This is a genomic window from Robertmurraya massiliosenegalensis JC6, assembly GCF_000311725.1.
GTDB classification, from domain to species: Bacteria; Bacillota; Bacilli; order Bacillales; family Cytobacillaceae; genus Robertmurraya; species Robertmurraya massiliosenegalensis.
The window spans coordinates 559,192-616,862 of record NZ_HE978511.1 but is presented as its reverse complement, the minus strand read 5'-3'; the positions used below and the strand labels follow the sequence as shown (position 1 = coordinate 616,862).

Sequence of the window (57,671 nt, the reverse complement as noted above, 5' to 3'; positions counted from 1 at the left end):
TTTTCTTCTTGTATTAGTATACCCTTTTTTTCATAAAAAAGGAAATGCTGTTTGATATATTCTTCTCATATTGGAAAAACTAACTAGAGATCTCATGACTTATTGATAGATTGTGGTTATTTGTAAAAAAACAGAAGCCGGTTTTCCCCTGTATATCACGGTTATAGTACTATACATGAAGTGTGAGACGTCACTTTTCTCTCCCTAAATCAGGCATTATGTTTCTCTTTTGCTATCCAAAAGCCATAATGTTTGCGAAAAGAGCTTTGATAAAAGAAAAACATGAAATCTATTCAGAAGCGAATAATTTTCTAAATATAATTTATATTTTTCGATTTTTCTAGCAAAAGATCCCCATTTAAATGGTGAATTGTTCGTTTTTCTATGTTTTTAACTTAATATTGAAATTGATTCAAACAATTAAAAAATGCTATAATATATTATACTAATGCATTAATTCAGAAAAAATGATAGATAGAGACAACAAGGTTTTTTACTTGAAATAGAAAAGAGATACTTCAAGAATATAAAAACCTTTTCAATGGAATGAGGTTGGTAAGGTGGGGCCAGTTCGTAGGAATTCAAAGGAAAATGTGATCTTAATACCTGATGATAGTACAGTAGAATCAATGATCTATAATTTAATTTTCAACTATGTGAAACATATGGTTTTTGTGATGAAGATAGAAGAGGGTCCCGAGTTTCATTATTTATTTGTTAATGAGATGGGACTACAGTACGCAGGGATAATTGGAGATCCGATTGGAAAATCAATGGAGGATGTCCTTCCGTTTGAGCGTTACATAGAAATTAAGAAGGCTTATGAACGTGTATACTTTGAGAATGAATCGGTTACCTACTCTGACCAAATCATGTTTCCTAACGGGAGAATGGGTTATACAGAATCGTTATTAACACCAGTTCGAGATGAGAATGATAAGATTAAATACATTGTTGCTGTAACAAGAGATGTTACAGAATTAGTGGAAGAACGAAATCGTTTAATTAAAGCAGAGCAAAAATATCGTTCTATTGTAGATCATACATTAGATGGAGTATTCACAGTATCATTAGAGGGGAAAATTTTAGAAGTCAACCCATCAGGTCAAAAATTGTCTGGCTATGCTGAGAAACAAATGACTCAACGGTCTTTTTTTGATTTAATTCCTGAGGGAGATGTTAAGAAATTCACTGAATTATTTCAGCAAACAGTAGCTTCTGGGGCTGCTTTAGAATCTTTAGATTGTCGCTTGATTCATTCGAAAGGGTATAGTATAACGACTCATCTTAAAACGATTCCGATTGTAATTAATTCAAAAATTAATGGTGTTTATGTGATTACAAGAGATATCTCTGAGCAAGCACAAAATGCGGAAACCATTAAATATATGGCGTTCCATGACCATCTAACGGGTCTTTATAATCGACGAGCATTATTAAATGATTTAGAATGTCTGATTAAGGAAAATAAAAATACAGGAACGTTTGCTTTACTTTCGATTGATTTGGACCGTTTTAAGTACTTAAATGACACATTAGGTCATCTTGCCGGAGACCAAATTTTAATTCAAGTAGCTGAACGACTCAGTGAATTTAACAAAGAGAATATAAAGGTATTCCGCCTAGGTGGAGATGAATTTAGTATACTGTTTGAGGGCTCGAGAAAAGAGGCCACTTTATTAGCTCAAAAAATTCTTTCCCTTTTTACGAAGTCCTTTTATCTACACTATCAAGAATATTTTATCTCACCTAGTATCGGGATAAGCATGTATCCACATGATGGGAAAGATGCGGAAACGATTATAAAAAATGCCGATGAAGCACTCTTTCGTGTTAAGGAAAGGGGAAAGGCTCATTTCCAGTTTTATCGAACAGAAATGAATTCAGCTGGAACACATATCGTTTCTTTAGAGACTCATTTAAGAAAGGCATTAGCTCGTGATGAATTTATCCTGTACTACCAACCACAGGTCAATCTTTCAACGGGGAAAGTGAAGAGCTTTGAAGCTTTGATACGTTGGGATAGTAAAGAACTAGGAATGATTTCACCAGCCGATTTTATTCCATTGGCAGAAGATACTGGTCTCATCATTCCAATTGGAAATTGGGTCATCGATACAGCTTGTAAGCAAATTAAAGCATGGTCAGAGTTAGGAAAAAGCGGGATAAAGATTGCAATAAACATTTCACCTAAACAGTTTTTACAGCCTAAACTGGTTGAGACGATACAAGGGTCAATTCGTAAATATGACATTAAACCATCCCTTTTAGAGATCGAAATTACTGAAGGGGCTATGCAAGATACGGCAGAAACATCGCCGATTCTCAAAAGTCTCAAAGAACTTGGGGTAACGATATCGATTGATGATTTTGGGACAGGCTATTCGTCCTTGAATTACATTAAGCAATTCCCCATTGATGTCCTAAAAATTGATCAATCGTTCGTTCGAGATGTCATTAATAGCGAAAAAGATGCAGCGATTACGACAACCATAATCCATTTAGCAAACAGTCTCGGAATCGAAGTAGTGGCTGAGGGAATCGAAGAAAAAGAGCAAGCTGATTTTCTCATGAGAGCAAAATGCCATAAAGGCCAGGGATATTTATTCTCCCGACCAATAAGTGCTCAGGATGTGGAATTCAATATATTTAATAGCAATGAGGAAATTTTCATTCATTAAGAAAAAGGACACTCGGATATGATGAGTGTCCTTTATCATTACTCCCTAGTAAGAGTAAAAACGGTTAATTCAGGGGGTGAAAGAAACCTGAATGGAAGTCTTGTCGTTCCTAAACCTCTATTCACATATAGTGTGAGTGGAAATGGTTCTCCAATTGTGTAAAATCCTTCATAGTATTTTTCCCCATATGGAGGTTTTACTAACGCACCAAGAAAAGGAATTTGAATTTGTCCGCCATGACTATGACCGCTTAGCTGTAGTTGAATATTAAAATTGGAAGCACTATCTGCGAGATCAGGAGCATGAGATAGAAGGATTTTGTAGGCATTATCAGGTACATTTGAGATCGCTTCACGAATATCAGGTCTGCCAAGCATGGCATCATCAATCCCGAGTAAATAGATGGCATCTTCGTCATTGCTTATTTTTATCGATTCATTTAACATAACGATAAATCCTGATTCTTCCATAATATTCTTATAAATATCTGTACCATATCCCCCATGATCATGATTTCCATAAACAGCATACTTTCCAAGCGGGGCTTCTAACTCCTTTAAAATCGAAATCGTTCGTTCAAACTCTCCATATTTATTGGGCTCGTCTAGTAAATCACCAGTGAAAAAAAGGATATCTGGTTTCTGATTATTAATTTCGACTATTAATTCTTGAAGTTGTTGCAATGTGTATTGAAAACCTAAATGAGTATCGCTAAATTGTACAATTTTTAAGCTCTTGAATCCCGCTGGAAAATCGGGATGTGGAATTCGATACTTATTAATTTTTAGTAGGTTGGGTTCAATTTTTCCAGCATACGCATAACCACCTGCTGATAACCCTATTGCTGTTAGAACAGTACCTAGAAATCGTTTGATAAAAGACCTTCTTGAAACTTTTTTGGACATAGTTAAACCAACCTAACTTTGAAAATTCCGAGTTCATCACAACTTGGCTTCACCTTTTCGAAAGGTAGTGAAGCAATATCTTAATCTATCAACAGTTTTTTTGAATGAAAAGTTTGTCCTAAATCATATGATAGAAGCGTGATTTATAGTACCTAAAGGTGTGAAATGATTTACTGTACACTTAATATTAACAAAAAAAAGGATGAAAAAGAAGGATAGGTTGTTTGAGATAATGAAAACAGAAATATTCACTTATGTGGGAACATGATATAATTTTCTCTAAGGTGACAGTTTATTTTGTAAGGAGGGATGTAAATGGATGCATTGGATATCTTAACAAATTTAGAAAATGTAGTTCCATTCTTCCAACCGATATTCAGTGCTGATGAACATCGTGTAATTGGTTATGAAATTTTGGGGAGATTTAAAACGGATGATGAACATGTTAGTCTTGGTCCATTTTTTCTAGATGAAAGCATTCCAGAGGAATACCGTCTGGAGCTTGATAATACTGTCTTAAGAAAAGCCCTTGAACAATCAATAGCACTTGATGAAGAGATCATGCTCTTTGTAAATCGCGATGCTGATTTACTATTATATGATGAAGAGGAAGAGTTACTTAAGCTTCTTCTTGAATTTGATAAGAAGGGGATCAGCATAGAGAGAATCGTAATTGAAATTTCTTTTCATAAGCATTTAGATGATGCAGAAAGAATAGGGCATTTAATCAATTACTTTAAAACATACGGAATTAAGATCGCCTTTGATAAGCTTGGGGATAATAGCCACCAAATCGATTTAATCGGGCTTATTTCACCCAATATATTAAAGGTCGATCTACAAGCGTTAAGATCAACAAGGCTTGCTCCTAGTTTTCAGGATATTATTTATTCCTATTCCTTATTGGCAAGGAAAATTGGTGCGACACTTTTATTTGAAAATATCGAAATGGTGTACCAACTGCAGTATGCTTGGAAAAACGGTGGCAGATATTATCAAGGCTTTTATTTGCAAAAACCGAATGCTGAATTTGTGGAAAGTGATATTTTAAAGGAGAAATTAAAAAACGAATGTCAGCAATTTATTGATAGTGAAAAGAAAAAATTAGAGGCACTTTTTGAACAAACCCAAGGATTCCAAACAATTGTATCTGAGCTGCTGCAAAAATATCGTAAAATAGAGAATTATGAGGAATTATTGAAGGCAATAGGAAAAGAAATGGAGAATGTCGCCTTTCGGTTGTACATTTGTGACGAAAACGGTTTCCAATTATCCCCAAATCTTTTTAAAAGTCATAGTGAATGGCTCGTGCAACAGGAGTATCTACATAAAAATTGGAGCTGGAGACCTTATTTTCTTGAAAATATTCTTAAAATGACAAAAGAAAAGAAAGGGATTTTATCTGATTTGTACAGTGATATTGAGACAGGAGAAAGCGTGCGGACCTATTCTTATCCTTTAAAAGATAAACAATTCTTATTTATAGATATTTCCTATGAATTCATTTTAGACAATCTAGAATTGTTGTAAATTGGTAAGATGAACTCGAATATAATACAGCCTGTAGAGAATATTAAAAGTAATACATTCTTTAAGGGTGAGAATATTGACAACCTATATGCTTATTTTAACTATCATTGCAGTGGCAATCGTTCTATTTGGCTTAGGGTATACACTTGCTGTGACAAAAACACAAAAGAAGCTCAAGGGCGAACTTGATACAGCCATTCCTGGAAGAGTGCAGGAAGGTATTTATCAACGTAATCCAGTTTTTATTACGTATCTCGCATTTGCTTTATTAGTTCTTTTGTTAATTGTCTTTACAGCTATATATTGGTGAAGATGAAGAGGCTGGGACATAACTAGCTTCAAATCATGAGAAAGGTGAATCCTGAGGGTACTCAAATTCACCTTTCTCTATTTTGTATTCGATTTTCCTCGTACAAAAAAATCGAGGGAAACGCCAATTAGCCTTCAAGAATCCAATCGATTTTCGCTTTGTCTAAAAAGACCCTATTTTGCTTCAACATCTCTTACCCTTAAGCGGAATTTTTCCTGTTATTTCCTCAATGGACTCCCTTTTTAGGGGAAATAACGGAAGATTTTCCGCTTATGGAAGGCAAAATCGTTTATTTTGGCGTTTTTTGAAGGAATAGCAGGAATTTTTCCTGTTATTTCGGCTCTATTTCATGCTGGTTGCTCATTAAGCGGAATTTTTCCTGTTATGTTATATTTTCATACCGCTCCTCCTACTGCGAGGGAATAAATACACTCCAAACTAGAATCAAAAAGTCGTTACCACCGGCTTTTTGACGCAGCCTCTTTCTTATTTATTCAATGTTCAATGCCTCTTTTAGTTTTTCAATTTCAAATCCTGTTATGACGGTTTCGCCGTTAATGACAAAGGTTGGTGTCGAATAGGATTGATACTTATTTATAAGCTCATTACGAGCTTTATTATCTTTTTTAATGTCCTTGAGCTCATATGTGAAGCCATATTCATTTAAAAATAGCTTGGCAATCTCACATGGTGGACAATCTGGTTGAGTGTAGATGGTGATGTTCGACAAAATTTTCTCCTCCGATTCATCTTATTAAATAAAGTATAGGCGATTTCATATTGAACGAACAGTATTTAGCTTCAACAATTATGTTTTTGAAAAATAATATTTTTAGTACAAATTTTTTTTGTTTTCAATACTAATTTGAATATATGTTTAATAAACTGATAAAAAATAATATTTAAAATATATTGACTTTTACACAATCCGAAAATATATTATTAAGCAAAGGGATTAAGAAAGAGGGGGGTATTTTGATTCTAAGGGATAAGGGGCTACTCTTAAAAGCTAGACATGATGAACTCTACATGAATGAGTTAATGGCTCATGAGGAAGTGGATAAGTTTATCAAATATGTGATTAAGGCATATACGAAAAACCCAGCACGATTTATGCAACAACATAAGGTTGAATGGGATGACCTTCACCAAGCGTGCCTAATTGGTTTATATAAAGGCATAAAAAAACTAAATTTAGAGAAATCACCAAATGAATATGTACGCTATTTGTTTTTAAGTATTCAGGGCGAAATTAGAGAATTTTCACGTTCAAATAACTCCAATTCTATGACGATTAGTCAAAGAATAAGAGCGCTCTATCCAAAGTACTTATTGTTCTATGATAAATTTCGAGAAGAAAAGCAAAAGGATCCAACGATTGAGGATACGATGACCGAGTTTAAAATTTCACGAGGCGATGCATTTGACTTAGTATATGGGATGCAACAAGTAGTTAGCATCTTTCTTGATGCAGGTTCATATCGTTTCAATATCAACAATGATGCCTTTGTTTCAGATGCCTATTCAAATATTGAAAAGGCGGTAGTAAATAAACTGGTCATAGAAAATTATATGAGACTTTTAAACGAAAAACAAAAAGATGCGATCTTTATGTATTTTTTTCTAGGTTATAGTAAGACAGAAATTGCAAGGAAACTAGAGTGCGCGAACTCAATGGTTCATAAATATATTGAAAGCGCATTCAAAAAGATTAGGGATTATGAAAAGAGTTAAAATAATAAATCCTTGCTAAAATTTATAAAAAAACTTTATATTGTCTGACAATCTAACTTTCTAGTTAGTTCTTTATGAAAGGGCTAATAATCTTGAACACATTGATTTATTAACTGTTCACTTCACCGATAGAACTTCAATTAAACACAACTCTCATTCACACTAACATTCAATATGTATTCTACTTTCATGAAAACGCGATACATGCATGGGGTTTATTAGTTTCGATATTTTCAAACTAGGTATAAAAGTCTTCAACAATTACTATGGCGAGATTTTCAAATTTTTTAATTAAATTTTCTAGATTATTTGTCTGACCATTAGACATTTTTAAGGAGGTATCTTAGTGCGCTTATCTTTTGAAAATATCAGTAGAGGCGACATATTGTCTATTGCAAAGGCATTAACAGAGATAGAAAATAACACTCCGCTTTCTGAAGAACTTTTACAATATTTATTAAAAGTAAAAGCATTTACACAAGTTATCGGAATTACGGGTCCACCAGGATCTGGAAAGAGCACAATAGTCGACCAAATGATTAACCATTACCGAAAAAATGATATGTCGGTTGGCGTGATTTGTGTAGACCCATCCAGTGTATTTTCAAAGGGAGCGATTTTAGGCGATCGAATTAGAATGCAAAGACATAGTACTGATCCAAAAGTGTTTATAAGGAGTATGGCCACTAGAAATGTTCAAGGTGGATTAGCGAGTGGCGTTAGAAAAGCAGCATTCTTACTACAAGCCACGGGTCATGACGTTGTCCTCATTGAGACTGTCGGAGTTGGGCAAATTGAACTTGATATAGTGGGTATTGCAGATACGGTGATTGTGACTGCCGCTCCAGGTTTAGGTGATACGATGCAAGCTTTTAAGGCAGGAGTAATGGAGGTTGGGGACATTTTTATCGTGAATATGGCTGACCGACCAGAAGCTGATCATACAGTTAGACAACTAACATCTACTTTGCATTTTACGAAACAAAATGCTTATTGGGTGCCAAAAGTAATGAAAACGATTGCAACAAGAGGCGATGGAATAAATGACCTTGTAGCGGAATGCGAAAACCATTGGAAATTCTTACAACAACAAGAAAAATTGTATAGTAAGAGAATTGAAACATTAGAAAACGAAATAAAAGAAAAATTAACTTTGAAATTATTAAAAGATTTAAGCAGCTTATTTGAAAATGGCAAGGCTCATGATACAGCAAAGACAGTTTTTAGTGGTGAGATCCAACTTAGCGAAGCAGTTGAACAGATTTACCAATTATATTTTCAGGAGGAGTTGAGATGAAAAATGGAAAATAATCATTTTCAAGAAAGAGTACGAAAACTTCAAGAAAGGTTAAGAAAAAGTGATATAACAGCAGCACTCATCATGTACTCAAGGGATCTATATTACTATACTGGAACAGCCCAACCATCTAATCTATGGGTACCTGCTGACGGCAATCCGGTTCTATTTACTAGAAGAGCTCATGAAATGGCAAAGGAAGCAACATGGATTAAGCAATTGATTCCAGCTAATAGCTTCAAAGAGATGCTTCAAGCGTTGGCGGAATTAGGGATATCTCCTCAAACAGGAAGTACAATCGGAGTTCAAGATGATGTATTGCCTACGAATATTGGCTTAAGTGTGAGGAAAAACTTGATTGATTTCAAGTTAGTTAATGTTTCAAAGCATATAAAAAAACAGCGCTTAGTGAAAGAAAAAATTGAAGTTGAAGCAATCAAACAGTCTATTGAACTTTGGAAAAAAGGCCATCAGGCTATATTACATTCACTAAGAGCGGGTGTAACGGAATATGAACTTTCTGCAAGTATGGAATATGCAGCTCGGAGTAATGGAGGAGATGGATTAGTATGGTTTCGCAGATGGGATGCGGTTTTACCCGGAGGAGGGATTGTTACTTCTGGTCCAAATGCATGGGAAGTATCAGGCCATGCCATGACTGTTACGGGTGTGGGATTAAGTGAAACATTGCCTTGGGGAGCTTCTTCAAGAAATATCCAAAAAGGCGATCTTATTGTTGTAGATTATGGAATTTGTAAAGAAGGATATCACGCTGATATGGCAAGAACATATTGTTTAGGAAAGCCTAATGAGCGGCAGAAAGATTTATGGAATCACTTGGTGGAATTACATTTATCAGTTATAGAGAAAGTTAGACCAGGGGTTACCGGGGAAGAGCTATTTCTACATGCTGAAAAATTGGCAGAACAAAAGGGATACCTCGATCATTTTATGGGAGTTGGAAATAATCGTGGCAGCTATATTGGCCATGCCATAGGTTTAGAACTCGATGAAGACCCAGTTCTAGGATTAGGTTTTCAAGAGCCGTTACCAGAAGGCGCTGTCATTACACTTGAACCAAAGTTTATGATTCCGGGGTTTGGCTCAGTAATGGTAGAAGATGATATTTTACTTACAAGCTCTGGGCATGAAGTATTAGGTTCGCTTGAACATGACCTTTTTTATCATGACTAACTTTTAGATCATTGTATTCTGCTGCAATATCGACTCGTTTATATGGATTATTGGGGGGGAGAATATGACTCTTAAAAATGTTGATTTTAATCATGTTAAAGATTCATGGATCATATCCAATGTGTTATCAAAGAGAGCGAGAGAAAGTCCAAATTCGCAAGCATTACAATGGGAAAATGATACCCCTATTACTTACAAAGAACTCTATCAACAAACTTTGAGAGTTTCAGGAGGACTTAAAGAAATCGGTGTTGAGAAACAGGAAAAGGTATTAATTATGCTGCCGAACTGTTTAGAGATCCTTTATAGTTGGTTCAGCATTAATTTTCTTGGGGCAATTGAGGTACCCATTAATGTCCACTATAAAGGGAATTTTCTTATACATGAAGCAAATGATTGTCAGGCAAAAGTTGCGATCATCCATGAACAATTTTTACCGAGATTTTATGAAGTGGCTGATCAATTAAAGTATGTAAAAAAAATCATAGTTGTTGGGGCCTTTCCTGAATTCAATATGAATCCGGAATGGGAACTCATCCAATGGGAAACGTTAGCAGATTCAGAACCAATTAAACAACCGCAACGAATGAAATATTTTGATACTGGTGCGATTATGTATACATCTGGAACAACTGGTTTGTCTAAGGGTGTAATTATGCCATACGGACTTGAAGGTGTATTTGCACAAGCAATTATTGATATTGGTCAACTAAATAGTAACGATGTGTACTATGTTTGCCTTCCACTTTTTCATGCCAATGCTCAGTTTATGCAAGTGTTACCTGCGTTGATTGTAGGGGCTAGAGTTAGTATTTGGTCATCTTTCAGCGCTTCGAAATGGTTAAAACAGGTCCGGGAAGTTGGTGCCACCGTAACGAATACTTTAGGTGTTATGTGTGAATTCATTTATCGGCAACCTGTTCAAGAAAATGATCATATTAATCCATTAAGAATTGTATTTGCACTACCTACCCCTAAGGATATAGGGGAGGATTTTGAAAACAGATTTGCGGTGAAGTGTGTCGAAGGGTATGGGATGACGGAAACCTCCGTGTTTACTTATCGGAGAGCAGAAGAACCACTTAAACTTGGTTCTGCCGGTCGACCTCTTGATTGGTATGAAGTAGCCGTTTTTAATCCTGAAACGGATGAACGGGTACATCCCGGTGAAATTGGGGAGATTGTTGTTAGACCCAAATACCCTGGAATTATGATGAAAGGATATCACAATGTAGCGGAAAAGACGATTGAGGCATGGCGAAATTTATGGTTTCATACTGGTGACTTAGGAAGGATCGATGATGAAGGATATTTATATTTTGTCGATCGTTTAAAGGATGCCATAAGAAGACGTGGGGAAAATATCTCTTCGCAAACAATTGAAAGCGTCATCAATTCTCATCCAAAAGTAAAAGAAAGCGCTGCTATTGCCGTGAAATCAGAATATGGCGCAGGTGCAGAAGACGAAGTAAAGGTCTTTGTTGTTTTACAATTTGACAAGGAATTAACCCATGAGGAGTTATATTCTTATTGTGAAAAAAATATGCCATACTTTGCAGTTCCTAGATTTATAGAGTTTGTAGAGAGTCTTCCCAAGACCCCAAATGAGAAATTAAAAAAAGGAGTATTGAGGGATAAAGGGCATTCTAGTACAACATGGGACCGAGAAAAACATAGTTTGAAATTAAAAAAATAGCTATAAAAAAGCTTTCTATTAGAAGGTGTTCACTTGATTATTAATGTTATTGTACCCGTATTGATTATATTGGGGGCAGGTTATTTATTTGGGAGATTTGTGAAAGTAGATTATTCACCTATCTCTAAATTTTCGATGATCGTATTAAGTCCTGCTTTAATTTTTAGTTTTCTGGTCAGAAGTAATCTCTCGGCCACAAGCATCATGAAAGTAGTATTAGTTATTGTGATTTTTACGATTATCATCGCAGTTATAACGGTATTTATTATGAAGATTACTGGAAATAAAGGGATATTAAATCCTGCATTACTTTCGACCGTATTCCCTAATACCGGAAATTTTGGATTGCCCATTCTGATGTTTGCATATGGTGATGAAGCTTTTTCGATAGGTGTCATTATTGTTGTGCTTAATTTTATCTTGATGTATTCATTGGGGGTGTATTTTGCATCATTGGAAGGAGATAGCTGGGTAAAAGGTGTTAAGAACATCTTAAGGTTACCCACTACTTACGCTACTTTATTAGCGATTATCGTTCTCGTATTTCAAATCTCAATCCCAGATTTTATCTACGATCCTATTAAACTAATGGGCGATGCCATGGTACCAGTTGTATTACTCATTTTAGGGATTCAACTTTCTAGAACGAAAGTACAAAATGAGTCAACAAACTCAAAAGGAAAATTCATCAGTAGCATCGCTTTAATAACAGGAATCCGTTTAATTGGTGGACCGGTCATAACCATTGGGATATTAGCTTTTGGTTCCTTCGATCCGTTAACAGCAAAGGTTTTGATTTTACAGAATGCAATGCCTACAGCCGTCTTGATGACGATGATAGCCGAAGAATATAAAGCAAAGCCTGGGTTAGTTGCCAATGCAACATTCATTAATACTCTTGTAAGTGTTATTTCCATTACAGCATTATTATATCTTTTAGACATTTACATGTAGGTTCTCTTACATTCAAAGTGGAAGGAAACGAAAGACAAAATATAAAAAAAGAGGAGATTGGTTATGAAAAAAATACTATTGTTGTCTATTCTAATTTTCAGTATGTTTCTGACTGCCTGTAGTTCTAACTCTTCTAGTGGTCAAACTGGAGGAAAAGATGAGCAATTCACCCTTAAACTTGGTCATGTTGGTCCTGCAGATGCGGAGCACCCATGGGAAAAGTATGCACGTCTATTTGCAGAAGAAGTAGAGAAAAAATCTGAAGGAAGAATAAAAGTTGAAACCTATCCTGCTAGTCAGTTAGGGGCAGATCGAGAAATGACAGAAGCTATTCAGCAAGGAACACTTGAAATGGGTTTAATTAGTACGATTGCGATGGGGAATTTTGTCCCAGAACTTCAAGTATGGGATTTACCATATATCTTTCCAACTGATAATGCAAAAGTGGATGAAATTTTGGATGGTCCTATTGGAGACAAGATGAAAGAAGCAATTTCCCAAAAGCAAATGTTAGCATTATCTTTTTGGGAAAATGATTGGAGAGCTATGTCCAATTCAAAACGTCCAATTGAAACTGTGGATGATTTAAAAGGAATTAAGATAAGGGTTGTCGAGAACAAGCCATCGTTAGACTGGTTCGAAAGAGTAGGAGCAATACCAACTCCTATGGCTTTTAGTGAAGTTTATACAGCATTACAACAAGGAACAATTGATGCACAGGATAACGGTACCCTTTTAACATATGGCTCAAAATTACATGAAGTCCAACCGTATTTTACCTTTACAAACCATATTTACGCTCCTTTAGCGGTGATGATCAGTGAAAGTACATGGAATAAACTACCTGAAGACTTAAGAATAATTTTAGAAGAAACGGCAGTAGATTTGGCTCTTGAACAAAGGCAATACAGTCGCGATACAGCGAAACAGCTAGGTGAAGAAATGAAGGCAGCAGGAATCGAAGTAAGTGAATTGAGTGAAGAAGCGATTAAAGGGTTCCAAGAAAGTGCTCAAGGTACGTATGATGCGTTAGCACCAGAATTAGGTCAAGAACTAATTGACGATATGCTTGAATATAGAGAATAGGGTGTAAAACTATGAACAGACTGAATTCATATTTAGAAGGAATTTGTGGTGCATTTCTGCTCATTATGACATTGATGGCCTTATCTCAGGTTATAACAAGATATGTACTGGAAATGTCTTTTCCATGGCTTGAAGAGGTAATTCGATATTTAATGGTTTTTACCGTGTATATAGGCTCTGCTGTTGCAATAAAGCAGAAAGCACACTTAAATGTAGAAATATTTGATCACATTCTTGGGGGTTCAATATTTCGGTATGTAGATTTAACACGTCATTTTGTTATCATTTTGTTCGGTTCTGTATTCGGATATATTTCGTATCAAGTTCTCTCACAATTAGTGCAGTCAGGGCAAGTAACCCCGGCATTACAAATATCGATGGTCTGGCCAATGTCAGCACTATTTATTGGGAGTTTGCTAATGATTTTGAATGGGATTTATGTTTTTTATCTTGTATTCAAATCAAAACAATTAAATAAAGAAGGAGGAACATTGTGAGTGCACTACTTATACTTCTATTCTTTTTCATTTTGGTTCTTATAGGAGTACCAGTTGCATATAGTTTTGGGTTCTCCTCATTAATCTATATTTTTGTAGCTTTAGCTGATAATAGTAGCGTTCTTATTACGAGAAGTTTTGGTGCAGTCGACTCATTTGCTTTAATGGCAATCCCCTTCTTTATTTTTGCTGGCGATATTATGAAGGAGGCCAAAATTTCTAACCATCTAGTAAACTTTTTATCTATTTTTACAAGAAAGATAAAGGGATCATTAAGCCATTTAACGGTTATTGCCAGTACTTTCTTTGGCGCTATTTCAGGTTCCTCCGCTGCAACTGTTGCAGCAATCGGTGGTGTAATGATTCCGGAAATGGTGAAAAAGGGTTATGATCGTAGCTTTGCTGTGGCAATAGCTGCGGCATCTGGATTTTTAGGAATATTGATCCCACCTAGTGTACCTTTGATTGTATATGGCTTGAATGCAGAGGTGTCTGTATCCATGCTATTCCTAGGTGGAATTATTCCCGGATTGCTAATGGCAATAGGATTTATGACCGTTAATCATTTTATGATTAGAAAATATAAAATCAATGAGAATATCAATGGGTTGGACGAAGGAGAAGTAGAAAGTGCATCTGCCAAGGAAGTTAATAGACCTACACGTTCCTTCATTCTTCCAGCGATACCTGCGATATTAATGCCACTAATTATATTGGGTGGAATATACTCAGGTGTGTTTACTCCAACAGAATCAGGAGCCATTGCGGTAGCTTATGGAATCTTGGCAGCTTTCTTTTATTATAAGAGTATTACTGGGAAGAAGCTTCTACAAATAGCAGGTCGATCTGCTATTACGAGTGCGGTAATTTTAATTATGGTCAGTTTAGCAGGGGTGTTCGGTTACATTATAACGGTCGAACGACTCCCATCATTTTTAGCTGAAACAATTCTATCGTGGACAAATAATACATTTGTTATATTACTACTTCTTAATATAATCTATCTTATTTTAGGCACATTTATGGAAACCATTACAGCGATTATTATAACAACACCTATTTTTTTACCGTTAGTACAAATGATGGGAATTGATTTGGTGCATTTTGGGATTATTCAAACAACTAATTTATGTATTGGTTTAATTACTCCACCAATGGCATTAAATCTCCTGATGGCATCTAAAATCGCCAATGTTTCGGTTATGAAGACAACGAAACCTTTATTGCCCTATTTATTAATCTCAATCGTTGTATTATTGTTGGTTACTTATATTCCGGAAATAACTTTATTTCTCCCTAATTTATTGAAGAACTAAATGAAAGAATGATTGGGAAATTAAGAGACTGGAGGGGAAAATGAGTGAAGGATTTAAAAGAGGAGCGAAAAAGTGAGCGTTCTGATGCGATAAAAACGAATATGGAAGAATGGGAGCAAGAAGTACTAGCACCATTTCTGCAAAAAAAGGCGGAAATAAAAGAAGAGTTCCAAACCTTGTCAGGTATCCCAGTTAAAAGATTATATACACCTTTAGACGTAAAGGATTTACATTACAATGAAGATTTAGGATTCCCAGGTTCTTATCCGTATACAAGAGGAGTATATCCAACGATGTATCGAGGTAGAGTTTGGACACATCGACAAATTGCAGGTTTTGGTACTCCTTCAGATACAAACGAGAGATTTCGCTTTCTGACAGAGCAAGGTCAAACGGGATTAAGTGTAGATTTTGATCATCCGACATTAATCGGTTTAAGTTCAGATGATCCGTTAGCAATTGGTGAAGTAGGGATGGTTGGGGTTGCCATTGACTCCCTTGAAGATATGGAAGAACTGTTTAAAGGGATTGATATTGAAAATGTCAGTACCTCGATGACAATTAACTTTCCTGCCCCGATATTATTTGCTATGTATTTGGCATTAGCCAAAAAAAGAGGAGCGGATTGGAAAAAGCTTGCTGGAACATTGCAGTTTGATTTACTGAAGGAATATATTGCTCAAAAAACGTATGTCTTTCCTCCTGATGCAGCGCTCCAGCTTTCAAGCGATGTCATAAGTTTTACTTCTAATCATGTCCCGCGTTGGAACCCAATTAATGTTTGTGGATATCATATTCGTGATGCTGGGGGAAATGCGATTCAGGAAGTTGCTTTCTCTTTAGCTGCGGCAATGACATATATTGACACCGCTTTAGAAGCCGGTTTAAAAGTAGATGATTTTGCTCCAAGACTTTCATTTTTCTATATATCTCAAATTGACTTTTTTGAGGAATTAGCGAAATTCCGAGCAGCAAGAAGAGTTTGGGCAAAAATAATGAAAGAAAAATATGGTGCGAAAAAGCCAGAATCTTTACGTCTACGCTTTCACTGTCAGACGGCTGGTTCTTCATTAACTGCAAAGCAGCCACTCAACAATATCATTCGTACAACATTAGAAGCTTTAGCAGCTGTATTAGGTGGAGCGCAGTCTCTTCATACAAATGGAATGGATGAGGCGCTTGCTGTACCTTCGGAAGAAGCGATGCAAATTGCGTTAAGAACTCAGCAGATTATTGCTGAAGAGAGTGGCGTGACGAATACGATCGATCCAATTGGAGGCTCCTATTTTGTTGAATCACTAACAAATGAAATTGAACGAAAAATTTGGAACTACTTTGATGAAATAGATAAACGGGATGGGTATGTAAAATGTGTGGAACAAGGGTATTTTGAGCAAGAAATTGCAAAGTCCTCGTACAAACTTGAAAAAGAAAAAACAAGTGGTAAACGAACTGTCGTTGGCGTGAATAAATACAAAATTGAAAATGAGGAATTAAATATAAAATTGATGAAGGTTGATCCAGCAGCAGAGCAAAGGCAAATTGAAAAACTAACGCAACTAAAAAACCGGAGAAATAACGAAAAAGTCGAACATATCCTAAAAAAAATCCGGCAAGCAGCATCTTCCAAGGAGCCATTAATGCCATTATTCATCGAAGCGGCTGAAGTATATGCTACAGAAGGAGAAATCATTGCAGTTCTGAAAGACGTGTTTGGTGAATACATCGATCCAGGGGTATTTTAGAATTCTAATAGTTATAGGAGGGAGAACGGATTGGAATTGAGGACAAAGGTGCTAATTGCAAAAGCAGGGCTTGATGGACACGACCGAGGGGCGAAGGTAATTGCGAGAACATTGATGGATGCTGGGATGGAAGTCATATATGGAGGATTAAGGCAAACGCCAGAACAAATTGTTGTTACAGCGCTTCAAGAGGATGTAGACGTCATAGGAATCAGTCTTCTATCAGGTGCACATATGAAAGTTTTTCCAGAAATTATTAAACTTATGAAAGAAAAAGGCATTGAAGACAAAATTCTGATCGGCGGAGGGACGATTCTTCCAGATGAAATTATTGCCCTAAAGCAAATGGGTGTAAATGATCTATTTGGTCCTGATACATCGTTAGAAGAAATTACTGAAAAGGTATTGAAGCTAGTTGAGTCAAAAAGGAATAATGTTACTTTATAGAGACGGGAATATCCTTTTCCCGCTATTTTTAAAAGTCAGACAATCTGACTTTAATACTATCCAAAAAATGAAGGTGTTCAGATGTTTAAAACAATTAAAAAGAAAAAGAAGTTTGAGGAAGTTTTGGAACAAATAAAATCTTTACTTATTACGAACAAACTTAGGGTTGGACAAAAGCTTCCAAATGAAATTGAGCTCTCTGATTCCATGGGCATAAGTCGTTCATCCCTTAGGGAAGCTTTAAAAATCCTTAGTATGATTGGAATCGTTGAAAGCAAATCGGGGGAAGGGACTGTTATTAAGAAAGCGGATCCAGAGAACCTGAAGAATATTATGTCTCTCGTTGCGATTTCAAGAGGACTAGATACATTTGAATTGTTTGAAGCAAGGGTCATTCTTGAAATGGCGGCTGTTAGACTTGCTGCGATAAGAAGAAACGATGAAGACTTAAAGAATATTGAAGCCATTTTGGAGCAATTAGACAAAAATTATATCTCTGATCATGAGGAGGAAAATTCGAAGTTGGATTTCTTATTTCACCGCTCTATTGTATTAGCTTCAAAGAACAAAATGCTCCTCTTATTGACAGAGGTGATATCAGATTTACTAGGTGAGCAAATCATAGCAACGAGGAGAAGGTACTCAACAACACCCGATATTTTAAAAAGATTTCAAACAGAACATTGGGAGATTTTTCGTGCTATAAAAACTAAAAATTCTGAAGAAGGAGAAAAGTTAATTGCTTCCCATTTGGAGAAATCACGCCTAGAGTTTCATGGGAGGGAATCTGACGAATAATTAAAGGGGGTGCTAGATGAAGTGAAACAAGCGGCGTCTTATTTTGAAAAGAAAAGTGATGTCATGTTAGGTAAATTATTGAAAGAAGTTGAAAATCAAACTCCTACAAGCATTGAAATTCTAAAGGAAAGCTCTTCACGGAAAGGGAATGCCCATATTGTTGGCATTACAGGGCCACCTGGTTCAGGAAAAAGCACTTTAGTTAATAAACTGTGTAAAACATTAGCAACGTCAGGATTAGAAATAGGTATTGTGGCCGTTGATCCGACCAGCCCTTTTACGAAAGGTGCCCTTTTAGGGGACCGAACAAGGATGCAGGAACTATCAGGTCTATCAAATGTATTTATCAAAAGTTTAGCGACTAGAGGAAATTTAGGAGGTCTGGCTCCGACAACGGCAGATATTGTTCATGTGCTTGATGCATATGGAAAGGAACTTATTATCATTGAAACAGTTGGAGTTGGCCAAATAGAATTTGATGTTCTAGAAATTGCAGATACAGTCGTTCTGGTTAATGTTCCAGGATTAGGAGATTCACTGCAAACTCTGAAGGCAGGGATTATGGAAATCGCTGATATTTATGTAGTCAATCAAGCAGATCGTCCTGGCGCAGATGAAAGTGCACGAGATTTAAAATTGATGGTTAGAGAAAAAATGCAAGATAACTGGGAACAACCTATATTAAAAACGGTTGCCACTAATAATGAAGGAATTACAGAATTAATCGAGCAGATTCAGAAGCATAAAGATTATATAAAAAGTTCGAATATTTGGAATGAAAAGCGAAAAAATCAAAATCTCACTAAATTTAATCATTTAATTATTCAAACACTTGAAAGAGAAGTAGAAAAATATATTAGTGGAAAACAAGATTTACAGATAAAAAGGCAACAGGTTAAAGATGGAAAGCTAGATCCTTATACGCTATCAGCCTATATTGTTGGCCAATTAATTGAAAAACACGGAGGGATGTAAAGATGACTAAAGCTAACGTAAACCAGGAAACAAAGCTATTTAATCAAGAAGTCGTAAAAGAGATTGAGGCACAAAAAGAGCGCTGGAAGAAGGAAACGGTAAAAGGAAAAACAGGGGATGGCGAATATTTCTCAGACTCAGGAATTCCTGTAAATCTTCTCTATACTCCTGATGACATGAAAGATATTGATTATATGAAAGATATTGGCTTATCAGGGGAAGCCCCTTATGTCCGTGGAGTATATCCAAATATGTACAGAGGGAGATTATTTACCGTTCGTCAAATTGCAGGATATGGAACACCTGAAGACACCAATGATAGATTTAAATTTCTCTTGAAAAATGGTGCAACTGGAACGAGCGTCGTTTTGGATCTTCCAACAATTCGTGGTTATGATTCGGATGATCCAGAAGCAGAGGGGCATGTAGGAGCTGCAGGAGTTGCCATTGATTCCTTAGAAGATATTGAAGCGCTTTATGATGGGATCCCAATTGATGAAATTTCAAGTAATATCGTTACCCATCTTCCGAGTACCACGGTTGTTATCATGGCGATGTTTGCAGCAATGGCAGAGAAAAAAGGAATTCCTTTCGAAAAATTATCTGGAACAAATCAAAATGACTTTTTAATGGAAACAGCAATTGGAAGTTCCTTAGAAGTCTTACCGCCTAAAGCATCTTTCCGACTACAATGTGATGCCATTGAATTCGCTAGTAAAAATTTACCGCGATGGAATCCAGTCAGTTATAATGGCTACAATCTTCGTGAAGCAGGGACGGATGCTGTTGCAGAAGTAGCATGTGCGTTAGCAAACGCAATTGCAACATCGGAAGAATTAATAAGAAGAGGAAATAAAATTGATGATTTTGCCAAGCGACTTTCTTTCTTCTGGAATCTATATAATGACTTTTTTGAAGAAATTGCAAAATGTCGAGCATCCCGAGTTGTTTACCAAGAAATTATGAAGGAGCGTTTTCATGCAGAAGAAATGAAATCTCAGTTAATGAGATTCCATGTCCAAACGGCAGGTATTACGTTAACCAAAGTAGAGCCACTTAATAATATCGCACGTTCTGCCATTCAAGGCTTAGCAGCTGTACTTGGCGGGGCACAGTCCTTACACGTTGATTCTTATGATGAAGCTTATTCTGCACCAACAGAAGAATCGGCCTTAATTTCCATTAGAACACAGCAAATTATTCAAACAGAAACAAATGTCGTCAACACAGTTGACCCATTAGCTGGTTCCTATTTTGTTGAGTATCTAACAAAGGAAATGGCGCAGAGAATCCGTGATTACATTTCTGAAATTGAATCAAGAGGCGGTTTGGTTGCTTGTGTTGATTCTGGTTGGCTACATCGAGAGATTGCAGATTTTGCTTACCAAACACAGAAAGAGATTGAAAATGGTACTCGTAAAATTGTGGGCTTAAACTATTTTCCGAGTGAAGACCACGCCGGACAAAAGGTAGAAGTATTTCGATATCCAGAAACAGCGGAAGCGAAGCAAAAGGAGAAATTAGAGAGACTTCGTCAGAAAAGAGATGCCAAAAAAGTTGAAGAAAAATTAAATGTGATTCGAGAAATGTGTCATCAAGATGTGAATTTAATGCCTTATATAAAGGATGCTGTTTTGGAATATGCAACATTAGGTGAAATAGAAGAAGTTTTTAGAGAAGAATTTGGATTATGGCAATTTCCATTAGCGTGAGTCGATTTCAAAATGTACAGAGGTCAACTATCAAATTGATTTGCTTCATTAATTTATAAAAATTGGAGGGATTAGCATGCAAGTTAAAGTGGTTATGGCGAAGTTAGGTTTAGATATCCATTGGCGTGGTGCACTTGTCGTCTCTAGAATGTTAAGGGATGAAGGGATGGAAGTCGTTTATTTAGGAAATCAGTTTCCAGAACAAATTGTAGAAGCGGCAATTCAAGAAGGGGCTGATGTTATTGGATTAAGCACTCTGGGCGGAAATCATCTAACATTGGGGCCAAAAGTGGTCAAAATTGCCAGAGAAAAAGGAGTAGAATCACTTGTTATCATGGGCGGTGTTATTCCAGAAGATGATATACCTTTGCTAAAAGAATCCGGAATTGCTGAAGTATTTGGGCCGGAGACCAAGGTGGAATCAATCGCTTCATTTATTCGTGAGCATGTAGGGAAAAAAATAGGGTAAACCGCATGGAATAGGCATGATACCGTGTGCCTATTCCAAAGAATCAAATAAGACTAGATTCAGAGGTGAATTATAAGAAAGGAGATAAATATGTTAAAGACAAAACTATTAAAGCAATGGCCGCCTAAATATGATTTGAATTATATCCCTGATTCAAATGAAAAATATTGGTATAAAGAGATTGAAACAGCACCACGTGAGGAATTAAATGATTTAATATTTTTCAAGCTCAAAAATGTAATGGAATATGCTTATGAACATTCAGGGTTTTATCAAAGAAAATGGGGGAAAGCTGGGCTCCATCCTAATGACATTAAATCCTTGAAGGATTTTGAGCAAGTACCATTTACTACAAAACAAGAATTACGTGAAGACCTATTACAATATCCACCTTTTGGCTCGAATGTGTGTATTCCCTATTCTGATGTTCATCGCATCCAAGGAACTTCAGGAACAACGGGCAAACCAACTGTTTTTTCCTTCGGTAAGGATGACTGGGAGCGAATTGCTCATCAACATGCACGCATTATGTGGAGCTTTGGGATGAGACCAAGTGACTTAGTCTTTATTGCTTCTCCGTTAAGCTTATATATAGGGAGTTGGGGAGCGCTAATTGGGGCAGAAAGACTTGGAGCAAAGACTTTTCCATTTGGAGCAGGTCAGAGCGGGCAAACAGAAAAGGCTGTATCCTGGCTAAAGGAGCTAAAACCTACAGTCTTCTATGGCACACCATCATATGCCCTCTACTTAGCGGAAAAGGCGAGAGAAGTTGGTGTTGATCCAAAAGAGTTTGGATTTCGAATTCTATTCTTTTCAGGGGAGCCAGGTGCTGGAGTTCCTTCAACGAAGAAAAAAATAGAGGAAACATTCGGGGGAATTTGTATAGACTCGGGTACGATGGCTGAGGTAACACCGTGGATGAGTAATACAGAATGTGAACATCGAACAGGAGTACATTTGTGGCAAGATGTTGTGTATACAGAAGTAGTTGATCAATACTCCAAAAAAATGGTTCCATATGGCGGAGAAGGAGTACCTGTGTATACACCACTTGAAAGGACTTCCCAGCCGGTGATTCGTTATTGGTCTGGTGATTTAACAACATGGACAGATGAACCATGTCCATGTGGACGCACTTACCCACGTTTGCCAAAGGGAATTTATGGTCGAATTGATGATATGGTAACCGTTCGAGGAGTAAATGTTTATGCTAGTTTAATAGAGAATGTGATTAGAAGAACAGATGGACTTGGTGAAGAGTTTGTCATGATTGTGACCCGTGACCAGATTATGGATGAAGTACTCGTTCAATGTGAAACATTAGGAATACGAGATGAACAAGAGCTCATCGCTCATCTACGAAAAGAGTTAAAAAGAGAAACGGGTGTATCCATCAACATTGAACTTTTACCAGTAGGAAGTTTAGAAAGAACTCAGTTCAAAGCAAAACGGGTTATTGATAAAAGAGATTTTAAAAGTTAATCCGGTATGATTCAAGAAACAGTTGTTTGGAGGAGAAATGATGAAATTAAAAAATAAAGTTGCTTTAATTACAGGCGGTGCCAATGGAATAGGGAAAGTTACGGCGAGTCTCTTTTTAAAGGAGGGGGCTAAGGTCGTTATCACAGATGTTAATGAAGAGGCTGGCGTAAAAGCTGCCACTGAGCTATCTGAAATTAGCGAGGATATTCTCTTTTTTCAAGCCAATGTTTCAGAAAGTGAGCAAGTTAAGAAAATGATAGAGTCAACGCTTCAGAGATTTGGAAAAATTGATATTTTAATTAATAATGCCGGTATTACAATTGATGGTCTCCTTGTCAAAATGGAGGATTCGTCTTGGGAGAAAGTGTTAGATGTCAACCTTACAGGCGTGTATAAATGTACGAAATCAGTACTCCCGATCATGTTAGAACAAGGCTCAGGTGTCATTTTGAATGCTTCTTCTGTCGTCGGTCTTTATGGAAACGTTGGTCAAACGAATTATGCAGCGACAAAGGCTGGGGTTATAGGCTTAACAAAAAGCTGGGCGAAAGAGTTAGGACCGAAAGGAATACGAGTGAATGCGGTTGCTCCAGGGTTTATCGTTACCGATATGACAGCGAAAGTTCCGGAAAAAATACTCAAAATGATGGAGGAGAAAACGCCATTAAGAAAACTAGGAAAACCTGAAGATATTGCCAATGCCTACTTATTTTTAGCATCAGAGGAAGCAAATTATGTAAATGGGACGATTTTAAGTGTCGACGGTGGATTAGTCGTATAATTATATAAAAAAAGCGATATGATTGGATGTCGCTTTTTTTACCTGCGTTGTTTTCGTAAATGTAAAAGAGGCTTTATATAAGGAAAGAGGGTGTGAATATGCTCAAAAAAATGGAAGACCATCTAGGAAGAAAGGTTGGGTACCATTTCCCTCCTCAAAGAATTGTTTCGATATGTCCTGGAATTACGGAAACACTGTATGAACTTGGCTTGGAGAAAGAGATCGTGGGGAGAACACGTTATTGTATTTTTCCAGAAGATAAAGTTGCACATGCTACCATTGTTGGAGGCACAAAAGATATAGACATTGAAATTGTAAAAAGCTTAAATCCAGATGTTATCATAGCTGAAAAAGAAGAAAACACAAAGGAAATGGTAGCGTTATTAGCTAGAAGCTACCCTGTATTTGTGGCTGAAGTTCAATCGATTCAAGATTCCTATCGAATGATTGAAGATATGGGGAATATAACCAACTTCGAGTCCAATGCTAAGAACTTAATCAATGCGATTAAAAATGAATTTAATACAATCCCAAAGGTGAATGGGAAAAGAGCTGCATATGTCATTTGGAGAAACCCATATATGGTAGTGGGGAGCAATACTTATATAAATTCGGTAATGGAAGCAATGGGCTTTGAAAATCCTTTTTCAACTTCGAAAAATAGGTATCCTTCCGTTACGAAGGAGGAATTGCAGGAAAGTCAGCTAGACTATATTTTCTTAGCAACCGAGCCCTTCCATTTTAAAGAGAAACACAAAAAGGAATTTCAAGAATTTATACCAAATGTGCCCCCAATGATAGTCGATGGAGAAATGTTTTGGTATGGGGCTAAAATGAAAGTGGCGGCGGAATATTTTAGGACATTCATTACGAAAATTATAAAGCGTGATCAGTTATTTTAATGAAAAAAAACGAAGTAAATGGAGATTCTAAATTGTTAGAAATTTGGAATCTCCTAAAGTGATTTCTGCAAATGTTTTTACTTCTTCATTTTACTTACGTAATCGATTAATCCCATGGCACATACTTCGCTGTCCAATTTCAGAATCTGATATATTTTGTGGTTTTTCGGAATAGTCAATTTATCTAGATATCGTGAAATCAGATCCAAAAGCCCTTCTGTCGTTAAATTAATCATTTCATTAACAGAAATCTCTTGTTCGTAAGCTGACATCGCAACATCGACAAAAGGATCAATCCAAGTAGTTACTTGACGATAAACCTCTTCTGGGTTCCGTGACATGCCATAGTGACCAAAAAAGATATAATTTAAGTTCTTAGAACGATAAAAACGAATGGATTGCTTCATTTTTACAGGGTCAAAATTTGAAGGGGTTGTAGATGGAAGATAAAACTCTAGCCCTTCTTTAAAAAGGTCTTGATAAAATATACCAGTTGTATCGCCTGTAAACATTCCATTTAGCTTTGGGTGATAAATGCTAAAGTGGTGGTTTGCATGACCTGGTGTATCATAAAAGGTTAGTGAACATTCCTCGCCAATTGTTAAAATGTCTTCGTTATTCATTGTTAGTAATTTTTCCTCAGGAATTGGAATGATCGGATCAAATAGTTGTTTAAATTTATCTCCGTAGACTACTTTTGCTCCAGCAATTAACTTTGATGGGTCTGCCAAATGCCTTTTCCCTTTTGGATGAACAACGACTTTTGCATTAGGACATTGTTGCAAAAGGAGGCCTGCACCACCGGCATGATCTAGGTGAATATGGGTAACAATGATGTATTTTATATCGTTAGGAGAGTAGCCTAATTCTTTAATTCCATCCATAATATATGGAACAGATGGGCTAGCACTTGTATCGATAATGGTCAATTCTTGCTCCGTCAACACGTATGTTCCTGTTCTTTCCTTCATATTAAGATCATAGCCATCAATTAAGTAAAGGCTTTCAAGTAATTTTTCGACGTTTTTCAAAAAAAATTCCTCCATTTCAGAGCTTTTTCTTGTACAAACCTATCTCTTATTTTATGCTGTTAATATTGGCATGTAAAGTTAATAACTTGAATTTTCTGAAATTATTACATATGGATAGAAACATGTCAAAAGAGAAACCTAAGTATAAAGCGTATTGCATATCATACATGGTTTTGTTTGTGAAAGGAGAGGGAATATGTCACAGTTACAAGGTATTATCACCCGTTTAAAGAGTCTTCAAGAACAAGGGGGCACTGGAGAATCTGCACAACGCTTTTTTGAGGTTAATGGAGAAAGAAAATGTCAGGTTACATACCATCCTAAAACGGAAACGTTTGAACTAGAGGTATATAACGAAAAGGAAAAGCCGAAACGTTATCAATTTGACAATATTGATATGATCACAATTGAAATCTTTGATTTAATTCAATAATTGTATACTGATTAAGACATTTGCTCATCGAATAAGATTCACGTACTAAATAAATGGATTGGAGCGATGGGGTATGTTGCCAACTGTGAAATGTCCAAAATGCTCATACATTGCTGAGATGGATCATGTTTTAACAGCACAGTCGAATCAAAATGTGATTTATAAGTGTCCGCAATGTCAGTATGAAGTGAGAAATATCCATACGAGTAAAGGGTAACTGAAAATTTTAACATTTTAGGATGATCTAGGATGTTCAAATGAAGCATCGCCTGAGAAACTGTGATAGAATAAAATAGAATGAAAACATTAATGGGGAGTTTTCGACTATGATAGATCTTCACAGTGGAGAGTTTTTGGAGATTAACATTAAAGATTTGATGATCCCTTCTGAGCGGGTGGCACATGTTCAAGTGAAAAATAGTCTAGAACATGCACTGTTAGTTCTAACAAAAAGCGGATATTCGGCAATACCGGTTTTAGACCCACAATATAAATTGCAGGGACTGATTAGTACTCCATTAATTATGGACTCGATACTTGGGCTTGAGCGAATTGAATTTGAACAATTAGAGAAACAACGTGTTGAAGAAGTGATGAATCGAGAAATTCCACGGATCCAAATTGATTCGGACATCAAATCATGTTTATCGTTGTTAATCGATCATCCCTTTCTTTGTGTTGAAAGTATTGAAGGAATATTTGAAGGAATCTTAACGAGAAGATCTGTTTTGATCCAACTAAATCAGTTGACTTCTGCCAAATCAATGTAATGAAATGGATTTCAGTTAAGCACATAATATGTTTTTAGTGTATAGCCTCCTAATATTTAGGGGGCTCAATTTTGTATTTGAGGTGTTATATGGTAGACGCAATACATAGTCAAAAAATGATGAAGAAACAAACGAAGAAACCAATGGTGTTAGCTGCTGTTATGTTAGCGATGTTTATGGCAGCGATTGAAGCAACGATTGTGGCAACAGCTATGCCCGCAATTGTAGGAGATTTAGGTGGATTCACACGCTATAGCTGGATTTTTTCTTCGTATTTATTAATGAATGCTGTAACCGTGTTAATTTATGGAAAGTTATCGGATTTATATGGGCGTAAGCCGATTTTAATTATAGGTATCGTCATTTTTCTAATTGGTTCGATTCTTTGTGGATTTGCAGAATCAATGACCATGCTGATTATCTACCGTTTTGTTCAGGGCTTTGGTGCTGGAGCGGTAATGCCAATCGCCAGTACAATTGTTGGTGATATTTATACAATGGAAGAAAGGGCAAAAATTCAAGGTTATTTATCTAGTGTATGGGGAATATCGGCCGTTTTAGGTCCAGCAATAGGTGGAATCCTAGTCCAATATGTGAGTTGGCAGTATGTTTTTTGGATTAACGTACCTTTAGGAATATTAGCGATTATCGGTATTAGCATGTTTTTACATGAAAAAGTGGAAAAGAAAAAGCATCAAATTGATTATCAAGGTGCTATTCTTTTAACGATCGCAATTTCGGCTTTTATGATTCTGTTAGTTGAGGGTGGAACCCATTGGGCATGGAATTCACCACAAGTATTGAGCCTAATCGTTATTACCTTAATCGCTTTTCCGCTCTTTGTGTTTCAAGAGAAGCGTGTATCAGAACCAATGATGCCATTTTCGATTTGGAAAGAACGTTCCATTTTTATAGCGAATATGACATCACTTACAACAGGAGTCATGTTAATAGGGATTTCGAGCTTTCTCCCGGCGTTTGTTCAAGGAGTGATGGAACAACCACCGATTGTGGCAGGCTTCACATTGACTACGATGTCGATTGGTTGGCCGATTGCGGCGACAGTGGCAGGGAATCTTCTCTTGAAAATTGGATTTAGAATCACGGCGATTATAGGCGGCGTATCTTTAATGATCGGTGGTATCATGTTTGTTTTCTTATCTCCAGAAATGGGACCGGTCTGGGCTGCAGTGGCTTCCTTTTTTGTCGGAGTGGGAATGGGGATGACAACGACTTCTTTTATTGTTTCCATCCAAAGTACAGTTGGCTGGGAACAACGTGGTGTTGCGACAGCAGCGAATATGTTTATGCGAAATTTAGGAAATACGATAGGAGCTGCTCTTTTAGGAGGAATCCTTAATAGTCAGCTACTTTCATATATAAAGAAGCAAGGTGAAGCAGTCTCTGAAGATCTAACGATCGACGCTGCCAATATATTATTAAATGAAGAACAAAGAAATGCATTGTCTCCAGGCGTAAAAGAAGTGCTACAGGAAGGATTAACATTCTCCATTCATACGGTATATATTACAGTCCTTATTTTTGCTGTCATTAGTTTTGCACTCATTCTTTTTCTACCAAAAAAGGAGAGGAAAAGATCCAATTAAAGACTAAATGAAGAAGGTGATTCTATGTCTACATTATCAGCATTTCATCTTCTCTCCGTGTTAGCTGCTGAAATGAATATGCGAAAAGCGTCTGAGCGATTATTTGTTTCCCAACCTGCGCTTAGCCAGAGGTTGCAAACAATAGAAGCAGAATGGGGAACGAAGCTTTTTATTCGCTCACAAAAAGGTCTAACTTTAACTCCAGCGGGAGAAATGGTTATTAAGTTTGTGAATGAGGTGCTGGAAAAAGAGGAAAAGGTGAAAGAATCGATAAGTGCCATGAATTCAGAAGTGTATGGTACTTTAAAGATTGCTGTAGCGAATATTGTTAGTCAGAATTGGCTTCCTAAAGTGCTAAAAAAATTCGTTGAGCGCTACCCTCATGCAAAAGTTTCTTTGGTAACTGGCTGGAGTAGTGAGATTCTGCGATCGATGTATGAAGATCATGTGCATATCGGCATCGTTCGCGGTACTCCTGACTGGAAAGGGATTAAAATCCCCTTGTTCGAGGATCACTTGTATTTAGTTGATAAAGAAATAACCTCAACTGAGGATGTAATGAAAACAGAGCGCCCTTTTATCCAATTTAAAAGTGACTCCAATTATTATCAAGAAATCCAAGATTGGTGGCATCGCCAATATCAAACAATGCCAAAACGAACCATTGTTGTGGATCAAATTGAGACATGTAAACAAATGGCTTTTAATGGAATCGGCTATGCGATTTTACCGGCGATCACCCTTAATGGTGGAGAACAAGATATTTTTAAAATTCCCCTCCTTGATGAAAGTGGTGAGCCATTAAAAAGGGACACTTCATTAATTGGCTACGAATCTGCATTCAAATTAAAGCAAGTACAAGCTTTTGTTGACTTGATTAAGGAGCATGTTGTGGAAGATACTAATCATGGAAAATAGAGAAAATAGTTAATGCTTGTCTTGTCCTTTTTCATTTGCTAAAGTAAAATTCATAGTGTACATAATCGAATTATTGGAGGTACTTAGGATGAGCAAAATGATGGATGCAAACGAAATTATTTCGTTTATTGCCAATAGTAAAAAATCAACACCAGTAAAGGTTTACATAAAAGGAGATTTATCTGGAATTGATTTTGGACCTAGTTCAAAATCATTCATTTCTGGAAATACGGGAACAGTATTTGGGGAATGGAGTGAAATCGGGCCAGTAATCGAAGAAAATCAAGCGAAAATTGAAGACTATGTAGTGGAAAATGACCGCAGAAACTCAGCGATTCCATTACTAGATATGAAAAATATTAAAGCAAGAATTGAGCCAGGTGCAGTTATTCGAGACCAAGTCGAAATTGGTGAAAATGCTGTTATTATGATGGGCGCTTCGATTAACATTGGTGCTGTTATTGGTGAAGGTACGATGATTGATATGAATGTCGTACTAGGTGGAAGAGCAACAGTAGGAAAGAACTGTCATATTGGAGCAGGTTCTGTCTTAGCTGGTGTGATTGAGCCGCCTTCTGCAAAGCCTGTTGTGGTTGAGGATGATGTCTTAATTGGTGCTAACGTTGTCGTCCTTGAAGGAGTAACAGTTGGAAAAGGTGCTCGCGTTGCAGCAGGAGCAATTGTGATTGAGGACGTTCCAGCAAATACGTTGGTTGCAGGCGTACCAGCACGTGTGATTAAAGAGATTGACGAAAAAACCCTTTCAAAAACAGAAATCATGCAAGCTTTACGTAATCTTTAATATAAAGGGCAGAAGAAGTGTGGATGGATATCCGCACTTTTTTTATAAAGGAGAGAGGTTATAATGTCTTTTGTTCAAATAAGAAGGGATTTACATAAAATTCCTGAATTGGGATTTCAGGAATATAAAACACAAAGTTATCTCCTTGAGTATTTACGGTCGTTGCCACAGGAACGAGTACAAATCAGAACATGGAAAACAGGTATTTTTGTCAAAATTGAAGGCTTGAATCCAAGGAAGACGATAGGTTATCGAGCTGACATGGATGGGCTTCCCATTGTGGAAGAAACAGGGTTGCCTTTTCTCTCTGAACACCGAGAGCAAATGCATGCTTGTGGACATGATTTTCATATGAGTATTGCTTTAGGATTAGTCACTCATTTTACTCATCACGCAATCGCTGATAATCTGTTGTTCATTTTTCAGCCTGCTGAAGAGGGACCGGGAGGCGCAGAACCAATGCTTCAGTCTGATATCATGAAAGAATGGAAACCGGATCAGATTCTTGCGCTTCATATTGCTCCAGAATATCCAGTTGGTTCGATTGCCGTCAAGGAAGGCTTGTTATTTGCCAATACATCAGAGCTCTTTATCGATTTAAAAGGGAAGGGCGGTCATGCCGCTTATCCACACGATACAAACGATATGGTCGTCGCAGCTTGTTCTTTAGTAACCCAACTCCAATCAATCGTGGCGAGAAATGTAGATCCGCTTGATAGTGCAGTCGTGACGATTGGAAAAATTAGCGGTGGTACGGTACAAAACATTATTGCCGAAAAAGCCAGAATTGAGGGAACGATTCGAACGCTTTCTGTACAATCGATGGAAAAAGTAAAAAAGAGAATTCAATCGATGGTAAAAGGAATTGAAGTAGGTTATGAATGCGAAACCGCCATTGACTTCGGAAGTATGTACCATCAAGTATATAATGAAGAGAAATTAACGAGAGAGTTTATGAACTTTGTTACTCAAAGAACAGATGTCAATGTTATAGAATGTGATAAGGCGATGACAGGTGAGGATTTTGGGTACATGCTTAAGGAAATTCCAGGATTCATGTTTTGGCTTGGAGTAGATTCTGAATACGGTTTACATCACGCAAAATTAAACCCGAATGAAGCGGCGATTGAAGTCGCAATTTCGATGATTTCAAAGTATATTCAATACAAAGGCAATTAGAATTCATTATGACTCGCTCAAGGACTAGGTGATAAATACCTAGTTCTTTTTTTATTCATTAGGAATTTATAAATTCCCTCGACTTGCGGATAACGTGTTCGTATAAACTGTTGGCGTATCGGCATGAAAAAATAACAGGAGAAATTCCGTTTAATGAGCAAGCATCATGAAAAAGAGCCAAAATAACAGGAAAAATTCCTGCTATTCCTTCAAAAAATGCCAAAACAAACGATTTTGCTCTCCATAAGCGGAAAATCTTCCGTTATTTCTCCTAAAAGGGACTCCATCGAGGAGATAACAGGAAAAATTCCGCTTAAGGGTGAGAGATGGTTGGATCGAATAAGACAAACCGGAAGCTTCCTTCATTTTGTAGGAGCTTTGTTCTTCATTTTGGATGTACTAATGAATACACAAATTAGAAATTTTTAAAAAGGAAAATAATTCGAAAAAATAGTGGTAAATTATTTCGATTTCCGTTATATTTGTAAATACGTTCATCTATTTTTCAGAACATCTAGATTCGTTTTCTGACATGCCAGAAGATATAAAGAGATATAAATAGTTGGCATGTTCAAAATGGAAAGAGAATGGGGGAATTTTATTTGGAAACTTTTAAGAAATTAAAGGATTTTTATTGGCCTTACAAAAGGTATTTCATTTGGTCAATTGTGTTTATGTTCTTAATTACCGGTATTACAGTTGTTTACCCAATTATTCTTCAAGTGACCATTGATGAAGTGGTTCTTGGTGGAAAAAGTGAATGGATTCCATATTTAGCGTTTGGATTTATTGGAATTATGATCATAAAAGGCTTAGGTACTTACGTTCATCAATATACAGGGGACTTATTTGGAATTACTTCTGTTTACAAATTAAGAAACGCTTTGTATGAAAAGCTACAATACTTGCCTTTTCGTTACTATGATAATGCAAAAACAGGGGACTTGATGTCTAGATTAACCTCAGATGTGGAAGGATTTCGATTTTTTCTTTCCTTTGGATTCTCTGAACTTTTACGATTAATGATTCTTGTTTTGTCTACCTTTGCGGTTATGTTCTATTATTCTCCTGCACTTACAGTCGTCACATTAATCACTTTACCGTTTTTAGTAGTTGTCGTGTTTAAATTTGAGCGTTCTGTCCATCCAGCATTCCGAGCAATTCGGAAGTCGTTCGGAAAGCTTAATACAAATGTGCAAGAAAACATAAGTGGAATTAACACGGTAAAGTCATTATCTCGCGAAGAACATGTCATTGATAAATTTAATACATCAAATGGGGATTATAAAGATAAATATCTGTTTACTTCAGCTATATGGGCAAAATACTTTCCGTTAATGGAATACTTAGGAAATTTAAGTGTTGTATTCTTACTTTCTTTCGGGGGCTATCTCGTTATCGAAGGAAGTCTTCGTCCAGGAGAGCTCGTTGCTTTTTATAGTTTGGTAGGCTATATTATGTGGCCGATCATGAACCTTGGGTTTGTGATCAATCTATTTTCACAATCAAAAGCTTCAGGTGAGAGATTATTAGAAATTTTAGAAGCAGAGAATGAAATTACAGATATTGATGAATCGATCGTGACAGAGAAGCTTAAGGGGGATGTTCTTTTCCAAGATGTTACGCTTCGGTATGGAGAAGATGATAAGGATGCCCTTTATAATATCTCTTTCCATGCTCATCCAGGAAAAGTTGTAGGATTGATCGGTTCAACAGGTTCGGGGAAAACAAGTTTAACCCAGTTAATGACGAGATTTTATGAACCGGTTCGTGGGGAAGTTTTAATTGACGGCCTTAACGTGAACAAGTATTCATTGCAATCAATAAGAAGCAATATTGGCTTTGTTTTACAAGAATCGTTTTTATTTTCATCATCGATTAAAGCGAATATTTCGTACGGGAGACCCGAGGCTACGATGGATGAGATCATCGATGCTGCGAAAAGAGCACAAGCACATGAATTTATAATGGAGTTACCTGACGGCTATGACACGATGCTCGGTGAAAGAGGGATGGGGCTCTCAGGTGGACAAAAGCAAAGAATTGCCATTGCTCGTTCTATTTGCGTCGATCCAAGTATTTTAATTCTCGATGATGCCACAAGTGCCGTCGATATGGAAACGGAATTTAAGATTCAGAAAGCGTTGAAAGAGGTGATGAAAGGAAGAACCACTTTTATTATTGCTCATCGAATTTCATCATTGAAGCACGCAGATGAAATACTCGTCCTTGAAAATGGGAAAATCGCAGAGCGTGGGACACATGAAGACCTATTGAAAAATGAAGGTCCTTATCAGCGGATATATGACATTCAATATCAAGATAAAGAACAGATCATGAAAATGCAAATTGGTTAGGGGGGATAACATGAAAAATGATAAACGTTCGATTCATGAAAATGTATTGAAAAGATTCCATTATTCAACGGATCAAGTGATTGAAAAACCGTTCAACTGGAAGCAAATGCTCAGACTTTTTAGCTATATGAAGCCATATCGAAAAAAATTACTACCGTTATCTATATTAATGGTGTTAATTACAACGGCCGTTCGCTTAATCATCCCGATTTTAATCGGAGTTTATGTTCTTGATAAGGCCATCGTTGAAAAAGATACGGATTTATTAACTGTGTTAATCATTATCATCGCAAGTTTATTCACGCTTTCCTATGTCGCCAATTTTTTACGAATTAAGTGGATGAACCATTTAGGTCAAAGTGTCATTTATGATTTGAGAAAGCACTTATTTACACATGTTCAAAATCTCTCCCATCGTTTCTTTGATCAACGGTCTGCTGGGTCAATTCTCGTTAGAATTATGAATGATATTAATTCGTTACAGGAATTGTTTACGAACGGGGTCATCAACTTAATGATGGATGTTATCCTCTTGATAGGTATTTTTGCTATATTATTTAGTTTAAGTCCAGAGTTAACGTTGGCCGTAATGGTGATATTGCCAATCATGTTCTTTATTTCGACTAGTCTTCGAAGAAATATACGCCGATCTTGGCAAACGGTAAGGCTATTCCAATCAAAGTTAAACTCACACCTAAACGAAAGTATTCAAGGAATCCGTGTTACACAGGCCTTTACACAAGAGAAAGAGAATATGGGCTTTTTTGATGGAGTCAATACAGAAACCTTTGAAAGCTGGCGCGTCGCTTCGCAAAAAAATGCCATGTTTAGACCATTAGTAGAACTTACTAATGCCGTTGGAACAGCCGTATTAATTTGGTTTGGAGCAAGCTTAATCCAAAATGATACAATGACTATCGGAATCTTTGTCTCTTTCGCCTTTTATTTAGGGATGTTCTGGGAGCCGATCTCAAGACTTGGGCAAGTATATAATCAATTATTAATGGGGATGGCATCATCAGAGCGTATTTTCGAATTTTTGGATGAGCAACCTATTGTGTCTGAAAAAAGAGAAGCGGTTCGCTTGGATGAAGTAAAAGGGCATATCCAGTTCAAAGATGTTGTTTTTTCTTATGATGAAAAAAGAACAGCCCTTAAAAGTGTAAATTTGGAAATGAAGGCTGGTCAAACGGTTGCGTTAGTTGGGCATACCGGTTCAGGCAAAACAACAATTGCAAACTTAATTAGTCGATTCTATGATCCAACGAGTGGTCAAGTTCTATTAGATGGCAATGATTTAAAGGATATTTCTTTAAAGGATTTACGTGAACAAATTAGTGTAGTCCTCCAGGAAACGTTTATCTTCTCTGGAACGATTGCTGATAATATTCGTTTTGGGAATCCTTTCGCAACCGATGAAGAAGTTCAAAAGGCGGCAGAAGCTGTTGGTGCACATTCTTTCATCGAAAATTTACCGAATGGCTATGACACTGAAGTAGAGGAAAGAGGAAATGTGCTCTCTGTTGGGCAGCGCCAACTCATATCTTTCGCACGAGCATTGCTTGCTGACCCAAGAATTATTATTCTAGATGAAGCTACTGCAAGTATCGATACTGAAACAGAAGTAAAAATTCAAACAGCTCTAAAGACATTGTTAAAGGGAAGAACGGCTGTGATTATCGCTCACAGACTCTCTACCATTCGCGAAGCTGATAATATTATTGTCCTGGATCATGGTGAAATTGTCGAACAAGGAAATCATCAACAATTAATGGATGTTCAAGGAGAGTATTATCAACTTATTAAGTCACAATTTAATATGCTGAATGCGGTATAAATGAAAGCACTACTTTATGGTGGTGCTTTTTACTTTGCTTCCAAGTTGTAACCTTTTAGGGGAATTCTCGTCTTAGCAATAAAAGGGGGCAATAACATGTTGAAAAAAATAGGATTAGGTATGTTGCTTTTGCTTTTATTAAGTGCTTGTAGTGCAGGTTCTGAATCGCAAGAACAGGCAATGGATACCGAGAGTGGAGCGGCGCTGGAGGAGAAAACGGAAGAGATGGACGTTTCTTTATCGAATGCAACAGAGCCGAAAGAAGAAACTCCGATAGAATCAGCGAATCGAATGGTTATTTATAAAGCTGATTTGAGACTTGAGGTCGAGGATTTTCAATCTTCATTGGAAGCAATAGAGTTAAAAACGAATCAATATGGCGGCTATGTGGTCGAGTCTTCAACATATCGTGAAGAGGAAGAAGTGTACAGTGGAACCATCACTGTAAGAATTCCAAATGATCGCTATCAAGACTTTTTGACTGAAGCTGAAGGTATGGCCGTGAAGATTTATGATCGAACCGTGAATGGAGAAGATGTTACAGAACAGTATGTAGATTTAGAATCGAGATTAAAATCTAAACGTACTGTGGAGGCAAGACTTCTAGAATTTATGGAAAAAGCGAATAACACAGAGGATTTATTGAAGCTCTCCAATGATTTAGCAAAAACCCAAGAAGAAATTGAACAACTTTTAGGGAGAATGAATTATTTAGAAAATCAAAGCTCCTTAGCGACAGTGACGATTTCGATGAGTGAAAATAAAATCGTGGTGCCGAATCTTGACAAGCAAAATTTAAATACTTGGGAAAAAACGAAACAGCAATTTGCTACAAGTCTTCATTATTTGCTTTCCTTTATATCTGGCTTATTTGTGTTTGTGGTTGGAAATACCCCTGTGTTCATAATTGTAGGCCTTATTGCTCTACCTATTTTCATTTTTTTAAGAAAAAGGATGAAAAATAGAAATAGCTCTAATCAAGAGTAGGTTCCAAATTCGAGTATGTTCTTTTTCTTATTGTGTGCTACAATGAGGACATACTTTTTGGTTAGAAAAACATGTACTTTTTTCATCGGGGGAATGAAAGTGAAAAAGGAATTTGCCGTTATAGGTTTAGGGCGTTTTGGAGGTAGTATCGTACGTGAACTTGCAGAACAAGGAATGGAAGTCATGGCGATTGACACAAAAGAAGATCGGGTCAATGAATTTTCGATGATTGCTTCACATGCAGTCATGGGTGATACAACTGATGAATCCGTCCTTAAGGGGTTAGGGATTCGGAATTTTGATCATGTCATTGTTGCGATCGGTGATGATATACAGGCAAGCATTTTGACTACTTTAATTCTAAAAGAGCTTGGCGTTAAACATATAACTGTGAAAGCGCAAAATGATTATCATGAAAAGGTTCTCTTAAAGATAGGAGCCGATACTGTTGTCCATCCAGAAAGAGATATGGGGAAAAGAATTGCCCATAAAATGGTTTCAAACAGTGTATTAGACTATTTAGAGCTTTCTGATGAGCATAGTATCGTTGAGATTGTCGCTGGTGGAACGGTCATTGGCCACACGATCTTGGAACTCGATATTCGAGCCAAATACGGCATAAACATAGTAGCGATAAAACGAGGCAATGAAATCAATGTTTCGCCACAAGCGAATGAGGTTATTTTACAAAATGACATTTTAATTGTGATTGGAGCCGACTCAGATATTAATCGATTTGAAAAAAAAGTCATGACTGATTAATACAAAAAAACAAGCATGTGATCATACCATGCTTGTTTTTTGTTGTTTATTACACTTCCATAATGATTGGCAAAATCATTGGACGACGTTTTGTTTTCTCGTATAAGAATGGAGCTAATGTATCCGTGATTTCATTTTTGATTTCAGACCATTGAGTCGTTCTTCTTTCCATTACTTTATTCAAGTGTTTGGAAATGAGGCTTTGAGCATCATTAATTAAATCCCCAGATTCTCTCATATAAACAAATCCACGAGAGATGATATCTGGTCCAGCGGCGATTTTGAAATCCTTCATATTGATACTGATGACAACAACTACTAATCCTTCTTCTGAAAGAATACGTCGATCACGAAGAACAATATTCCCAATATCACCAATGCCACTACCATCAATATAAATATTACCTGAAGGGATTTTTCCTGCTACTTGTGCAGAATCCTCACTTAAAGCAAGAACTTCACCATTGTCCATAATAAAGCAATTTTCTTCACTGACTCCACAGTCATTGGCCAGTTTCATGTGCATTCTTTGCATGCGATATTCACCGTGGATAGGCATAAAGAATTTTGGCTTAATGAGACGAAGCATAAGCTTTTGTTCTTCTTGTCCGCCATGACCAGAAGTATGGATATCACTTAGTTTTCCGTGGATGACTTCAGCTCCAGCTCGGAATAACATATTAATGGTACGACTAACGCTAAGTGCGTTACCTGGAATAGGGGAAGAAGAGAATACGACCGTATCACCAGGAATGATTTGAATTTGTCGATGTGTACCATTGGCAATACGTGATAAAGCCGCCATTGGTTCCCCTTGGCTACCCGTACATAAAATCGTTACTTGATTCGCTGGAAGTCGATTAATAGACTGAGCATCGATAAAAGTATCCTTTGGTGCTCGGATGTAGCCAAGTTCTTGTCCAATATTAATAGCTGCTTCCATACTTCTTCCGAATACAGCAATTTTTCTCCCGTTAGCTACGGCAGCTTCCGTTACTTGTTGCAAACGGTGAATATTTGATGCGAAAGTAGCAAAGATAACTCGACCGTCGACTTTCCTAAAAATATCATGGATATTATCCCCGACTCTTCGCTCTGACATGGTGAAATCAGGCACTTCACTGTTTGTACTATCGGATAGTAAGCATAGTACGCCTTCTTTTCCGATTTCAGCCATCTTCGTTAAGTTTGCCGGCTCACCTACAGGAGTAAAGTCAAATTTGAAATCACCAGTATGAACAATTTGCCCAGGAGGAGTCTTAACGACAATGCCGTACGAATCCGGAATACTGTGTGTGGTTCTGAAAAAGGTAACCGACGTTTTTCTAAATTTGATGATGTCATCTTCTTGAATTTCATGTAGCTTAGCCGTTCTTAATAGACCATGTTCTTCTAATTTGTTTCGAATAAGACCTAAAGCGAGTTTACCACCATAGATTGGTATATTGATTTCTCTAAGTAAGTAAGGAATCCCACCGATATGATCCTCGTGACCGTGCGTAACAAAAAGTCCTTTTATTTTATCAACATTTTTAACTAAGTAAGTATAATCAGGTATCACATAGTCAATTCCAAGTAGTTCATCTTCAGGGAACTTGATTCCGGCATCAATTAAAATAATTTCATCTTGGAATTGTACACCGTACGTGTTTTTACCTATCTCTCCCAAGCCGCCTAAAGCAAAAACGGCGGTTTGATCATTTTTAACAAATTTCATAAATTATCCAATCTCCAATACTTTATAGTTTTCATTTTTCTGTTCATACTCTAAGAATGCTCCATCGACAGGAGTAATAAACTCGATATTATATGGACGCTCTGCCAATTTTGTACGTACTTCTCGAACTGACTCAGCTTCTACAAAAATCGTTTTTGTTTTCTCCCGAACAGGTGCTTCTGTTTTTAAATCTTGAAAATAAACTTTGAAAATCATACCATGTCTCTCCTTTTTTTATAAAAATGTAATAATATGTGATTCAATTTCAAACGAAAGGTTGGAATAATATAAAAAACGTCATTCTCTTAATGCTGTTGATACGTATCTAATATGTATAGATTATCTGGAATACGTTTTTTTAACCTGAACATGTAGAAATTGATTCATGTAATTTTTTAGTTAAAACAAGAGGGGAAGATCATCATCTTCCGAATAGACCCGATAGTAACTTTTTCTATTATATATAAAAAAAGGAACAATTTCATGTATTTTCTTTTTTCTTGCTCTATGTTTGATCATTTAACGAAGAGTATTGCTCCTAAATTTACTATAAAGAAGGAGCCCTTCGCAAGTATGAAGGGCTCATAATTTACGCTATGGATTTTTTTCGAAGCATATCTTTCCACTGTTCAACAAGCTTTTTCTTTAGCTTCTTTAACATTGTGGATCATCTCCTTACTTCCTATATTATACGATCCTTGTCCAAAGTAAAGATAATTCTCTCCTGTAATCTATTTCTTATTTTTATTATATGGAATTTTAGGTTTTTTTCTCATGGATAAACATGGTATTTGCTTATCTGAGTCAAAATAAAAACGCAACGGATTGTAACTCAATCCTTGCGTTGTTGTTTACCTATTTCTTATCTTTCAATTGGGGTGGCATTTTCTATTGGTTCGAATGGATCCTTTTTATTTATGTGGTCATAAAACATGATCCCGTTTAGGTGATCAATTTCGTGCTGGATACAAATTGATGGTAATCCCTTTAATCTGAGCTTTATCTCTTCACCTTCTAAAGTGGTGGCTTTTACAGTAACCCGAGCATATCTTGGAACATATCCTGGGATCGATTCGTCGACAGAAAGACAGCCCTCACCACTGGTTAGATAAGCTTTTTCAACAGAATGGCTCATGATTTTTGGATTGAAAAGGGCATAACTATGAAGGGTTCCTTTTTCATCCGTTAAATGGATGGCAAGCATTCTTTTGGAAATATTAATTTGCGGAGCGGCAAGGCCAATTCCTGGACGAAGATTATTTTCTTTTGCAATTTCAGGATTTTGACTTGCGATCACATATTCTAGCAAAGCTCTTAATGTTTCTTTATCCTCCTCTGATGCTGGAAGTGGTACCTCTTTGGCAACGGAACGCAAAGTAGGATGACCGTCTCTAATAATGTCTTCCATCGTAAGCATGTAGTTCACTCCTAAGTAATTCTCTCGTGCAATTATTTTAACAGAATTTGAAATAACCGTACAGTTTCAAAAAATCACTAGAAAGAGACATAATGAATGATAGATTTGAATAGAAATAATTAATAGGATTGATCGTCACTGATTTTTTCTACTGCTATTGTAATAAATGAAAACAATAGATATAGTAATAATTGTTATATGAAGGGGGTAACCAAGTGTCGATTTTGAAATGGAAGAAAACGACTGTTGTATTTATTCTATTAGGGATGCTGGTTCTATCCGGGTGCCTGAATCGGACTTCTACAACGGATGAAATGTACACTGTGCTTGAGAATGTTGTGGACTTAGAGCAAGACTTTGAACAACAACAGGAGCCTTTAGTAGAACTAGAGAGAGAAGAAAAGGAAATTTATAGCAAGATCATCGAATTAGGGATGAAGGAATTCGATCAAATTGTTACACTTTCTGAAGAAGCTTTAACGATTGTCGACAAGAGAAAGGAACATATGGATAAAGAAGAAGCAAGTATCCAAGCATCGAAACAGGAGTTTGAAAAGCTTGTTCCTTTAATGGAAGAGTTAGAAGATGAAGAAATAAAAACAAAGGCAAAAGAGCTATATGAAATCATGCAAAAACGATTTGCCACTCACGATACCCTTTATGAAAATTATATAAATGGGATTGAATACGATAAAGAACTTTATCAAATGTTCCAACAAGAGGAATTATCCATTGATCAATTAGAAGAGCAAATTACAAAAATTAACGATACGTATAAAATCGTTCTCGAGTCAAATGAACAATTCAATGAGTTTACTGAGCAATATAATGAGATAAAACTTCAATTTTATACAGCAGCAGGTATTGAAATAAGTGAAGAACAAGCAGAGGAAGGGGATTGACAATAGGTCAATTCCTTTTACTTTGTGTAGCGGAAAGTGGACAAAAACCCTCAGAAAGGTTGATTTAAGCGCTCTCCATTAAAAGCGCTTTCCTTTTTGAAGTAAGTAGTATTAATTATAATTATTATTATATAACTTTCTTTATTATAACAGTGGAGCGATTGTCTTGTTTTTTATAATACAGAAATCAAATGAAAATGAAACAGTTTATAAAATATTAACTACATTATTAACATGATTAGATTAAAAAACTTGAAGCTTAGTGATTGACGTAGCTATTTTGATTGGTGTAAACTTAAAACGAAGTTTAGAGTTGTATCAATATATCTCTCTAAAATTATAGTACAGCTTTTACTATCACTAAGTGTAAAAGAGGGCGTTTTATTTCAACCACATTGTGGAAAACTATTTGTAATGTGCGTTTAAAGCGCTTTATCGGTCTCAGAAAAGAAAAGATGTGTTATTTCTAAGATGAGATGGGTTTGGGTACCATAATATTGTTTTCTTCCCATACATAGCTTTAAAAGATTAAGCAAAAATGGGGACCAAAAATATTTGCACTTTAATATATTTTGTATGAAAGGGTGACTTTTAATGGCTTCTAAAACAAATAAGGCTAGTTTTGATGCAAAGAAGCAGCTTGAAAAGGTAGAAGAACAGTTTCAAACATTTCAAATACTTAATGAAGAGGGAGAAGTCGTAAACGAAGCGGCTGTACCAAACTTAAGTGACGAACAACTACAAGAACTAATGAAACGTATGGTTTATACAAGAATTCTTGACCAACGTTCGATTTCATTAAATCGTCAAGGTCGTCTTGGTTTCTATGCTCCAACAGCTGGACAAGAGGCTTCACAGCTTGCGTCACAATTTGCGTTAGAAAAGGAAGACTTTATTCTTCCAGGATATCGTGACGTTCCGCAATTAATTTGGCATGGCTTACCTTTATCACAAGCCTTCTTATGGTCAAGAGGACATTTCAAAGGTGGAGATATTCCTGAAGGTGTAAATGTTATTTCTCCACAGATCATCATCGGTGCTCAATATGTTCAAACTGCTGGTGTTGCTCTTGGAATGCAAAAACGCGGACAAAAGTCAGTTGCAATTACGTATACAGGTGATGGCGGTACCTCTCAAGGTGACTTCTATGAAGGAATCAACTTTGCAGGTGCTTATAAATCTCCTGCTATCTTTATAATTCAAAACAATCAATTTGCGATTTCAACACCACGCGAAAAGCAAACTGCTGCTAAAACATTAGCACAAAAGGCAGTTGCAGCTGGTATCCCAGGAATCGTCGTTGATGGTATGGATCCACTTGCTGTATATAGTGCTGTTAGAGAAGCTCGTGAACGTGCAATCAACGGTGAAGGTCCAACTCTAATTGAAACATTAACTTACCGTTATGGTCCTCATACAATGGCTGGGGATGACCCAACTCGTTATCGTACTTCTGATTTAGATAGCGAATGGGAAAAGAAAGATCCACTTGTTCGTTTCCGTAAATACTTAGAGAAAAAGGGTATTTGGAATGAAGAGATGGAAAATGAAACAATTGAACAAGCAAAAGAAGATATTAAAGTAGCCATTAAAGAAGCAGATAATACTCCAAAACAAAAGGTAACGGATTTGATCTCCATTATGTATGAAGAGCTTCCGCAAAACCTAGAGGAGCAATATGAACTATATAAAGAGAAGGAGTCGAAGTAAGCCATGGCGCAAATGACAATGATTCAAGCAATCACGGATGCGTTACGCACTGAATTAAAGAATGATCCGAACGTATTAGTTTTCGGAGAAGACGTAGGCGTAAACGGTGGGGTTTTCCGTGCAACTGAAGGACTCCAAGCAGAATTTGGGGAAGATCGTGTGTTTGATACACCATTAGCAGAGTCAGGTATTGGTGGTTTAGCAGTTGGTCTAAGTTTACAAGGCTTCCGTCCTGTTCCAGAAATCCAATTCTTTGGATTTGTATATGAAGTAATGGATTCTATCTCTGGTCAATTAGCACGTATGCGTTATCGTTCTGGTGGTCGCTATAATTCACCAGTAACCATTCGTTCACCATTTGGTGGTGGAGTACACACACCTGAAATGCATGCTGATAGCTTAGAAGGCTTAATGGCACAACAACCAGGATTAAAAGTCGTTATCCCTTCTACTCCTTATGATGCAAAAGGTTTATTAATCTCAGCTATTCGTGATAATGATCCAGTTATTTACTTAGAGCATATGAAATTGTACCGTTCATTCAGACAAGAGGTACCTGAAGGGGAATACACAATTCCACTTGGGAAAGCTGAAGTAAAACGTGAAGGTACAGACCTTTCTATTATTACTTACGGTGCTATGGTACATGAGTCAATTAAAGCAGCAGAAGAACTTGAAAAAGAAGGACATTCTGTTGAGGTTGTAGATTTACGTACAGTAGCTCCACTTGATATTGAGACAATTATTGCATCTGTTGAAAAAACTGGTCGTGCGATTGTCGTTCAAGAAGCACAAAAACAAGCTGGTATTGCAGCACAAGTCGTTGCAGAAATTAATGACCGTGCCATCCTTAGCCTAGAAGCCCCTGTTTTACGTGTGGCAGCACCTGATACAGTATTTGCTTTCCCACAAGCAGAATCAGTATGGCTTCCTAATGTTAAAGATATTATTGAAACAAGCAAAAAAGTACTTAATTTCTAAAAACTCGCGAAATCGTTGATTGAATAATCGTTTTTAAGGGAGATGGGTTTTTCCATTACCCTTAAATTCGATCGAACGGCACACTAACTAGAATAATTAGGAGGATGAATCCATGTCATTCCAATTTAAACTGCCTGATATTGGTGAAGGTATCCATGAAGGTGAAATTGTAAAATGGTTCGTAAAAGCGGGCGATAAAGTTCAAGAAGATGACGTCCTTTGTGAAGTACAAAATGATAAAGCAGTTGTTGAAATCCCATCTCCAGTAGAAGGTACTGTTGAGGAAGTTCTTGTTGAAGAAGGAACTGTAGCAACTGTAGGTCAGGTGTTAATCACATTTGATGCCCCTGGATATGAAGACCTTAAATTTAAAGGTGATGAAAGTGAAGAGGCTCCTAAGGAGGCTCCAGCTGCACAAGCTGATGCAACTCCTGAAGCAGTTCCAGCAAATACAGAGCAAGCAGATCCGAATCGTCGCATTATTGCTATGCCTTCAGTGCGTAAATATGCTCGTGATAAAGGTGTAGACATTCGTCAAGTCACTGGTTCAGGTGATAATGGTCGTGTTCTTAAGGATGATATCGAGTCATTCTTAAACGGTGGTGCGCCTACTGCTGCTGCAACAACTGCTGAAGAAGCTCCAGTTGCAAAAGAGGAAGCTACAAAACCAACGCCAATCCCTGCTGGTCAATATCCTGAAACTCGTGAAAAAATGAGTGGTATCCGCAAGGCGATTGCGAAGGCAATGGTAAATTCTAAGCATACTGCTCCACATGTTACATTAATGGATGAAGTAGATGTAACGAATCTTGTGGCAAACCGTAAGAAATATAAAGAAGTTGCTGCTGGCAAGGGAATTAAGCTTACTTTCCTTCCTTATGTAGTTAAAGCCTTAACAAGTGCTTTACGTGAATACCCAGCTTTAAATACTTCATTAGATGATGCAACAAATGAAATTATTCATAAGCATTATTACAATATTGGAATTGCTGCTGATACTGAAAAAGGTTTACTTGTACCAGTTGTGAAAGATGCTGATCGTAAGTCAATTTTCAATATTTCTGCAGAGATTAATGAGCTTGGAGCAAAAGCTCGTGACGGTAAACTTGCTCCAGATGAAATGAAAGGTGCTTCATGCACGATTTCTAATATCGGTTCTGCTGGGGGACAATGGTTCACACCAGTTATCAATCACCCAGAAGTTGCCATTCTAGGTATCGGTCGTATTGCCGAGAAGCCAGTCATTAAAGATGGTGAAATTGTAGCAGCACCAGTGCTTGCTCTATCATTAAGCTTTGACCATCGTATGATTGACGGTGCAACAGCTCAAAATGCACTAAATCACATTAAACGCTTATTAAATGATCCAGAATTAATGTTAATGGAGGCGTAATAAAATGGTAGTTGGAGATTTTCCTATCGAAACAGATACTCTTGTCCTTGGTGCAGGTCCTGGTGGTTATGTAGCAGCAATTCGTGCTGCTCAACTAGGACAAAAAGTAACAATTGTTGAAAAATCAAATCTTGGTGGCGTTTGTCTTAATGTTGGGTGTATCCCATCTAAAGCGTTAATCGCTGCAGGCCATCGTTATGAAACAGCATTACATTCTGAATCAATGGGAATTACAGCTGAAAATGTGAAGGTTGACTTTTCAAAAGTTCAAGATTGGAAAGCTAGTGTTGTTAATAAGCTTACTTCTGGTGTTGAAGGCTTATTAAAAGGAAATAAAGTCGAAATCGTTCGTGGAGAAGGCTATTTCGTTGATGCTAACACCATTCGTGTGATGGATGAAAACTCTGCGCAAACATATACATTTAAAAATGCGATTATCGCAACTGGATCTCGCCCAATTGAGCTTCCTACTTTTAAGTATTCAAATCGTGTTATCAACTCAACAGGTGCCCTAAACTTACCTGAAATTCCTAAGAAGCTCGTCATTATTGGTGGTGGAGTTATCGGAGTTGAGCTTGGTACTGCTTATGCTAACTTTGGAACTGAAGTTACGATTCTTGAAGGAAGCGATGAGCTATTTGCTGGTGCTTTCGAAAAGCAAATGTCTTCCATTGTTGCTCGCAACTTGAAGAAAAAAGGTGCGGATATCGTTACAAATGCACTTGCAAAAGGTGTTGTTGAAAACGATAATGGCGTAGTTGTTACGTATGAAGCAAAAGGCGAAGAGAAAACGGTTGAAGCAGATTATGTACTTGTAACAGTTGGTCGTCATCCGAATACAGATGAAATGGGTCTTGATCAAGTTGGCGTTGACATGAGTGATCGTGGAGTCATCAATATCGATGCACAGTGCCGTACAAATATCCCTAACATCTTTGCGATTGGTGATATTGTTGCTGGACCTCAATTGGCGCATAAAGCTTCTTATGAGGGTAAAATTGCAGCAGAAGTAATTGCTGGTCATAATGCACAAATCGATTATCTTGGAATCCCAGCTGTCGTATTCTCTGATCCTGAGCTTGCGTCTGTTGGTTATACAGAAAAACAAGCAAAAGACGAAGGAATTGAAGTAGTTGGTTCTAAGTTCCCATTTGCTGCGAATGGTCGTGCACTTGCGTTAGATAGTGCTGAAGGTTTCTTAAAACTTGTCACTCGTAAAGAGGATGGGCTTGTTATTGGAGCTCAAATTGCTGGACCGAGTGCTTCTGATATGATTGCAGAGCTAGGTTTAGCGATTGAAGCAGGAATGACTGCTGAAGATTTAGCGATGACAATTCATGCGCATCCAACATTAGGTGAAATTACAATGGAAGCTGCAGAAGTTGCAATTGGTAGCCCGATCCATATCATTAAATAAGAATCATTTAAAAGAGGCTAGGACATAACTAGCTTCAAATCATGAGAAAGGTGAATCCTGAGGGCACTCAGGATTCACCTTTCTCTATTTTTGTCTTAACGCAAGGCCTTCATTTTCCTCGTACAAAAAAATCGAGTGAAACGCAAATTAGCCTTCAAGAATCCAATCATCGATTTCTGCTTTCTCTAAATTTCTACTAGAAGTCTCTATTTTACTCCAACCATCTCTCACCCTTAAGCGGAATTTTTCCTGTTATCTCTCCAATGGAGCCCCTTTAAGGGGAAATAACGGAAGATTTTCCGCTTATGGAAGGCAAAAACGTTTATTTTAACATTTTTTCAGGGAATAGCAGGAATATTTCCTGTTATTTCGGCTCTTTTTCATGCTGGTTGCTCATTAAGCGGAATATTTCCTGTTATTTTTTCATAGCGATCCGCCAACTGCGAGGGGATTTATACACTCGAAACTAGAATCAAAAAGTCGTTACCACCGACTTTTTGACCCAGCCACTTTTAGTTTGTTAAAGCCTCTTCGATTGGTTGAAGAATATCTTCTTTGGAGCTCTCTCCCGACACCATAGCTAAAATTTCATCATTATGTACAATAAGAATGGCTGGACATTCATTTATTGCAAATCTTTCAAAGATATCTTTTTCTTTTGTAGGAGCAAGAGTTTTCATTTCTTTGAACTCATCAGGGAATTGTTGTCTCAATTCAATAATTGCATCATAATAGGGAGCTTCTATATGCAAATTTGCATGCTCTTTTTCATCTGAGAAGAAAATAATTTGTTTTATCTCACTATCGATTTCAAAACGATCGTTCTGATTTTGGCATCCGGAAATGATCATCAGTAATACGATTAATATAGGCATCATTTTCATAGAAACAGCCTCGCATTCAAATTAAAAATGAAGTATTTTTACGTTATCGCTCTTGATTACCCATATATTAACATAGAGAGTAACATAAAATTGGGATGTCATCTAAATGATACATAATTGAAAAATAGCATTTGTACCTCAAACATGGAACATAGAATGACATAAACGATCGTATATTTTAGATAGGTGATACAAAATGATAAATTACGTTGTTATATTGATTCAACTCATGATTTGGAGTATTTATACTCTATTAGAGTGGCTATCTAAGCACGATCAACTCATTTATAATGTTGCGATGTTCTTAATATTTGTTTACTTAGCAATGGTGACGGGTAATTTGATTTTGAAATCAGCCAAAAAAACAGTATGGATTACCTTTATTAGTTTAATTGTCTATAGTGTGATTCAAATTCTCTTGAATCTCTTCTAGCATGGATGAAAATGATTGGGTACAATAATAAATAGCAAGGTAGCACAGTACGTAATAGAGGTGACAACATTGAAGAGATGGTTAACCATTATGGCGCTCATGTTTATTGTCGTCGGCTGTCGTAATGGGGAAACAAATAACTCATTGGTAGAAACTGATCTTCAAGCGCATGAGCCAGATGAAGGGATAATAATCGAAGAGAAAGAAGAAGAAAATCCGACTTTAAGTGAAAGCGACACTGAGATGGAAGATGCGGTGGTAGAGAAGAAGGAAGCAATGTATAAAATCAATGAAAAAACGTGGGCTGTTGAACCAATAGAAGAGGCTAATGAAAAAATTGTCTTACTAACAATTGATGATGCACCGGACAAACACGGATTAGAAATGGCTCATACACTAAAGGCTTTAGGAGTAAAGGCAATCTTTTTTGTAAATGGTCATTTTATTGACACAGAGGATGAGGCAGCCGTTCTAAAAGAAATATATGATTTAGGCTTTCCAATTGGGAATCACACCTTCTCTCATCAGAATTTAACTACGTTAGAGAAGAAAGAACAGTTGAAAGAGATTGTGTCTGTCAATGATCGAGTCGAGGAAATTACAGGGGAGAGGCCAAGGTTTTTCCGAGCCCCATTTGGAGTAAACACAGATGAATCTAGGAAGATAGCTGCAGAAGAGAACATGTTGATCATGAACTGGACTTACGGATATGATTGGGAAAAAGAGTATCAAAACAAAGAGGCATTAACGCAAATTATGCTCAATAGTCCATATTTAAATCATGGTGCAAACCTTCTCATGCATGACCGAGCTTGGACTAGTGAAGCTCTTGAAGGTATCGTAAAAGGACTACAAGAAAAAGGATATGAAATTGTTGACCCAAACCTTCTAAAGATGCCAGAATAAAAAAAGGCAAAAGGACAGCTAATGGTCCCTTTGCCAAGAAGCTGATGTCAAAAAGTCGTTTAATAGCGACCCTTTTGACATGGCTTCTTATTTTCTTGGATAAAAGTACATAACCCGACCATTAAACAACTGTAATTCCCCTTTAAGCTTCTTCGCTAGAAATTTACAAAACTCATTTGCTTTTCCTTTATCTCCGAAAGTTGAGGTTTCAGGTAGGGTCATTTGAATATATGTTTGTTCATATTCTGTTCCGTCTTCTTGCACAATGGTCTTTCGGTCGACTCCTAATAATATAATATTATAATTCGGCTCTTCAGACTTAAGATAAAACCATTTTCCTTTCCCTTCAGGTTTTTCCAAAATCTTATATGGGAATGCTGCTTCTTCGTATTCCCATTTGAGTTGTGCCCCTGTTTTATCCGTAATATGTTTATAATAATTTAATAGTTCGATTACTTCATCGGTGGTAACGCTTTCCTTCTCTGATACAGGCACGAGTCTTATGTATGCATGACTAGACATGTTCCATCCCCCTAATTTTCCCAAAGATAAAGTTCACCATCTTCCTCTTCTATTCTAGCAAAGTTAACAGATACGTGACAACAGAGAGGGGAAAAAAGATTTAGCCTCAGGGGATGGACATAAACGCTTCGATATTACGGGCTATGATCGCAATATGAAGGAGCACATCCGATGGAGCGGAAACCAACGTTATTTTCTGAAATATCTTTGGTCGGCACTCTATAGTTCTCCTTAAAGACGATTGTTGACGATATTATGACAGTTTGGCAAAGTCGTAGTTTTCTATATTTTCTTCAACTATAATAAAATTAAAAATATTGAAACAAAAGGAGGTTGATGAACATGATGGAATTATTCGACAAACTATATGATGAGCATGAAAAGGCGAAAGTTCGTTTTGTTGGCTTTACAACAGAGTCAACACGTTATGATTTTGGAATTGTCTACACGAACCAGTTTTTTGGAAAGCCTTTGGTTGTTTGTATGCAAACTGGCCGCTCAACACTCCTTGATACTAAAGACCTCAACGATATTGATTACATTCAACAATCATTTCGTATTCAGGATGAACAGCAAGCAATTGATTTAATTGAATTTTTCAGAACAGCAATACCGCATATGCCATTTGAACCCCAGTACGAATAATAGGAGACCTAATTAGGTCTTTTTTTTACGCAAAAAAAGAGCATACGCGTATTTATTGGCATGCTCCATCATAAAAAGAGAGTAGAAAATTATTTTTTTTCGTCTGAAGATTCACAGCAGTTACACTTGGCGTACAGAACAGTCACCTTTTCATCCTCGAAATGATCAACAGTTGATTCACATGTTTGGCAAACGATTGTACCCATTCTCCAGTCTCCTTTTTATTAATATTATAGTCAATTTAAAAATATGAAAGCGTTTAATAGCTCTTAAATAAATAATAATATAACATTATTAATAATTCAAGAGTAAATTGTATAACACATTAAATAAAAATGATGAAAAATAAAAAATCGGCCATTCGCCGATTTTTATTGTATAGCTCGATGTTCTTTTATCACTCTGAGCATTCTTGCGTCAAAATTTTCTGGACCTTGGACAGGTAGGCCAGCTTCAATATTTTTTTTAATGTAAAGAAGATTGTCTTTCGTGATAATTTCTCCAGGAATAAAGATAGGGATACCAGGTGGGTAGACCATAATAAATTCTGCAATAATTCGACCTTCTGATTCATCAAAAGGAACGAGCTCTGTTTCAGCATAAAAAGCATCTCGAGGTGTTAATGCAAGTAAAGGGATATCCGGCAAGAGAACTTTCTTTTCTGGCTGATCCAGTTTCATCATGCGATTTTTTGAAAGTTCTGTAAGAGCTTCTAATAATATATCTGCTTCTCTTTTCGTATCTCCTGGGGTGACAATACAAAGTATGTTATACAGGTCAGATAATTCCACTTCGATATTATACATTCCGCGAAGCCATTTCTCGACCTCATAGCCTGTAATCCCAAGCTCTTTCACTGAGATGATTAATTTAGTCGGGTCATAGTCAAAGGTTGCTTTTGAGCCAAGAATTTCTTCGCCGATACAGTGTAGATGCTCGATTTGGTTGATTCCCTGGCGCATATATTGAGCTAAATTAATCGTTTGTTCGATTAATTCATGTCCTTTAACAGCTAATTGTTTACGAGCAACATCTAAGGATGCAAGCAACAAATAAGATGTTGAGGTTGTGGTTAGCATACTTAAAATCGTCTGTACTCTTTTTGGTGAAACTAGCCCATCTCTAACGTTTAAAATAGAGCTTTGGGTCATCGATCCCCCTAATTTGTGAACACTTGTTGCAGCCATATCTGCGCCAGCCTGCATGGCAGACAAAGGAAGCTTCTCATGAAAGTGGATATGCACACCATGTGCTTCATCGACTAGGACAGGTATATTGTAAGAGTGGGCAATTTCTACAATCTGCTTTAAATCTGCAGAAATACCGAAATAGGTCGGATTGATAACAAGTACGCCTTTTGCATCAGGATGTTGCTCTAACGCTCTTTCGACAGAATCAGTTGTAATCCCGTGAGAAATCCCTAGCTCAACATCAACATCTGGGTGGATAAAGATCGGAATCGCACCAGAAAAGACGATTGCAGACATAACCGATTTATGTACATTACGTGGAACGATGATTTTATCGCCAGGCCCACAAACGGTCATAACCATTGTCATGATGGCACCGCTTGTACCTTGTACAGAGAAAAAGGTATAATCGGCTCCGAAAGCTTCTGCAGCCAAATCTTGCGCTTGTTTAATGATCCCTTTTGGTGCATGTAAATCATCAAGTGGGCCAATATTAATTAAATCGATTGAGAGCGCATTGTCCCCGATAAATTCTCGAAAATCCGCATCCATGCCAACACCTTTTTTGTGACCGGGAATATGGAACTGGACTGGATTTTTTTTTGCATGTTCAAGTAAACCGTTAAATAACGGTGTTTCATTTTGTGACAAAGTATTTCCACACCTCTTTATTAGAATGTAATGATTTTCAATGTTAAAATCCTTATCTTTTAAGGAAAACAAATGAATTATAGCATTAATCGATAACACTGAAAAGAATATTTAGCGCTTTGTCATTAGTTTTCGATGGAAACCTGAAAATAACCGTTAAAAAAGAAAATAACGGTTAATTGGACAACTTTTTACGTAACAAGAGTTCTCATAGGGGGATAAGATTTGATTTTAGAAAAAAGAGACGATAAAATCACATTTAGTTAAGGAAAGTGAGCGGATGAAAAAATGGAATATCAATATCCTATTGATTATCATTGGTCAACGGAAGAGATCGTAGATGTGATTAAGTTTTTTGAACAAATCGAAGCAGCTTATGAAAGAGGAATCGAACGGGATGTACTAATGGCATCTTATCGAAGATTCAAGGAGATTGTTCCAAGTAAGGCAGAGGAAAAAAAGATTTGTGGTGAATTCGAAGAAATAAGTGGTTACTCATCGTATCGTACGATTAAGAAAGCAAAGGAAAGTGAATCAGGTCAGTTAATAAAAATGTAAAAAAGGTGTCCCAATATTTTTGGGTCACCTTTTTGCAAGTCAATGTAAATTGGGCAATCGCTTACGTTTAAGCCATTTTATATAGGGGTAATAATTGATTAAACACTTGATCCACTTTCTCAATAAAATCTTCAGCAGACATCTCAACAACTTCTTCTTTAGGAAATTGATAACCGCAAAGAATTTCTGCTTTCTTAACGGTTTGTAATCGTTCAAACAATGCGTTTAAATCTTCTTTTTTTAAATCCTTATGTAATAGAACATCAGGTTTTGTGTGATCACCAGACCAAACAAATTCTTTTGGGGTATCTTTGTAGATGGTATTTATTTTTTTCTCTAATGTTTTACCGAATTCAGCTTTATTAGGAGCTTCATAAATAACCGCAAACCAAACAAAAACATGTGTTTCCCATAATCCAATTTGAAAATGTGGTAACATCTTGTATCCCCGTGAGTTGCTGGCAAATGCCACCCATGTATCCTTCGGTGGGTTGACTGTTCTCCTTGCATGTTTAGCAACATGGGCATACATTTCTGTACCGGTTAAGCTAGAAAGTGTTGGAGTAAAATGATGACCAAGTGCTTCGAGCTTAGGTCTAATATTTTCTTTTAGAGCATCCATTCTTTCTTCAAATCCATCTATTTTAAACACTTCAAAATCAGTATTGGTAAAACCAGTATATTTCATGTTTTCCCTCCTCTATCCTTTGTCAAATATTGTAGCATAATCATGAAAAAACAGAAAACATCAAGCATTATTATGGAATGAATGGAATAAAAGTATGGAGAGTATTAGGATTTCAGTCGAATTTCGTCAAAATTAGGCAATAACACAAATTAGTTGCATCCCTAATCAAATCCTCATAATATATTATAAAAAGTCAGAATTATCCTACGAATGAAGTTTTGAAGCGAGAATTGCCGTCATCAGTGGTTAGCTAAAAAAACTTTGAAAGGAGTGTCTGTTTGATGAAACAATTGATGAATACGTTAAAAAAGCGAGATTTAGAAAAAGAACGAAAAGCAGTTCTTAGACTTGAAATGGACTATGAATTATTAACGTTGTTTGATGCAATGGCTGAAAACAATGAGTCACAAAAGGAAAAATGTAAGCAAAAGCTTGAAAGAATTAGAGCAGAACTTTTACGTTTAAAGGCTCTATAATGTAGCAAGGGGAACTGCAAAAATGGTCAGAAGAATTGAATTGAATTCGAGTTAAGGCGAACTCCTATTAATTTAGTAGGTGTTCGTTTTTATTTTTTTACTACAAGTGAATTAATTTCAACATTTCCCTTCGTACATTATGAAATCGACTAAAAAGACCTGATGATTTTGAACACGATGGGAAAAGTAAAATTAGTTGAACCGTACACATATTTCCAGTACGCTAATGAATAGAACTAAATATCGAAGATGGGAAGCGATTTAGGTGAATAATAACGTGATTTTTGAAAATGCGGCAAATTGGATAAAAGAAGCAGGGGAGCGAATTAAGGAATCATTCCAAACCACGCTTAATATAGAAACAAAGTCGAATGCAAATGACCTTGTCACCAATATGGACAAAGAAACGGAGCGCTTTTTTATATCTAAAATAAAAGAAAAATTTCCTGAACATAAGGTTTTAGGAGAGGAAGGAAACGGAGATGACTTGGAAGAGTTATCCGGGGTTGTATGGATTATTGACCCAATAGATGGAACGATGAACTTTGTACATCAACAAAGAAATTTTGCTATTTCAATTGGGATTTATGAAGATGGTGTTGGCAAAATAGGACTTATTTATGATGTTGTTCATGATGAGCTATATCATGCAATCAAAGGTCAAGGTGCATTCGTAAATGATGTACGTTTAAGTCGATTAGGTGAGGTCACAGTCTCTGAAGCGATCATTGGCATTAATGCAACTTGGGTTACACCAAATAGAAGAATTGACCCGTCAATTTTAGGAACGTTAGTTAGGGATGCACGCGGGACTAGATCATACGGTTCAGCTGCGATAGAAATCGCACAAGTGGCAGCGGGAAGACTAGATGCATACATGACTTTACGACTTTCACCGTGGGACTTTGCCGGAGGATTAGTTCTGATTGAAGAAGTTGGTGGAATGGCAAGCACACTTAAAGGGGAGCCGATTCAGCTTCTTGAAGAAAATTCAATTTTTATTTCCAAGCCAGGACTTCATGAAGAGATTATGAAAGAATACTTAAATAAAGAATGGTAAAAGGAATTCAAAAAAAGAGCTGTGTTGACAAGGAAAATAAATTCTTTTCAACTCAGCTTTTTTTCATTTACGCTATTTTTGTATAGATTGTGGTTATTTTCGTATAAAGAGAGCCTTCTTTTACAATAATTTTCTTTTCAAAACAAATCCATAGCCCATAACAGCTACGAATGCAAGGAATGATAAAATTGCTCCAAGTGTGCTCCGATAGCTAATGGCAATACCTATCCCGCTCATACATGCAACAGCAACGATTGCTAAAATGAAGAATGGCAACTTGATTTTACTCACTTAACTTCCCCCAGTTTATGCTCTTTTTCATCTTCATATAATTTAACATAAAAAGCGTATAGGTTTCTACATTGTTTGTGTTATAATATTTCAGTTAGGCTACAGAATAAGTATATAATTAAGATTGAATAAAGGTAGGAGTGGAATTTTTGAAGATAAGAGAAGATATTCGCAACATTGCGATCATTGCACACGTTGACCATGGGAAAACGACCCTAGTGGATCAATTATTAAAGCAATCTGGGACATTTCGTACAAATGAACATGTAGAAGAACGTGCGATGGATTCTAACGACATCGAAAGAGAACGTGGAATCACCATTTTGGCGAAAAATACTGCGATTCAATATAAAGATACAAGAATCAACATTTTAGATACGCCAGGTCACGCAGACTTTGGTGGAGAAGTAGAACGTATCATGAAAATGGTCGATGGTGTTTTATTAGTCGTGGATGCATATGAAGGTTGTATGCCACAAACACGTTTCGTATTAAAAAAAGCGTTGGAACAAAATTTAACACCCATCGTTGTTGTTAACAAAATCGATAGAGATTTTGCTCGACCAAAAGAAGTTATTGATGAAGTGTTAGATTTATTTATTGAATTGGACGCAAATGAAGACCAATTGGAATTCCCTGTTGTATATGCTTCAGCTATTAATGGTACAGCAAGCTTAGATCCAGAAAAACAAGATGAAAACATGCAGGTCTTATACGATACAGTTGTTGATCATATACCTGCTCCAGTTGATAACAGAGAAGAACCTCTTCAATTCCAAGTAGCACTACTTGATTATAATGACTATGTTGGAAGAATTGGAATTGGACGTGTTTTCCGTGGTACAATGAGAGTTGGACAACAAGTAGCTTTAATGAAACTAGACGGTTCTGTTAAACAATTCCGCGTTACAAAAATCTTTGGATTCTTTGGATTGAAAAGAGAAGAAGTACAGGAAGCTATAGCAGGAGATTTAGTAGCGGTTTCTGGAATGGAAGATATTAATGTAGGTGAAACAGTTTGTCCGGTAGAACATCAAGAAGCACTTCCAGTTTTAAGAATTGATGAGCCTACTCTACAAATGACATTCTTAGTCAATAATAGTCCATTTGCTGGTAGAGAAGGTAAGTACATCACAGCTAGAAAAGTGGAGGAACGTCTGCGTGCCCAGCTTCAAACGGACGTAAGTTTACGTGTTGAAAATACAGAATCTCCAGATGCTTGGGTTGTTTCCGGACGTGGAGAGCTGCATTTATCCATTTTAATTGAAAATATGCGACGTGAAGGTTATGAGTTACAGGTAAGTAAACCAGAAGTTATTGTAAAAGTAATTGATGGTGTTCGATGTGAGCCAGTAGAGCGTGTGCAAATAGATGTACCTGAAGAGAACACAGGAGCTATTATGGAATCAATGGGTGCCCGTAAAGGGGAAATGCTCGATATGATCAATAATGGTTCAGGACAAGTTCGACTTATTTTCATGGTACCGGCACGTGGACTAATCGGGTATACAACTGAATTTTTAACGCTAACTCGCGGTTTTGGAATCATTAATCATACCTTTGATAGTTATCAACCAATGGCTCAAGGTCAAGTTGGTGGACGTCGTCAAGGTGTTCTTGTTTCAATGGAAACAGGTAAGGCATCAACGTATGGAATTATGCAGGTTGAAGATCGTGGAGTAATCTTCGTTGACGCAGGAACTGAAATTTATGAAGGAATGATCGTTGGGGAGCATAATCGAGAAAACGACATTACCGTTAATATTACAAAAGTCAAGCATGCTACAAATGTTCGCTCAGCAACGAAAGATCAAACAAACGTCATGAAGAAACCTCGTATTATGACATTGGAAGAATCTTTAGAGTATTTAAACGACGATGAGTATTGTGAAATTACACCAGAATCAATCAGACTTCGTAAAAAGATCCTTGATAAAGGTGAAAGAGAAAGAGTTTCGAAAAAGAAGAAAACTGTTTAAAAGTTGTACATTAAAGGGGAGTAATGGAGAATGTTGGATATTACTGAACGCCTGACTTTTTTCGCTGCATTGTTCAAAGTCGATGATAACCCTAAATTAGGAATGTGGCTTCTATATATAACTGTCATCGTTTTATGTGTGATTGTGTTCAAATTAGGATTTGCAAGAAAGCTACCCTTGTTACAAAATGTTATCATTTATGCTTTCTTAGTGTTTGGATGTACAATCTTAACTTTCTTTGCAGTCTTTTTACCGATTGCAGAGGGTCTTGTTGTAGCAGCGTTAATTTTGATTATATATAAAATCCGCTTACATCAGGAAAGAAAACATCGAGAGCATGGAAATGAAGCGTAAAGGGGAAGCGTATGGATTCTATACAAGATGCAATCTATAATTGGTTAACGATTAAAGTCGTAATTGATGCACGTCCAGATGACACGGCAGCTATTGAAACCGAAAAAATGTTCTATGACATTTTATTAGAAAAGCATAATCTTTCTAATATCGAGGTTTCCCAGGATGAAGACATGTATTATGTAGACTTTGACAAGCAGGGTGAAAGAAAAAAGCAGAGATTTCCCCGAGAATTGATTGATGTGATGTTGAATCACATTAATCAACAACCAGAAAAATATCGAAACTACCCATTATAAAAAA

The 57,671-nt window shown here is 36.8% G+C and carries 56 protein-coding genes; 44 read left to right on the top strand and 12 right to left on the bottom strand.

Going from position 1 to position 57,671, the window contains the following annotated elements:
• Positions 1–560 precede the first annotated feature (560 nt).
• Positions 561–2,681, top strand: a complete 2,121-nt coding sequence (locus tag BMSHG_RS03210) for an EAL domain-containing protein (RefSeq protein ID WP_019152994.1) — start codon at positions 561–563, stop codon at positions 2,679–2,681.
• Positions 2,682–2,719: 38 nt separating this feature from the next.
• Here BMSHG_RS03210 and BMSHG_RS03205 read toward each other — a convergent pair whose 3' ends face one another.
• On the bottom strand, positions 2,720–3,586 hold the full coding sequence (locus BMSHG_RS03205; protein WP_019152993.1) for a metallophosphoesterase: 867 nt from the start codon (positions 3,584–3,586) through the stop codon (positions 2,720–2,722).
• Positions 3,587–3,901: 315 nt separating this feature from the next.
• Between BMSHG_RS03205 and BMSHG_RS03200 the strand changes: the two genes are divergently transcribed.
• Entirely contained in the window at positions 3,902–5,116 is a 1,215-nt protein-coding gene (locus BMSHG_RS03200) for an EAL domain-containing protein (protein WP_019152992.1), read from the top strand.
• A gap of 76 nt (positions 5,117–5,192) precedes the next feature.
• The gene (locus BMSHG_RS03195; RefSeq protein WP_019152991.1) at positions 5,193–5,426 is read left to right on the top strand and encodes a hypothetical protein; all 234 of its coding nucleotides are present in this window, start codon (positions 5,193–5,195) and stop codon (positions 5,424–5,426) included.
• A gap of 490 nt (positions 5,427–5,916) precedes the next feature.
• On the opposite strand, the gene BMSHG_RS03190 is transcribed toward BMSHG_RS03195, so the two are convergent.
• Positions 5,917–6,156, bottom strand: coding sequence for a glutaredoxin family protein (locus tag BMSHG_RS03190; RefSeq protein ID WP_019152990.1), 240 nt, complete (start codon positions 6,154–6,156; stop codon positions 5,917–5,919).
• A 245-nt stretch (positions 6,157–6,401) separates the two neighbouring features.
• Here BMSHG_RS03190 and BMSHG_RS03185 point away from each other — a divergent pair, with 245 nt between their 5' ends.
• From BMSHG_RS03185 to BMSHG_RS03105, 17 genes are all read left to right on the top strand, one after another.
• On the top strand, positions 6,402–7,160 hold the full coding sequence (locus BMSHG_RS03185; RefSeq protein WP_019152989.1) for a sigma-70 family RNA polymerase sigma factor: 759 nt from the start codon (positions 6,402–6,404) through the stop codon (positions 7,158–7,160).
• Positions 7,161–7,506: 346 nt separating this feature from the next.
• Positions 7,507–8,457: a methylmalonyl Co-A mutase-associated GTPase MeaB gene (gene meaB / locus BMSHG_RS03180; protein ID WP_019152988.1), complete on the top strand. Its 951-nt coding sequence runs from the start codon at positions 7,507–7,509 to the stop codon at positions 8,455–8,457.
• 3 nt (positions 8,458–8,460) lie between these two features.
• A complete protein-coding gene (locus tag BMSHG_RS03175; RefSeq protein WP_019152987.1) occupies positions 8,461–9,651 on the top strand; it encodes a M24 family metallopeptidase in 1,191 nt (396 codons plus the stop codon).
• Between the two features lie 64 nt (positions 9,652–9,715).
• Positions 9,716–11,347 carry an AMP-binding protein gene (locus tag BMSHG_RS25645; RefSeq protein ID WP_019152986.1) on the top strand — a complete coding sequence of 544 codons (1,632 nt, stop codon included), beginning with the start codon at positions 9,716–9,718 and terminating at the stop codon, positions 11,345–11,347.
• A 33-nt stretch (positions 11,348–11,380) separates the two neighbouring features.
• On the top strand, positions 11,381–12,301 hold the full coding sequence (locus BMSHG_RS03165; RefSeq protein ID WP_019152985.1) for an AEC family transporter: 921 nt from the start codon (positions 11,381–11,383) through the stop codon (positions 12,299–12,301).
• Between the two features lie 63 nt (positions 12,302–12,364).
• The gene (locus BMSHG_RS03160) at positions 12,365–13,387 is read left to right on the top strand and encodes a TRAP transporter substrate-binding protein (protein WP_019152984.1); all 1,023 of its coding nucleotides are present in this window, start codon (positions 12,365–12,367) and stop codon (positions 13,385–13,387) included.
• Positions 13,388–13,398: 11 nt separating this feature from the next.
• Entirely contained in the window at positions 13,399–13,884 is a 486-nt protein-coding gene (locus BMSHG_RS03155; RefSeq protein WP_019152983.1) for a TRAP transporter small permease, read from the top strand.
• On the top strand, positions 13,881–15,200 hold the full coding sequence (locus tag BMSHG_RS03150) for a TRAP transporter large permease (protein ID WP_019152982.1): 1,320 nt from the start codon (positions 13,881–13,883) through the stop codon (positions 15,198–15,200). The genes BMSHG_RS03155 and BMSHG_RS03150 overlap by 4 nt, the downstream gene beginning before the upstream one ends.
• A 101-nt stretch (positions 15,201–15,301) precedes the next feature.
• On the top strand, positions 15,302–16,945 hold the full coding sequence (locus tag BMSHG_RS03145) for an acyl-CoA mutase large subunit family protein (protein WP_051030902.1): 1,644 nt from the start codon (positions 15,302–15,304) through the stop codon (positions 16,943–16,945).
• A 30-nt stretch (positions 16,946–16,975) separates the two neighbouring features.
• A complete protein-coding gene (locus BMSHG_RS03140) occupies positions 16,976–17,392 on the top strand; it encodes a cobalamin B12-binding domain-containing protein (protein ID WP_019152980.1) in 417 nt (138 codons plus the stop codon).
• A gap of 81 nt (positions 17,393–17,473) precedes the next feature.
• Complete coding sequence (locus tag BMSHG_RS03135; RefSeq protein WP_019152979.1) at positions 17,474–18,190, top strand: FadR/GntR family transcriptional regulator; 717 nt, start codon at positions 17,474–17,476, stop codon at positions 18,188–18,190.
• A gap of 21 nt (positions 18,191–18,211) precedes the next feature.
• Positions 18,212–19,165 carry a methylmalonyl Co-A mutase-associated GTPase MeaB gene (meaB, locus tag BMSHG_RS03130; protein WP_019152978.1) on the top strand — a complete coding sequence of 318 codons (954 nt, stop codon included), beginning with the start codon at positions 18,212–18,214 and terminating at the stop codon, positions 19,163–19,165.
• A 2-nt stretch (positions 19,166–19,167) separates the two neighbouring features.
• Complete coding sequence (locus BMSHG_RS03125; RefSeq protein WP_019152977.1) at positions 19,168–20,877, top strand: acyl-CoA mutase large subunit family protein; 1,710 nt, start codon at positions 19,168–19,170, stop codon at positions 20,875–20,877.
• Positions 20,878–20,953: 76 nt separating this feature from the next.
• On the top strand, positions 20,954–21,346 hold the full coding sequence (locus tag BMSHG_RS03120; RefSeq protein WP_019152976.1) for a cobalamin B12-binding domain-containing protein: 393 nt from the start codon (positions 20,954–20,956) through the stop codon (positions 21,344–21,346).
• A 90-nt stretch (positions 21,347–21,436) separates the two neighbouring features.
• On the top strand, positions 21,437–22,828 hold the full coding sequence (locus tag BMSHG_RS03115) for a phenylacetate--CoA ligase family protein (RefSeq protein WP_019152975.1): 1,392 nt from the start codon (positions 21,437–21,439) through the stop codon (positions 22,826–22,828).
• Positions 22,829–22,868: 40 nt separating this feature from the next.
• Complete coding sequence (fabG, locus tag BMSHG_RS03110; protein WP_019152974.1) at positions 22,869–23,609, top strand: 3-oxoacyl-ACP reductase FabG; 741 nt, start codon at positions 22,869–22,871, stop codon at positions 23,607–23,609.
• A gap of 98 nt (positions 23,610–23,707) precedes the next feature.
• Positions 23,708–24,511: an ABC transporter substrate-binding protein gene (locus BMSHG_RS03105; protein WP_019152973.1), complete on the top strand. Its 804-nt coding sequence runs from the start codon at positions 23,708–23,710 to the stop codon at positions 24,509–24,511.
• Positions 24,512–24,588: 77 nt separating this feature from the next.
• On the opposite strand, the gene BMSHG_RS03100 is transcribed toward BMSHG_RS03105, so the two are convergent.
• Positions 24,589–25,542 (bottom strand): MBL fold metallo-hydrolase, encoded by a 954-nt coding sequence (locus BMSHG_RS03100; protein WP_019152972.1) that lies wholly within the window; start codon positions 25,540–25,542, stop codon positions 24,589–24,591.
• Positions 25,543–25,738: 196 nt separating this feature from the next.
• Between BMSHG_RS03100 and BMSHG_RS03095 the strand changes: the two genes are divergently transcribed.
• The 10 genes from BMSHG_RS03095 (at position 25,739) to BMSHG_RS03050 (ending at position 37,194) form a co-directional block, all read left to right on the top strand.
• On the top strand, positions 25,739–25,975 hold the full coding sequence (locus BMSHG_RS03095; RefSeq protein WP_019152971.1) for a YkuJ family protein: 237 nt from the start codon (positions 25,739–25,741) through the stop codon (positions 25,973–25,975).
• Positions 25,976–26,301: 326 nt separating this feature from the next.
• Positions 26,302–26,745, top strand: a complete 444-nt coding sequence (cbpB, locus tag BMSHG_RS03090; RefSeq protein ID WP_019152970.1) for a cyclic-di-AMP-binding protein CbpB — start codon at positions 26,302–26,304, stop codon at positions 26,743–26,745.
• Positions 26,746–26,834: 89 nt separating this feature from the next.
• Positions 26,835–28,352, top strand: coding sequence for an MDR family MFS transporter (locus BMSHG_RS03085; RefSeq protein WP_019152969.1), 1,518 nt, complete (start codon positions 26,835–26,837; stop codon positions 28,350–28,352).
• A gap of 24 nt (positions 28,353–28,376) precedes the next feature.
• Positions 28,377–29,270, top strand: coding sequence for a LysR family transcriptional regulator (locus tag BMSHG_RS03080; RefSeq protein WP_019152968.1), 894 nt, complete (start codon positions 28,377–28,379; stop codon positions 29,268–29,270).
• Positions 29,271–29,358: 88 nt separating this feature from the next.
• Positions 29,359–30,072, top strand: a complete 714-nt coding sequence (gene dapD, locus BMSHG_RS03075; RefSeq protein WP_019152967.1) for a 2,3,4,5-tetrahydropyridine-2,6-dicarboxylate N-acetyltransferase — start codon at positions 29,359–29,361, stop codon at positions 30,070–30,072.
• A gap of 63 nt (positions 30,073–30,135) precedes the next feature.
• Positions 30,136–31,251, top strand: coding sequence for an N-acetyldiaminopimelate deacetylase (locus tag BMSHG_RS03070; protein ID WP_019152966.1), 1,116 nt, complete (start codon positions 30,136–30,138; stop codon positions 31,249–31,251).
• Positions 31,252–31,853: 602 nt separating this feature from the next.
• Entirely contained in the window at positions 31,854–33,608 is a 1,755-nt protein-coding gene (locus BMSHG_RS03065) for an ABC transporter ATP-binding protein (RefSeq protein WP_019152965.1), read from the top strand.
• Positions 33,609–33,618: 10 nt separating this feature from the next.
• Positions 33,619–35,445, top strand: a complete 1,827-nt coding sequence (locus BMSHG_RS03060) for an ABC transporter ATP-binding protein (protein ID WP_019152964.1) — start codon at positions 33,619–33,621, stop codon at positions 35,443–35,445.
• A 96-nt stretch (positions 35,446–35,541) separates the two neighbouring features.
• A complete protein-coding gene (locus BMSHG_RS03055) occupies positions 35,542–36,432 on the top strand; it encodes a DUF4349 domain-containing protein (protein ID WP_019152963.1) in 891 nt (296 codons plus the stop codon).
• Positions 36,433–36,525: 93 nt separating this feature from the next.
• Positions 36,526–37,194 carry a potassium channel family protein gene (locus BMSHG_RS03050; protein WP_034658504.1) on the top strand — a complete coding sequence of 223 codons (669 nt, stop codon included), beginning with the start codon at positions 36,526–36,528 and terminating at the stop codon, positions 37,192–37,194.
• A 49-nt stretch (positions 37,195–37,243) separates the two neighbouring features.
• Here the strand turns inward: BMSHG_RS03050 and rnjA are convergent, their stop codons facing one another.
• The 3 genes from rnjA to def form a co-directional block, all read right to left on the bottom strand.
• Complete coding sequence (gene rnjA / locus BMSHG_RS03045; RefSeq protein WP_019152961.1) at positions 37,244–38,911, bottom strand: ribonuclease J1; 1,668 nt, start codon at positions 38,909–38,911, stop codon at positions 37,244–37,246.
• A gap of 3 nt (positions 38,912–38,914) precedes the next feature.
• Positions 38,915–39,127, bottom strand: a complete 213-nt coding sequence (locus BMSHG_RS03040; RefSeq protein ID WP_019152960.1) for a DNA-dependent RNA polymerase subunit epsilon — start codon at positions 39,125–39,127, stop codon at positions 38,915–38,917.
• Between the two features lie 646 nt (positions 39,128–39,773).
• Positions 39,774–40,328: a peptide deformylase gene (def, locus tag BMSHG_RS03035; RefSeq protein ID WP_019152959.1), complete on the bottom strand. Its 555-nt coding sequence runs from the start codon at positions 40,326–40,328 to the stop codon at positions 39,774–39,776.
• Between the two features lie 215 nt (positions 40,329–40,543).
• On the opposite strand from def, the gene BMSHG_RS03030 reads away from it, so the two are divergent.
• The 5 genes from BMSHG_RS03030 (at position 40,544) to lpdA (ending at position 46,731) form a co-directional block, all read left to right on the top strand.
• Complete coding sequence (locus BMSHG_RS03030; RefSeq protein WP_019152958.1) at positions 40,544–41,230, top strand: YkyA family protein; 687 nt, start codon at positions 40,544–40,546, stop codon at positions 41,228–41,230.
• Between the two features lie 594 nt (positions 41,231–41,824).
• Positions 41,825–42,940, top strand: a complete 1,116-nt coding sequence (pdhA, locus tag BMSHG_RS03025) for a pyruvate dehydrogenase (acetyl-transferring) E1 component subunit alpha (protein ID WP_019152957.1) — start codon at positions 41,825–41,827, stop codon at positions 42,938–42,940.
• A gap of 3 nt (positions 42,941–42,943) precedes the next feature.
• Positions 42,944–43,921, top strand: a complete 978-nt coding sequence (locus BMSHG_RS03020) for an alpha-ketoacid dehydrogenase subunit beta (RefSeq protein WP_019152956.1) — start codon at positions 42,944–42,946, stop codon at positions 43,919–43,921.
• Between the two features lie 112 nt (positions 43,922–44,033).
• Positions 44,034–45,314: a dihydrolipoamide acetyltransferase family protein gene (locus tag BMSHG_RS03015; RefSeq protein WP_019152955.1), complete on the top strand. Its 1,281-nt coding sequence runs from the start codon at positions 44,034–44,036 to the stop codon at positions 45,312–45,314.
• Between the two features lie 4 nt (positions 45,315–45,318).
• Entirely contained in the window at positions 45,319–46,731 is a 1,413-nt protein-coding gene (gene lpdA, locus BMSHG_RS03010; RefSeq protein WP_019152954.1) for a dihydrolipoyl dehydrogenase, read from the top strand.
• Positions 46,732–47,243: 512 nt separating this feature from the next.
• Here lpdA and BMSHG_RS25635 read toward each other — a convergent pair.
• Positions 47,244–47,615 (bottom strand): hypothetical protein, encoded by a 372-nt coding sequence (locus BMSHG_RS25635; protein ID WP_019152953.1) that lies wholly within the window; start codon positions 47,613–47,615, stop codon positions 47,244–47,246.
• Positions 47,616–47,811: 196 nt separating this feature from the next.
• Here BMSHG_RS25635 and BMSHG_RS03000 point away from each other — a divergent pair, with 196 nt between their 5' ends.
• Positions 47,812–48,048, top strand: coding sequence for a hypothetical protein (locus tag BMSHG_RS03000; protein ID WP_019152952.1), 237 nt, complete (start codon positions 47,812–47,814; stop codon positions 48,046–48,048).
• 90 nt (positions 48,049–48,138) lie between these two features.
• Positions 48,139–48,954, top strand: coding sequence for a polysaccharide deacetylase family protein (locus BMSHG_RS02995; protein ID WP_019152951.1), 816 nt, complete (start codon positions 48,139–48,141; stop codon positions 48,952–48,954).
• Between the two features lie 87 nt (positions 48,955–49,041).
• Here the strand turns inward: BMSHG_RS02995 and BMSHG_RS02990 are convergent, their stop codons facing one another.
• Complete coding sequence (locus tag BMSHG_RS02990) at positions 49,042–49,476, bottom strand: DUF1885 family protein (RefSeq protein WP_019152950.1); 435 nt, start codon at positions 49,474–49,476, stop codon at positions 49,042–49,044.
• A 345-nt stretch (positions 49,477–49,821) separates the two neighbouring features.
• Between BMSHG_RS02990 and BMSHG_RS02985 the strand changes: the two genes are divergently transcribed.
• Entirely contained in the window at positions 49,822–50,121 is a 300-nt protein-coding gene (locus BMSHG_RS02985; protein ID WP_026073302.1) for a DUF3055 domain-containing protein, read from the top strand.
• An 89-nt stretch (positions 50,122–50,210) separates the two neighbouring features.
• Here the strand turns inward: BMSHG_RS02985 and BMSHG_RS02980 are convergent, their stop codons facing one another.
• Both BMSHG_RS02980 and BMSHG_RS02975 read right to left on the bottom strand, forming a co-directional pair.
• Complete coding sequence (locus BMSHG_RS02980) at positions 50,211–50,327, bottom strand: GapA-binding peptide SR1P (protein WP_019152948.1); 117 nt, start codon at positions 50,325–50,327, stop codon at positions 50,211–50,213.
• Positions 50,328–50,492: 165 nt separating this feature from the next.
• Positions 50,493–51,962, bottom strand: coding sequence for an aminotransferase class I/II-fold pyridoxal phosphate-dependent enzyme (locus tag BMSHG_RS02975; RefSeq protein ID WP_019152947.1), 1,470 nt, complete (start codon positions 51,960–51,962; stop codon positions 50,493–50,495).
• A gap of 288 nt (positions 51,963–52,250) precedes the next feature.
• On the opposite strand from BMSHG_RS02975, the gene BMSHG_RS02970 reads away from it, so the two are divergent.
• Positions 52,251–52,520, top strand: a complete 270-nt coding sequence (locus BMSHG_RS02970) for a UPF0223 family protein (protein ID WP_019152946.1) — start codon at positions 52,251–52,253, stop codon at positions 52,518–52,520.
• A gap of 67 nt (positions 52,521–52,587) precedes the next feature.
• Here BMSHG_RS02970 and BMSHG_RS02965 read toward each other — a convergent pair whose 3' ends face one another.
• Positions 52,588–53,208, bottom strand: coding sequence for a YktB family protein (locus BMSHG_RS02965; RefSeq protein ID WP_019152945.1), 621 nt, complete (start codon positions 53,206–53,208; stop codon positions 52,588–52,590).
• Positions 53,209–53,489: 281 nt separating this feature from the next.
• Between BMSHG_RS02965 and BMSHG_RS02960 the strand changes: the two genes are divergently transcribed.
• Positions 53,490–53,684, top strand: a complete 195-nt coding sequence (locus BMSHG_RS02960) for a hypothetical protein (protein ID WP_019152944.1) — start codon at positions 53,490–53,492, stop codon at positions 53,682–53,684.
• 265 nt (positions 53,685–53,949) lie between these two features.
• Positions 53,950–54,744, top strand: coding sequence for an inositol monophosphatase family protein (locus BMSHG_RS02955; protein ID WP_051030893.1), 795 nt, complete (start codon positions 53,950–53,952; stop codon positions 54,742–54,744).
• 120 nt (positions 54,745–54,864) lie between these two features.
• Here the strand turns inward: BMSHG_RS02955 and BMSHG_RS28120 are convergent, their stop codons facing one another.
• Positions 54,865–55,035 (bottom strand): DUF5325 family protein, encoded by a 171-nt coding sequence (locus tag BMSHG_RS28120; RefSeq protein ID WP_019152942.1) that lies wholly within the window; start codon positions 55,033–55,035, stop codon positions 54,865–54,867.
• Positions 55,036–55,184: 149 nt separating this feature from the next.
• Here BMSHG_RS28120 and typA point away from each other — a divergent pair, with 149 nt between their 5' ends.
• From typA to BMSHG_RS02935, 3 genes are read left to right on the top strand one after another with little or no spacing between them, the layout of a single operon-like run.
• Positions 55,185–57,014 carry a translational GTPase TypA gene (typA, locus tag BMSHG_RS02945; protein ID WP_019152941.1) on the top strand — a complete coding sequence of 610 codons (1,830 nt, stop codon included), beginning with the start codon at positions 55,185–55,187 and terminating at the stop codon, positions 57,012–57,014.
• Positions 57,015–57,044: 30 nt separating this feature from the next.
• Positions 57,045–57,368: a YlaH-like family protein gene (locus BMSHG_RS02940; RefSeq protein ID WP_019152940.1), complete on the top strand. Its 324-nt coding sequence runs from the start codon at positions 57,045–57,047 to the stop codon at positions 57,366–57,368.
• Positions 57,369–57,379: 11 nt separating this feature from the next.
• Positions 57,380–57,667, top strand: a complete 288-nt coding sequence (locus BMSHG_RS02935) for a hypothetical protein (RefSeq protein ID WP_019152939.1) — start codon at positions 57,380–57,382, stop codon at positions 57,665–57,667.
• Positions 57,668–57,671: the final 4 nt, after the last annotated feature.

Coding starts and splice junctions, on each gene's coding strand:
- BMSHG_RS03015 (WP_019152955.1), top strand. CDS start 44,034: ATGTCATTCCAATTTAAACTGCCTGATATTGGTGAAGGTATCCATGAA.
- BMSHG_RS03205 (WP_019152993.1), bottom strand. CDS start 3,586: ATGTCCAAAAAAGTTTCAAGAAGGTCTTTTATCAAACGATTTCTAGGT.
- BMSHG_RS03105 (WP_019152973.1), top strand. CDS start 23,708: ATGCTCAAAAAAATGGAAGACCATCTAGGAAGAAAGGTTGGGTACCAT.
- rnjA (WP_019152961.1), bottom strand. CDS start 38,911: ATGAAATTTGTTAAAAATGATCAAACCGCCGTTTTTGCTTTAGGCGGC.
- BMSHG_RS03175 (WP_019152987.1), top strand. CDS start 8,461: ATGGAAAATAATCATTTTCAAGAAAGAGTACGAAAACTTCAAGAAAGG.
- BMSHG_RS03115 (WP_019152975.1), top strand. CDS start 21,437: ATGTTAAAGACAAAACTATTAAAGCAATGGCCGCCTAAATATGATTTG.
- BMSHG_RS03125 (WP_019152977.1), top strand. CDS start 19,168: ATGACTAAAGCTAACGTAAACCAGGAAACAAAGCTATTTAATCAAGAA.
- BMSHG_RS03020 (WP_019152956.1), top strand. CDS start 42,944: ATGGCGCAAATGACAATGATTCAAGCAATCACGGATGCGTTACGCACT.
- BMSHG_RS25635 (WP_019152953.1), bottom strand. CDS start 47,615: ATGAAAATGATGCCTATATTAATCGTATTACTGATGATCATTTCCGGA.
- cbpB (WP_019152970.1), top strand. CDS start 26,302: ATGATAGATCTTCACAGTGGAGAGTTTTTGGAGATTAACATTAAAGAT.
- BMSHG_RS03060 (WP_019152964.1), top strand. CDS start 33,619: ATGAAAAATGATAAACGTTCGATTCATGAAAATGTATTGAAAAGATTC.
- fabG (WP_019152974.1), top strand. CDS start 22,869: ATGAAATTAAAAAATAAAGTTGCTTTAATTACAGGCGGTGCCAATGGA.
- BMSHG_RS03040 (WP_019152960.1), bottom strand. CDS start 39,127: ATGATTTTCAAAGTTTATTTTCAAGATTTAAAAACAGAAGCACCTGTT.
- BMSHG_RS02940 (WP_019152940.1), top strand. CDS start 57,045: ATGTTGGATATTACTGAACGCCTGACTTTTTTCGCTGCATTGTTCAAA.
- BMSHG_RS02985 (WP_026073302.1), top strand. CDS start 49,822: ATGGAATTATTCGACAAACTATATGATGAGCATGAAAAGGCGAAAGTT.
- BMSHG_RS03145 (WP_051030902.1), top strand. CDS start 15,302: ATGGAAGAATGGGAGCAAGAAGTACTAGCACCATTTCTGCAAAAAAAG.
- BMSHG_RS03000 (WP_019152952.1), top strand. CDS start 47,812: ATGATAAATTACGTTGTTATATTGATTCAACTCATGATTTGGAGTATT.
- BMSHG_RS03055 (WP_019152963.1), top strand. CDS start 35,542: ATGTTGAAAAAAATAGGATTAGGTATGTTGCTTTTGCTTTTATTAAGT.
- dapD (WP_019152967.1), top strand. CDS start 29,359: ATGAGCAAAATGATGGATGCAAACGAAATTATTTCGTTTATTGCCAAT.
- BMSHG_RS03160 (WP_019152984.1), top strand. CDS start 12,365: ATGAAAAAAATACTATTGTTGTCTATTCTAATTTTCAGTATGTTTCTG.
- BMSHG_RS03085 (WP_019152969.1), top strand. CDS start 26,835: ATGGTAGACGCAATACATAGTCAAAAAATGATGAAGAAACAAACGAAG.
- pdhA (WP_019152957.1), top strand. CDS start 41,825: ATGGCTTCTAAAACAAATAAGGCTAGTTTTGATGCAAAGAAGCAGCTT.
- BMSHG_RS03095 (WP_019152971.1), top strand. CDS start 25,739: ATGTCACAGTTACAAGGTATTATCACCCGTTTAAAGAGTCTTCAAGAA.
- BMSHG_RS03070 (WP_019152966.1), top strand. CDS start 30,136: ATGTCTTTTGTTCAAATAAGAAGGGATTTACATAAAATTCCTGAATTG.
- lpdA (WP_019152954.1), top strand. CDS start 45,319: ATGGTAGTTGGAGATTTTCCTATCGAAACAGATACTCTTGTCCTTGGT.
- def (WP_019152959.1), bottom strand. CDS start 40,328: ATGCTTACGATGGAAGACATTATTAGAGACGGTCATCCTACTTTGCGT.
- BMSHG_RS03135 (WP_019152979.1), top strand. CDS start 17,474: ATGTTTAAAACAATTAAAAAGAAAAAGAAGTTTGAGGAAGTTTTGGAA.
- BMSHG_RS03120 (WP_019152976.1), top strand. CDS start 20,954: ATGCAAGTTAAAGTGGTTATGGCGAAGTTAGGTTTAGATATCCATTGG.
- BMSHG_RS03050 (WP_034658504.1), top strand. CDS start 36,526: ATGAAAGTGAAAAAGGAATTTGCCGTTATAGGTTTAGGGCGTTTTGGA.
- BMSHG_RS02935 (WP_019152939.1), top strand. CDS start 57,380: ATGGATTCTATACAAGATGCAATCTATAATTGGTTAACGATTAAAGTC.
- BMSHG_RS25645 (WP_019152986.1), top strand. CDS start 9,716: ATGACTCTTAAAAATGTTGATTTTAATCATGTTAAAGATTCATGGATC.
- BMSHG_RS02965 (WP_019152945.1), bottom strand. CDS start 53,208: ATGAAATATACTGGTTTTACCAATACTGATTTTGAAGTGTTTAAAATA.
- BMSHG_RS03155 (WP_019152983.1), top strand. CDS start 13,399: ATGAACAGACTGAATTCATATTTAGAAGGAATTTGTGGTGCATTTCTG.
- BMSHG_RS02990 (WP_019152950.1), bottom strand. CDS start 49,476: ATGTCTAGTCATGCATACATAAGACTCGTGCCTGTATCAGAGAAGGAA.
- BMSHG_RS02970 (WP_019152946.1), top strand. CDS start 52,251: ATGGAATATCAATATCCTATTGATTATCATTGGTCAACGGAAGAGATC.
- BMSHG_RS02980 (WP_019152948.1), bottom strand. CDS start 50,327: ATGGGTACAATCGTTTGCCAAACATGTGAATCAACTGTTGATCATTTC.
- BMSHG_RS02960 (WP_019152944.1), top strand. CDS start 53,490: ATGAAACAATTGATGAATACGTTAAAAAAGCGAGATTTAGAAAAAGAA.
- BMSHG_RS03200 (WP_019152992.1), top strand. CDS start 3,902: ATGGATGCATTGGATATCTTAACAAATTTAGAAAATGTAGTTCCATTC.
- BMSHG_RS03080 (WP_019152968.1), top strand. CDS start 28,377: ATGTCTACATTATCAGCATTTCATCTTCTCTCCGTGTTAGCTGCTGAA.
- BMSHG_RS02995 (WP_019152951.1), top strand. CDS start 48,139: ATGGCGCTCATGTTTATTGTCGTCGGCTGTCGTAATGGGGAAACAAAT.